48 protein-coding genes, 1 pseudogene and 1 riboswitch (1 of these 50 only partly in view) are annotated in these 57120 nt (G+C 69.6%); of the genes and pseudogenes, 28 read left to right on the top strand and 21 right to left on the bottom strand.

Features of this window, described 5'->3' with window-relative positions; translation table 11 throughout:
- The 4 genes from VEC03_RS18710 to radA all read right to left on the bottom strand — a co-directional run.
- Positions 1-797 (bottom strand): branched-chain amino acid transaminase (locus VEC03_RS18710; protein ID WP_324918774.1); only part of this gene is annotated, 797 nt, incomplete at its 3' end.
- A 37-nt stretch (positions 798-834) separates the two neighbouring features.
- Positions 835-1257, bottom strand: coding sequence for a glycerate kinase (locus tag VEC03_RS18715; RefSeq protein ID WP_324918777.1), 423 nt, complete (start codon positions 1255-1257; stop codon positions 835-837).
- Between the two features lie 49 nt (positions 1258-1306).
- Positions 1307-2824 (bottom strand): BCCT family transporter, encoded by a 1518-nt coding sequence (locus VEC03_RS18720; protein WP_324918780.1) that lies wholly within the window; start codon positions 2822-2824, stop codon positions 1307-1309.
- Between the two features lie 54 nt (positions 2825-2878).
- Positions 2879-4255, bottom strand: a complete 1377-nt coding sequence (radA, locus tag VEC03_RS18725; protein ID WP_324918783.1) for a DNA repair protein RadA — start codon at positions 4253-4255, stop codon at positions 2879-2881.
- 118 nt (positions 4256-4373) lie between these two features.
- On the opposite strand from radA, the gene hpaR reads away from it, so the two are divergent.
- From hpaR to VEC03_RS18795, 14 genes are read left to right on the top strand one after another with little or no spacing between them, the layout of a single operon-like run.
- On the top strand, positions 4374-4871 hold the full coding sequence (hpaR, locus tag VEC03_RS18730) for a homoprotocatechuate degradation operon regulator HpaR (RefSeq protein ID WP_324918786.1): 498 nt from the start codon (positions 4374-4376) through the stop codon (positions 4869-4871).
- Positions 4868-5479: a fumarylacetoacetate hydrolase family protein gene (locus VEC03_RS18735; protein WP_324918789.1), complete on the top strand. Its 612-nt coding sequence runs from the start codon at positions 4868-4870 to the stop codon at positions 5477-5479. Before hpaR ends, VEC03_RS18735 begins: the two co-directional genes overlap by 4 nt.
- Positions 5476-6225: a fumarylacetoacetate hydrolase family protein gene (locus VEC03_RS18740; protein WP_324918792.1), complete on the top strand. Its 750-nt coding sequence runs from the start codon at positions 5476-5478 to the stop codon at positions 6223-6225. The genes VEC03_RS18735 and VEC03_RS18740 overlap by 4 nt, the downstream gene beginning before the upstream one ends.
- A 1-nt stretch (position 6226) precedes the next feature.
- Positions 6227-7684, top strand: coding sequence for a 5-carboxymethyl-2-hydroxymuconate semialdehyde dehydrogenase (hpaE, locus tag VEC03_RS18745; protein WP_324918795.1), 1458 nt, complete (start codon positions 6227-6229; stop codon positions 7682-7684).
- Between the two features lie 2 nt (positions 7685-7686).
- Positions 7687-8634: a carbon-nitrogen hydrolase family protein gene (locus VEC03_RS18750; protein ID WP_324918799.1), complete on the top strand. Its 948-nt coding sequence runs from the start codon at positions 7687-7689 to the stop codon at positions 8632-8634.
- The gene (gene hpaD, locus VEC03_RS18755) at positions 8627-9553 is read left to right on the top strand and encodes a 3,4-dihydroxyphenylacetate 2,3-dioxygenase (protein WP_324918802.1); all 927 of its coding nucleotides are present in this window, start codon (positions 8627-8629) and stop codon (positions 9551-9553) included. Before VEC03_RS18750 ends, hpaD begins: the two co-directional genes overlap by 8 nt.
- A gap of 15 nt (positions 9554-9568) precedes the next feature.
- Positions 9569-9979: a 5-carboxymethyl-2-hydroxymuconate Delta-isomerase gene (locus tag VEC03_RS18760; protein WP_324918804.1), complete on the top strand. Its 411-nt coding sequence runs from the start codon at positions 9569-9571 to the stop codon at positions 9977-9979.
- A 3-nt stretch (positions 9980-9982) separates the two neighbouring features.
- Positions 9983-10783, top strand: a complete 801-nt coding sequence (hpaH, locus tag VEC03_RS18765) for a 2-oxo-hept-4-ene-1,7-dioate hydratase (protein ID WP_324918807.1) — start codon at positions 9983-9985, stop codon at positions 10781-10783.
- A gap of 11 nt (positions 10784-10794) precedes the next feature.
- On the top strand, positions 10795-11613 hold the full coding sequence (gene hpaI, locus VEC03_RS18770) for a 4-hydroxy-2-oxoheptanedioate aldolase (RefSeq protein ID WP_324918810.1): 819 nt from the start codon (positions 10795-10797) through the stop codon (positions 11611-11613).
- Positions 11614-11630: 17 nt separating this feature from the next.
- Positions 11631-12404: a class II aldolase/adducin family protein gene (locus tag VEC03_RS18775; RefSeq protein ID WP_324918812.1), complete on the top strand. Its 774-nt coding sequence runs from the start codon at positions 11631-11633 to the stop codon at positions 12402-12404.
- A 13-nt stretch (positions 12405-12417) separates the two neighbouring features.
- Positions 12418-13392 (top strand): 2-dehydropantoate 2-reductase, encoded by a 975-nt coding sequence (locus VEC03_RS18780; RefSeq protein ID WP_324918814.1) that lies wholly within the window; start codon positions 12418-12420, stop codon positions 13390-13392.
- Positions 13393-13448: 56 nt separating this feature from the next.
- Positions 13449-13751 carry a FitA-like ribbon-helix-helix domain-containing protein gene (locus VEC03_RS18785; RefSeq protein ID WP_324918816.1) on the top strand — a complete coding sequence of 101 codons (303 nt, stop codon included), beginning with the start codon at positions 13449-13451 and terminating at the stop codon, positions 13749-13751.
- On the top strand, positions 13748-14188 hold the full coding sequence (locus VEC03_RS18790; protein WP_324918819.1) for a type II toxin-antitoxin system VapC family toxin: 441 nt from the start codon (positions 13748-13750) through the stop codon (positions 14186-14188). The genes VEC03_RS18785 and VEC03_RS18790 overlap by 4 nt, the downstream gene beginning before the upstream one ends.
- Positions 14189-14205: 17 nt before the next feature.
- Positions 14206-15117: a DMT family transporter gene (locus VEC03_RS18795; protein WP_324918822.1), complete on the top strand. Its 912-nt coding sequence runs from the start codon at positions 14206-14208 to the stop codon at positions 15115-15117.
- A gap of 10 nt (positions 15118-15127) precedes the next feature.
- On the opposite strand, the gene alr is transcribed toward VEC03_RS18795, so the two are convergent.
- On the bottom strand, positions 15128-16222 hold the full coding sequence (gene alr / locus VEC03_RS18800; protein WP_324918825.1) for an alanine racemase: 1095 nt from the start codon (positions 16220-16222) through the stop codon (positions 15128-15130).
- A 125-nt stretch (positions 16223-16347) separates the two neighbouring features.
- Between alr and lplT the strand changes: the two genes are divergently transcribed.
- From lplT to VEC03_RS18815, 3 genes are read left to right on the top strand one after another with little or no spacing between them, the layout of a single operon-like run.
- Positions 16348-17637 carry a lysophospholipid transporter LplT gene (gene lplT / locus VEC03_RS18805; RefSeq protein WP_324918828.1) on the top strand — a complete coding sequence of 430 codons (1290 nt, stop codon included), beginning with the start codon at positions 16348-16350 and terminating at the stop codon, positions 17635-17637.
- Positions 17624-18544 (top strand): DMT family transporter, encoded by a 921-nt coding sequence (locus tag VEC03_RS18810; protein ID WP_324918831.1) that lies wholly within the window; start codon positions 17624-17626, stop codon positions 18542-18544. Before lplT ends, VEC03_RS18810 begins: the two co-directional genes overlap by 14 nt.
- The gene (locus VEC03_RS18815; protein WP_324918834.1) at positions 18541-19026 is read left to right on the top strand and encodes a glutathione peroxidase; all 486 of its coding nucleotides are present in this window, start codon (positions 18541-18543) and stop codon (positions 19024-19026) included. The genes VEC03_RS18810 and VEC03_RS18815 overlap by 4 nt, the downstream gene beginning before the upstream one ends.
- On the opposite strand, the gene VEC03_RS18820 is transcribed toward VEC03_RS18815, so the two are convergent.
- Positions 18956-20137, bottom strand: coding sequence for an acyltransferase (locus tag VEC03_RS18820; protein ID WP_324918837.1), 1182 nt, complete (start codon positions 20135-20137; stop codon positions 18956-18958). The two genes, VEC03_RS18815 and VEC03_RS18820, sit on opposite strands and share 71 nt — an antisense overlap.
- A 140-nt stretch (positions 20138-20277) precedes the next feature.
- On the opposite strand from VEC03_RS18820, the gene VEC03_RS18825 reads away from it, so the two are divergent.
- Together VEC03_RS18825 and VEC03_RS18830 are read left to right on the top strand one after the other, a co-directional pair.
- Positions 20278-21189 carry a LytTR family DNA-binding domain-containing protein gene (locus tag VEC03_RS18825; protein ID WP_324918840.1) on the top strand — a complete coding sequence of 304 codons (912 nt, stop codon included), beginning with the start codon at positions 20278-20280 and terminating at the stop codon, positions 21187-21189.
- 4 nt (positions 21190-21193) lie between these two features.
- Entirely contained in the window at positions 21194-21970 is a 777-nt protein-coding gene (locus VEC03_RS18830) for a type II CAAX prenyl endopeptidase Rce1 family protein (protein ID WP_324918843.1), read from the top strand.
- On the opposite strand, the gene glcF is transcribed toward VEC03_RS18830, so the two are convergent.
- From glcF to VEC03_RS18845, 3 genes are all read right to left on the bottom strand, one after another.
- A complete protein-coding gene (glcF, locus tag VEC03_RS18835) occupies positions 21956-23185 on the bottom strand; it encodes a glycolate oxidase subunit GlcF (protein ID WP_324918846.1) in 1230 nt (409 codons plus the stop codon). The genes VEC03_RS18830 and glcF overlap by 15 nt on opposite strands.
- Positions 23186-23189: 4 nt before the next feature.
- A complete protein-coding gene (gene glcE / locus VEC03_RS18840) occupies positions 23190-24281 on the bottom strand; it encodes a glycolate oxidase subunit GlcE (RefSeq protein ID WP_324918849.1) in 1092 nt (363 codons plus the stop codon).
- Between the two features lie 65 nt (positions 24282-24346).
- Complete coding sequence (locus tag VEC03_RS18845) at positions 24347-25273, bottom strand: SMP-30/gluconolactonase/LRE family protein (protein WP_324918852.1); 927 nt, start codon at positions 25271-25273, stop codon at positions 24347-24349.
- Positions 25274-25363: 90 nt separating this feature from the next.
- Between VEC03_RS18845 and VEC03_RS18850 the strand changes: the two genes are divergently transcribed.
- Complete coding sequence (locus VEC03_RS18850) at positions 25364-26032, top strand: hypothetical protein (protein ID WP_324918855.1); 669 nt, start codon at positions 25364-25366, stop codon at positions 26030-26032.
- Between the two features lie 63 nt (positions 26033-26095).
- Here the strand turns inward: VEC03_RS18850 and VEC03_RS18855 are convergent, their stop codons facing one another.
- The 10 genes from VEC03_RS18855 to VEC03_RS18900 form a co-directional block, all read right to left on the bottom strand.
- Positions 26096-27475 (bottom strand): HlyD family type I secretion periplasmic adaptor subunit, encoded by a 1380-nt coding sequence (locus VEC03_RS18855; protein ID WP_324918858.1) that lies wholly within the window; start codon positions 27473-27475, stop codon positions 26096-26098.
- Positions 27472-33843, bottom strand: coding sequence for a VCBS domain-containing protein (locus tag VEC03_RS18860; RefSeq protein WP_324918861.1), 6372 nt, complete (start codon positions 33841-33843; stop codon positions 27472-27474). The genes VEC03_RS18855 and VEC03_RS18860 overlap by 4 nt, the downstream gene beginning before the upstream one ends.
- An 11-nt stretch (positions 33844-33854) precedes the next feature.
- Positions 33855-34502, bottom strand: a complete 648-nt coding sequence (locus VEC03_RS18865) for a hypothetical protein (RefSeq protein WP_324918864.1) — start codon at positions 34500-34502, stop codon at positions 33855-33857.
- A gap of 780 nt (positions 34503-35282) precedes the next feature.
- The gene (locus VEC03_RS18870; RefSeq protein ID WP_324918867.1) at positions 35283-35999 is read right to left on the bottom strand and encodes a hypothetical protein; all 717 of its coding nucleotides are present in this window, start codon (positions 35997-35999) and stop codon (positions 35283-35285) included.
- Positions 36000-36092: 93 nt separating this feature from the next.
- Positions 36093-38258, bottom strand: a complete 2166-nt coding sequence (locus VEC03_RS18875) for a peptidase domain-containing ABC transporter (RefSeq protein ID WP_324918870.1) — start codon at positions 38256-38258, stop codon at positions 36093-36095.
- Positions 38259-38378: 120 nt separating this feature from the next.
- Complete coding sequence (locus VEC03_RS18880; protein WP_324918873.1) at positions 38379-39785, bottom strand: ammonium transporter; 1407 nt, start codon at positions 39783-39785, stop codon at positions 38379-38381.
- A 23-nt stretch (positions 39786-39808) separates the two neighbouring features.
- Entirely contained in the window at positions 39809-40147 is a 339-nt protein-coding gene (gene glnK / locus VEC03_RS18885; RefSeq protein ID WP_324918874.1) for a P-II family nitrogen regulator, read from the bottom strand.
- Positions 40148-40165: 18 nt separating this feature from the next.
- Positions 40166-40894, bottom strand: coding sequence for a TorF family putative porin (locus VEC03_RS18890; RefSeq protein ID WP_324918877.1), 729 nt, complete (start codon positions 40892-40894; stop codon positions 40166-40168).
- Between the two features lie 197 nt (positions 40895-41091).
- Positions 41092-42156: an FAD:protein FMN transferase gene (locus VEC03_RS18895; protein ID WP_324918880.1), complete on the bottom strand. Its 1065-nt coding sequence runs from the start codon at positions 42154-42156 to the stop codon at positions 41092-41094.
- A gap of 7 nt (positions 42157-42163) precedes the next feature.
- Positions 42164-42583, bottom strand: coding sequence for a c-type cytochrome (locus VEC03_RS18900; RefSeq protein ID WP_324918883.1), 420 nt, complete (start codon positions 42581-42583; stop codon positions 42164-42166).
- 289 nt (positions 42584-42872) lie between these two features.
- Here VEC03_RS18900 and nosZ point away from each other — a divergent pair, with 289 nt between their 5' ends.
- The 7 genes and pseudogenes from nosZ to VEC03_RS18935 all read left to right on the top strand — a co-directional run bounded on the left by nosZ (position 42873) and on the right by VEC03_RS18935 (position 52619).
- Positions 42873-44816: a TAT-dependent nitrous-oxide reductase gene (gene nosZ, locus VEC03_RS18905; protein ID WP_324918886.1), complete on the top strand. Its 1944-nt coding sequence runs from the start codon at positions 42873-42875 to the stop codon at positions 44814-44816.
- A 49-nt stretch (positions 44817-44865) separates the two neighbouring features.
- Positions 44866-47474: pseudogene (locus VEC03_RS18910) on the top strand (4Fe-4S binding protein).
- A gap of 14 nt (positions 47475-47488) precedes the next feature.
- Positions 47489-48742, top strand: a complete 1254-nt coding sequence (locus VEC03_RS18915) for a nitrous oxide reductase family maturation protein NosD (protein ID WP_324918996.1) — start codon at positions 47489-47491, stop codon at positions 48740-48742.
- Positions 48720-49649 (top strand): ABC transporter ATP-binding protein, encoded by a 930-nt coding sequence (locus tag VEC03_RS18920; RefSeq protein WP_324918889.1) that lies wholly within the window; start codon positions 48720-48722, stop codon positions 49647-49649. Before VEC03_RS18915 ends, VEC03_RS18920 begins: the two co-directional genes overlap by 23 nt.
- A gap of 11 nt (positions 49650-49660) precedes the next feature.
- Positions 49661-50476 carry an ABC transporter permease gene (locus VEC03_RS18925; protein WP_324918892.1) on the top strand — a complete coding sequence of 272 codons (816 nt, stop codon included), beginning with the start codon at positions 49661-49663 and terminating at the stop codon, positions 50474-50476.
- Positions 50473-51000 (top strand): nitrous oxide reductase accessory protein NosL, encoded by a 528-nt coding sequence (locus VEC03_RS18930; protein WP_324918896.1) that lies wholly within the window; start codon positions 50473-50475, stop codon positions 50998-51000. The genes VEC03_RS18925 and VEC03_RS18930 overlap by 4 nt, the downstream gene beginning before the upstream one ends.
- Before the next feature lie 95 nt (positions 51001-51095).
- The gene (locus tag VEC03_RS18935) at positions 51096-52619 is read left to right on the top strand and encodes a YifB family Mg chelatase-like AAA ATPase (protein WP_324918900.1); all 1524 of its coding nucleotides are present in this window, start codon (positions 51096-51098) and stop codon (positions 52617-52619) included.
- Between the two features lie 18 nt (positions 52620-52637).
- On the opposite strand, the gene VEC03_RS18940 is transcribed toward VEC03_RS18935, so the two are convergent.
- The gene (locus tag VEC03_RS18940) at positions 52638-53615 is read right to left on the bottom strand and encodes a YihY/virulence factor BrkB family protein (RefSeq protein ID WP_324918903.1); all 978 of its coding nucleotides are present in this window, start codon (positions 53613-53615) and stop codon (positions 52638-52640) included.
- 73 nt (positions 53616-53688) lie between these two features.
- Positions 53689-56451 carry a methionine synthase gene (gene metH, locus VEC03_RS18945; RefSeq protein WP_324918906.1) on the bottom strand — a complete coding sequence of 921 codons (2763 nt, stop codon included), beginning with the start codon at positions 56449-56451 and terminating at the stop codon, positions 53689-53691.
- A 37-nt stretch (positions 56452-56488) separates the two neighbouring features.
- A riboswitch (S-adenosyl-L-homocysteine riboswitch) is annotated at positions 56489-56565 on the bottom strand.
- A 79-nt stretch (positions 56566-56644) separates the two neighbouring features.
- On the opposite strand from metH, the gene VEC03_RS18950 reads away from it, so the two are divergent.
- Positions 56645-57120, top strand: the 5' end (the start) of a protein-coding gene (locus tag VEC03_RS18950) for a Bug family tripartite tricarboxylate transporter substrate binding protein (RefSeq protein ID WP_324918909.1). 514 nt of this gene lie beyond the right edge of the window; only the first 476 of its 990 coding nucleotides appear in the window; it begins with the start codon at positions 56645-56647; the stop codon falls past the right edge of the window.

The raw sequence follows: 57120 nt of genomic DNA on the forward strand, positions 1-57120 counted from the left end.
ACTTCGGCGGCGGTGCCGGTGAAGAACGCCTCGTCGGCGATGTAGACCTCGTCGCGCGTGATGCGCTTCTGCACGATCTCGACGCCAAGGTCCTTGCAGATGTGGAACACGGTGTTGCGCGTGATGCCGTTGAGCGCGCCGGCCGACAGGTCGGGCGTGTAGATCACGCCGTTCTTCACCACGAAGATGTTCTCTCCCGCCCCTTCGCTCACGAAGCCGGTGCTGTCCAGCAGCAGGGCTTCGTCGTAGCCGTCGTCCAGCGCCTCCATGTTCGCCAGGATGGAGTTGGTGTAGTTGCTCACCGCCTTGGCCTGCGTCATGGTGATGTTGACGTGGTGGCGGGTGTAGCTGGAGGTCTTGACGCGGATGCCGCGCTGCATGCCCTCCTCGCCCAGGTAGGCGCCCCAGGCCCAGGCCGCCACCATCAGGTGGATGCGGTTGCCGCGCGGCGACACGCCCAGCTTCTGCGAGCCGATCCAGGTGAGCGGGCGGATGTAGCAGCTCTTGAGGCTGTTGGCGCGCACCACCGCCTTCTGCGCCTCGTTGACCTGCTCCTTGGAGAACGGCAGTTCCATGCGCAGGATCTTGGCGCTGTTGAACAGGCGGTCGGTGTGCTCCTGCAGCCGGAAGATGGCGGTGCCGTTGACCGTGTCGTAGGCGCGCAGGCCCTCGAAGGCGCCGCAGCCGTAGTGCAGCGTGTGGGTCAGCACATGGATCTTGGCGTCGCGCCAGTCCACCATCTCGCCGTCCATCCAGATCTTGCCGTCGCGATCGGCCATGGAAGCTACTGCGCTCATGTCTCTAGTCCTTGGGCTGGGAAGCAAATCCGGGATTTTACTGAGCCGCCCCGGCCGGCTCGTCTGGCGCCGCCGGCGGGCGCTCCAGCCGCCAGCGCGCCAGCTTGCCCTGCTCGAACTCGCAGGTCACGCGCGAGCCGGAGCCGTCGGTCCAGCGGAACACCTCCGGCTGCTGCTCCTTGGGCGAGAGCTGCTCGCCCAGAGCGCGGGCCAGCCCGATCACGTGCAGCAGCGTCAGGTTGGGCCGCAACTTCGCGTTCAGCATCACCGCGCTGCCGACGTAGCCGATCGGCTGGTCGGCGGCCCGCTTGAGCACCTGCGTGAGCCGGGTGAAGTGCAGCAGCAGCCACATCACGATGGCGCCGACCACCAGCGCCACGCCGGGCCAGCCCCAGCTGCGCCAGGCCATGGCCACCAGGGCGGCGCCGGCGATCGGGACGAGGATGCGTTGCCAGTTCATGCCGCGATTGTCGCGGCGATCCCCGGGCGGGCGCGGTCCCGGGGCCGGTTCACCGCTTGAGCAGCTCGCGCACCTTGCGCTGCAGCTCGCGCTCGCGCCGGCGCTCCTCCAGCCAGTCCTCGTGGATCGCCAGCGTGACCGACACCGCCATCAGCACCACCACCGCGGCGAACGGCAGGGCGAAAACGATGGTGGCGTTCTGCACCGCCTGCAGGCCGCCGGCCAGCATCAGGCTCAGGGCGATGGCCGAGATCAGCACGCCCCACACCAGTTTGACCGGCCAGCGCGGGTCGGGATTGCCGCCGCTGCTCATCATGCCCAGCACCAGCGTGGCGGAGTCGCCGGAGGTGATGAAGAAGATCACCACCAGCACCGTGGCCAGCACCGACATCGCCACGCCGAAGGGCAACGCGTCGAACATGGCGAAGATGGCGGTGGACACGTCGGCCTCCACCGCGCCCGCCAGCGGCACCCCGTCGAAGATCTCCAGGCGCAGGGCGGTGCCGCCGAACACCGAGAACCAAGCGAATCCGACCAGGGTCGGCGCCAGCACCGTGCCCAGCAGGAACTCGCGGATCGTGCGGCCGCGCGAGACCCGGGCGATGAACAGGCCGACGAAGGGCGACCAGGACAGCCACCAGGCCCAGTAGAAGATGGTCCAGTCGCCCACCCAGGAGTTGTCGCGGAAGGGCGTCATTCGCAGGCTCATGCGCACGAAGTCGCTGAGGTAGGCGCCCAGCGTGGTGGTGAAGGCGTCGATCACCGCAATGGCCGAGCCGGACACCAGCACCACCAGCGCCAGCACGCCCGCCAGCGCCAGGTTGACGCTGGACAGCCACTTGATGCCGCGCTCGACCCCGCTCAGGGCCGAGCCGACGAACAGCACCGTGGTCACCACGATGATCGCGATCTGCGACGCCGGGCCGACGGGCAGGCCGAACACGGCATTCAGGCCGCTGTTGATCTGGCTGGCGCCCATGCCCAGCGAGGCCGCCACCCCGAAGGCGGTCGCCACGACCGCCAGCACGTTGAACAGCGGCGAGGCGCGCCGGGCGAAGCGCCAGGGCAAGGCCTCGGTGGCCGTGCTCACCAGCGCGCTGCCGCCGCGCCGGAACTGGAAGAAGGCCATCGACAGCCCGACGATGCCGTAGATGGCCCAGGGGTGCAGGCCCCAGTGGAAGAACGAGTAGCGCATGGCCGCGTTGGCCGCCTCGGCCGTGCCGGGCGCAAGGCCCGGCGGCGGCTTGGCGAAGTGCGACAGCGGCTCGGCCACGCCCCAGAACACCAGCCCGATGCCCATGCCGGCGGCGAACAGCATGGAGATCCAGGCACCGACGGAGAACTGCGGTTCGTCGTCCTCGCCGCCGAGCTTGAGGTCGCCGTAGCGGCTGAAGGCCAGCACCGCGGCCAGCAGCACCAGGCCCAGCACCACCCACAGGTAGAACCAGCCGAAGTTGCGCGTGATCACCTGCAGCGCCAGGTCGCTGGCGGCGCCCAGCGAGGACGGTGCCAGCAGGCCCCACAGCACCACCAGCGCGATCAGGCCGGCCGAAACGATCAGCTGCATCGTGTTCTCCTGGGTTGACGGCGCAGTATCGGGGCAAGCCGCCGCCGGCGGGGCTCAGGCCAGGGCGCGCGCCACTTCCATCGCCTCCTCGATCCGGTCGACGGCGTGGATGGTGAGCCCTTCGATCTCGCGACTGCCCTTCTTCGGCGCGTTGGCCCGCGGCACCACCGCGACCGAGAAGCCCAGCTTGGCGGCCTCGCGCAGCCGCTCCTGGCCGCGCGGGGCCGGCCGCACCTCGCCGGCCAGGCCGACCTCGCCGAAGGCGATGAAGCCCTTGGGCAGCGGCTTGCCGCGCAGCGAGGAGGTGATCGCCAGCATCGCGGCCAGGTCGGCCGCCGGCTCGGTGATGCGCACGCCGCCGACCGCGTTGACGAACACGTCCTGGTCCATGCAGGCGACGCCGGCATGGCGGTGCAGCACCGCCAGCAGCATGGCGAGGCGGTCGCGCTCCAGCCCCACGGACAGGCGGCGCGGGCTGGGCCCGCCGGTGTCCACCAGCGCCTGCACCTCGACCAGCATCGGGCGGGTGCCCTCCAGCGTCACCAGCACGCAGCTGCCGGGCACCGGCTCGGCGTGCTGCGACAGGAAGATGGCGCTCGGGTTGGACACGCCCTTGAGGCCCTTCTCCGTCATGGCGAACACGCCGATCTCGTTGACGGCGCCGAAGCGGTTCTTGATGGCGCGCACCAGCCGGAAGCTGGAGTGCGTGTCGCCCTCGAAATAGAGCACCGTGTCCACCATGTGCTCCAGCACGCGCGGGCCCGCCAGCGCGCCTTCCTTGGTGACGTGGCCGACCAGCACGATGGCGGTACCGCTGGCCTTGGCCGCCCGCGTCAGGTGGGCCGCACATTCGCGCACCTGCGCCACCGAGCCGGGGGCGGAGGTGAGCTGGTCCGAGTAGACGGTCTGGATCGAGTCGATCACCGCAATGGCGGGCCGGCTGGCCGCGAGGGCCGCCAGGATCTTCTCGAGCTGGATCTCGGCCAGCACCTGCACCTGCGAGCGGTCCAGGCCCAGCCGGCGCGAGCGCAGGGCCACCTGCGCGCCCGACTCCTCGCCGGTGACGTACAGCGTCGGCACGCCGGCGCGCTGCAGCCCGTCGAGCGCCTGCAGCAGCAGGGTGGACTTGCCGATGCCGGGGTCGCCGCCGATCAGCACCACGCCGCCCTCGACGACGCCGCCGCCCAGCACCCGGTCCAGCTCACCGATGCCGGTCGGCGTGCGCGCGACCTCCGCCGCCTCGATGTCGGCCAGCACGGCGACCGCCGAGGTCGGCGCCAGCGCGGCGAAGCGGTGCCGCTGCGCGGACGGCGTCTCGGCCACGGTCTCGATCAGGGTGTTCCAGGCGCCGCAGGCCGGGCACTTGCCCTGCCACTTGGGCGTGCTGCCGCCGCACTCGGTGCAGCTGTACGTCGTCTTGTCCTTGGCCACGCGGGCAGTGTAGGGGAGCCCAGCCGTGGGAGCGCCCGCCGTCCGGAGGGCAACTGCAGCCGAAAGACCCGCGGTTGCCCGGGGTCCGCCATTCATTTAATATCTTAAATAAATGGCCATGAGCACGACCACGTTCTCGCACCGCAACCTGCCCCGCCTGCTGCTGCAGGCACGCGAAGCCGTGATGGCGCACAACCGCCCGCGGCTGCGCGAACACGGCCTGTCCGACCAGCAGTGGCGGGTGCTGCGCGTGCTGGGCGAGCACGGCACGGTGGAAACCGGCCGGGTCGCGCGCGAGGCCTTCATCCTCGGCCCCAGCCTGACCGGCGTGCTGGCCCGCATGGAGCGCGACGGCCTGGTCCGGCGCCAGCGGGACCCGGACGACCAGCGCCGCACCGTGGTGGAAGCCACGGCGCGCGGCCGCAAGCTGGTCGACAAGCTGTCCGACGCGGTCGAGGCGCACTACCACTGGCTGGAGAAGCAGCTGGGCAAGCAGCAGCTGGCCCAGCTGTACGGCCTGCTGGACCAACTGATCGAACTGGAGCAACCCGAAGTGACCCACAGAGACGCGCTGCGCCTGAACGGCTCGGCCCGCAAGCCGGAGGCCCGCGCATGAGCTGGCTGCCTAACGGCACCGTGTACGGCGCCCTGCTGAACCAGCGCAGCGAATACGAGGCGCTGGCACCGCACATGCACGACGCCCCCTACAAGGCGCCGCCGAAGGCGCCGGTGCTGTACGTCAAGACCGCCAACACCTTCAACCCCGACGGCGGCACCATCGCGCTGCCGGCGCGGGTGGCCGAGGTCGAGGTCGGCGCCACGGTCGGCCTGGTGATGGGCGAGCAGGGGCGGGTGCGCGGCTGCGTGCTGCTGAACGATGTCTCGATCCCGCATGCCAGCGTGTATCGCCCGCCGGTCAAGTTCAAGTGCCTGGACGGCTTCCTGGGCCTGGGCACCGAGGTGCGCGAGGTCGACCCGGCCGCGGTGCAGATCGAGGTGCGCGTCAACGGCGAGTTGCGCGAGACGGTGCGCTTCGACGATCTCGTGCGCGACCCGGCTCGACTGCTGGCCGAGGTCGGCGAATTCATGACGCTGGGCGAAGGCGACGTGCTGATGCTGGGCTGCGACGCCTCGCGTCCGCGCGCCAAGGTCGGCGATCGCATCGAGCTGCGCTCGGCCGCGCTCGGGACCGTGTCGCACACGCTGGTCGAGGAGGCCGCATGAAGCACGCCCGCGTCATCCATGACGGTGCCGTGCAGCGTGCCACCGAGCGCGATGGCCAGCTGCTGCTGGCCGACGGCCGGCAGGTGTCCTTCGACGCCGTCACCTGGCTGCCGCCGCTGGAGCCGGTGCCGCGCCCGCGCACCATCCTCGCGCTGGGCCTCAACTATGCCGACCACGCCAAGGAACTGGCCTTCAAGGCCCCCGAGGAACCGCTGGTGTTCCTCAAGGGCGAGCGCACGCTCAACGGGCACCGGCAGGCCACCCGCCGCCCCGCCGGCGTCGAGTTCATGCACTACGAGTGCGAACTCACGGTGGTGATCGGCCGGACGGCGAAGAAGGTCCGGCGCGACGACGCCTGGGACTTCATCGCCGGCTACACGGTGGCCAACGACTACGCCATCCGCGACTACCTGGAGAACTGGTACCGGCCCAACCTGCGGGTAAAGAACCGCGACGGCGCGACGCCGCTGGGCCCCTTCCTGGTCGACCGCGATGACGTGCCCGACCCGATGGCGGTGGCGCTCAAGACCACCGTCAACGGCCAGGTCACGCAGCAGGGCAACACCAAGGACATGATCTTCGGCATCCCCTGGCTGATCGAGTACTTCTCCGGCTTCATGACCCTGCAGCCCGGCGACCTGATCCTGACCGGCACGCCCGACGGCGTGGTGGACTGCCGGCCGGGCGACGTGGTCGTCACCGAGATCGAGGGCCTGGGCGCCCTCATGAACACCATTTCAGACTGACATGCGAATCGACCACCTGATCGCCGGCAAGACCGTTGCCGGCCGCGACTACTTCGAGACCGTCAACCCGGCCACCCAGGAGGTGCTGGCCGAGGTCGCCGCCGGCGGGGAGGATGAGGTCAACGCCGCCGTCGCCGCGGCCAAGGCCGCCTTCCCTGCCTGGGCCGGCCTGCCGGCGGCGCAACGCGCCAAGCTCATTCGCAAACTGGGCGAGCTGATCGCGCAGCACGTGCCCGAGCTGGCCCGCACCGAGACCGACGACACCGGCCAGGTGATCGCCCAGACCGGCAAGCAGCTGGTACCTCGCGCGGCCGACAACTTCAGCTACTTCGCCGAGATGTGCGTGCGGGTCGACGGCCACACCTACCCCACCGACACCCACCTGAACTACACGCTGTTCCACCCGGTCGGCGTGTGCGCGCTGATCTCGCCCTGGAACGTGCCGTTCATGACCGCCACCTGGAAGGTCGCGCCCTGCCTGGCCTTCGGCAACACCGCGGTGCTGAAGATGAGCGAGCTGTCGCCGCTGACCGCCGCGCGCCTGGGCGAACTGGCGCTGGAGGCCGGCATCCCGGCCGGCGTGCTGAACATCGTGCACGGCTACGGCAAGGCGGCCGGCGAGCCGCTGGTGCGCCACCCCGACGTGCGCGCCATCTCCTTCACCGGCTCCACCGCCACCGGCAACCGCATCGTCAAGGAAGCGGGCCTGAAGAAGTTCAGCATGGAGCTGGGTGGCAAGTCGCCGTTCGTGGTCTTCGAGGACGCCGACCTTGCGCGCGCGCTGGACGCCGCGGTGTTCATGATCTTCTCCAACAACGGCGAGCGCTGCACCGCCGGCAGCCGCATCCTGGTGCAGAAGTCGATCTACGCCGACTTCGTGCAGAAGTTCGTCGCCCGCGCGAAGAAGATCAGCGTCGGCGACCCGCTGGACGACAAGACCATCATCGGCCCCATGATCTCGCAGGCCCACCTGGCCAAGGTGCGCAGCTACATCGAGCTGGGACCGAAGGAAGGCGCCACCCTGCTGTGCGGCGGGCTGGACACGCCGCTGCTGCCGGACCGGGTGAAGAAGGGCAACTATGTCGCGCCCACCGTGTTCGCCGACGTCGACAACCGCATGAAGATCGCGCAGGACGAGATCTTCGGCCCGGTCGCCTGCCTGATCCCGTTCGAAGACGAGGCCGATGCGATCCGCATCGCCAACGACATCGCCTACGGCCTGTCCAGCTACGTCTGGACCGAGAACATCGGCCGCGCCCACCGGGTGGCCGCCGCCGTCGAGGCCGGCATGTGTTTCGTCAACAGCCAGAACGTGCGCGACCTGCGCCAGCCCTTCGGCGGCACCAAGGCCTCGGGCACCGGGCGCGAGGGCGGCACCTGGAGCTACGAGGTGTTCCTGGAGCCGAAGAACGTCGCGGTCTCGCTGGGATCGCACCATATTCCACACTGGGGGACTTGACCATGGACCACACCCGGCTCACCGCCGCGGTCGCGCAGACCGCTTCCGTGCTGCTCGACACGCCGGCGACGCTGGACCGCGCGCTGTCGCTGATCGAGGAGGCCGCCGCGCGCGGCGTGCAGCTGCTGGTGTTCCCCGAGGCCTACCTCGGCGGCTATCCCAAGGGGGCCGACTTCCACATCTACATCGGCGCGCGCACGCCCGAGGGCCGGGCCGAATTCAAGCGCTACCACGACGCGGCGATCACGGTCGACGGGCCGGAGATCGCGCAGCTCGCCAAGGCCTGCGCCCGCCACGCCATGCACTGCGTGGTCGGCATCATCGAGCGCGAGGGCGGCACCCTGTACTGCACGGTCGTCTACCTGGGCCCGCAGGGCGTGCTCGGCAAGCACCGCAAGCTGATGCCCACGGCGCTGGAGCGCCTGGTCTGGGGCTTCGGCGACGGCTCCACGCTGAAGGCGGTGGACACGCCCTGGGGCAAGCTGGGCGCCGTGATCTGCTGGGAGAACTACATGCCCATGCTGCGCATGGCGATGTACCAGCAGCGCGTCGCGATCTACTGCGCGCCGACCGCCGACGACCGCGAGAGCTGGGTGTCGACCATGCGCCACGTCGCCATGGAGGGCCGCTGCTTCGTGCTGTCGGCCTGCCAGCACCTGCGGCGCTCGCAGTTCCCGGCCGACCGGATGAACAACCGCCTTCCGGAGGCGCCGGACACCGTGCTGATGCGCGGCGGCAGCCTGATCGCCGACCCGCTCGGCCGGCTGCTGGCCGGGCCGGTGTACGAGCAGGACGACCTGCTGGTCGCCGAGCTGGACCTGTCGCTGGTCCCGCAGGCGCAGATGGATTTCGACCCCGTGGGCCACTACGCGCGGCCCGATGTCTTCTCGTTGCGCGTCAACACGGCGCCGCAGGATGCGGTGCGCCTCGGAGACAGGAACGATGGGTAAGCTCGCGCTCGCCGCCAAGATCACGCACGTCCCCTCGATGTACCTGAGCGAGCTGCCCGGCCCGCGCCAGGGCACGCGCCAGGACGCCATCGACGGCCACATCGAGATCGGCCGCCGCTGCCGCGAGCTGGGGGTGGACACCATCGTGGTGTTCGACACCCACTGGCTGGTCAACGCCAACTACCACATCAACTGCGGAGCCCACTTCAAGGGCCTGTACACCAGCAACGAGCTGCCGCACTTCATCAGCAACATGGCCTTCGAGTTCCCCGGCAACCCGGCGCTCGGCCAGCTGCTGGCGAAGGTGTGCAACGAGTGGGGCGTGGAGACGCTGGCCCACCACGACACCACGCTGGACCCCGAGTACGGGACGCTGGTGCCCATGCGCTACATGAACACCGACCAGCACTTCAAGGTGATCTCGGTGTCGGCCATGTGCATGGCGCACTACCTGAACGACAGTGCCCGGCTGGGCTGGGGGATCCGTCGCGCGATCGAGGACGAATACGACGGCACGGTGGCCATCTTCGCCAGCGGCTCGCTGTCGCACCGCTTCGCCCAGAACGGGCTGGCGCCGGAATACGGCTTCCGGATCTGGAGCCCCTTCCTGGAGCAGCTGGACCGCGAGGTGATCCGCATGTGGCAGGCCGGCGAGTGGAAGGCCTTCTGCGGCATGCTGCCCGAGTACGCGGCCAAGGGCCATGGCGAAGGCTTCATGCACGACACCGCCATGCTGCTGGGTGCGCTCGGCTGGTCCGACTACGACGGCCAGGTGGAGGTGGTGACACCCTACTTCGGCGCCTCGGGCACCGGGCAGATCAACGCCATCTTCCCGGTCACGCCGCAGACCGGCGCGGCCATCCCGAAGGCGCAGGCCTCGGCGGCCGACGGCTACAGCGCGATCAGCAGCCGGTTGTGAGCCGCGAGACCGCCAATGCCGCACCTCGTCATCCTCTACACGCCGAACCTCGAATCCGAGACCGACATGGGCGGGCTGTGCCGCGCCCTGGCCGAGGCGATGCTGCAGGTGAAGGACGAAGCCGGCAAGGCGGTCTTCCCGATCGGCGGCACCCGGGTGCTGGCTTACCCGGCGGCGCACCACGCGGTGGCCGACGGCCGCGGCGACTATGCCTTCATCTACCTGAACCTGCGCATGGGCGCGGGGCGCAGCGCCGCCGTGCAGAAGCAGGCCGGCGACACCCTGCTCGCGACGGCCAGGGCCCATCTCGCGCCGGTGTTCGAGCAACGCCTGATCGGCCTGACCGTGCAGGTCGACGAGAGCCCGGGGCAGGTGTACGACGGCAAGCACAGCACGCTGCACCCGTACTTCAACAAGACTTCATGAACGATGCTTGAACCCGACCTGATCCAGCAACTCGCCGCCGAACTGCACCAGAGCGAAAAGGCCCGCTCGCAGGTCGAGCACTTCTCCAAGCGCTTCCCGGCCATGACCATCGAGGACGGCTACGCCGTCTCGCGCGCCTGGATGGCCGTGAAGGCCGCCGAGGGCCGCAAGGTGATCGGCCACAAGATCGGGCTGACCTCGCGCGCCATGCAGCAGTCCAGCCAGATCGACGAGCCGGACTACGGCACCCTGCTGGACGACATGCTGTTCCAGCCCGGCGACATCCCCACCGACCGCTTCATCGCCCCGCGCGTGGAAGTGGAGTTGGCGTTCATCCTCAAGCGCACGCTGGAAGGCGACCAGGTCACGGTCGACGACGTGCTCGAAGCCACCGAGTACGTGACCCCGGCCATCGAGATCATCGACGCCCGCATCGAGCAGTTCGACCGCCACACCAAGGCGCCGCGCAAGGTGCAGGACACCATCAGCGACAACGCCGCCAATGCCGCCATCGTGCTGGGCGGCCGGCGCGTGCATCCGCGCGAAGTCGACCTGCCCTGGTGCGGCGCCATCCTGCGCCAGAACGGCACGGTGGAGGAAACCGGCCTGGCCGCCGGCGTGCAGGGCGACCCGGCCATCGGCGTGGCCTGGCTGGCCCGCAAGCTGGCGCCCTGGGGCGAGCGGCTGGAGGCCGGCGAGATCGTGCTGGCCGGCTCCTTCACGCGGCCGGTTTTGGCCCGCCGGGGCGACACCTTCGATGCCGACTACGGCAAGCTCGGCCGTTTCCAGTTCCGCTTCACCTGAATCCGAACGCCATGCAAACGCCCCTCAATCCCTTCAAGAAGGCCCTGGCCGAGAAGCGCCCGCAGATCGGCCTGTGGCTGGGCCTGGCCGATCCCTACTCGACTGAGATCTGCGCCGGCGCCGGCTTCGACTGGCTGCTGATCGACGGCGAGCACTCGCCCAACGACCTGCGCAGCATCCTGCAGCAGGCGCAGGTGATCGCCGCCTATCCCGACTCGCACGCCATCGCGCGGGTGCCGGTCGGCCATGGCGATGTCGGCACCGCGCTGATCAAGCAGTACCTGGACCTGGGCCTGCAGACCCTGCTGGTGCCCATGGTGGACACCGCCGAGCAGGCCGCCGCCATCGTGCGCGCGGTGCGCTACCCGCCCTATGGCATCCGCGGCATGGCCGGTGCCCGCGCCTCGCGCTGGGGCCGCTGCACCCAGTACGCGCAGGAGGCCAACGAACAGGTCTGCCTGCTGCTGCAGGCCGAGACTCGCGCGGCGCTGGACAACCTGGACGCGATCGCCGCCACCGAAGGCGTTGATGGCGTCTTCATCGGCCCGGCCGACCTGTCGGCCGCCCTGGGCCACGTCGGCAACCCCGGCCACCCGGAGGTGCAGGCCGCGATCGACGACGCCATCGTGCGCATCGTGCGTGCCGGCAAGGCCGCCGGCATCCTGACCGCCGACGAGGCGCTGGCCCGCCACTACCTGGAGCTGGGCGCCACCTTCGTCGCGGTGGGCCTGGACACCAGCCTGCTGGCGCGCAGCACCTCGGCGCTGGCCGCCAAGTTCAAGGCAGGCACGCCGGCGCCGGCCGAGCCCCGGCGCGGAACCACCTATTGAGCCAAGGAGACACGATCATGAACGCCGTCCTCAAGCCTTCCGCCACCATGCACCCCGACGAATGGGCCGCCCGCCTGCAGCTGGCCGCGTGCTACCGGGTGTTCGACCTGCTCGGCTGGACCGAGATGATCTACAACCACATCACGGTCCGCCTGCCCGACAGCGTGACCGGCGGCAAGAAGCAGTTCCTGATCAACCCCTTCGGCCTGCACTACAGCGAGGTGACGGCCAGCAACCTGCTCAAGATCGACGTGCAGGGCAACAAGCTGGACGACAACCCCTGGCCGGTCAACCCGGCCGGCTTCACGGTGCACTCGGCCATCCACGAGGGCATCGAGCAGGCCCACTGCGTGATGCACACCCACACCACCGCCGGCCTGGCGGTGGCCTGCACCGCGAGCGGCCTGGCGCAGAACAACTTCTATTCCTCTCAGCTGCACAACCTGGTCGCGTACCACGACTTCGAGGGCATCACCATCCGTGCCGAGGAGACGCCGCGCCTGCTGAAGAACATCGGCGACAAGCCGGCGGTGATCCTGCGCAACCACGGCCTGCTGTCCTGGGGCCGCACCCTGCCGCTGGCCTTCGTGCGACTGTGGACGCTGCAGCGCGCCTGCGAGGTGCAGATGGCGCAGGCCGCGCTGGGCCCGGCCCTCACGGTGCCCGAGCACGTCGCGGCGCAGACGGCGGCCGATTCCTTCCAGTGGGACCAGAAGTTCGGCGCCGGCCAGGACGTGTTCGACGCGCTGGTGCGGCGCGTGGACCGCATCGACGATTCCTACAAGCAGTGAGGGCGCACGGGCGATGAAGGTCTGCATCTACGGCGCCGGCGCCATCGGCGGCTGGATCGGCACCCGGCTGGCCCGGGCCGGCTGCGAGGTGAGCGTGGTGGCGCGCGGCGCCACCCTGGCCGCCTTGCAGCGGCACGGGCTGCGGCTGCAGGAAAAAGGCGAGTCGGTGTCGGCCCCGGTGCGCGCCAGCGCCAACCCGGCCGAACTGGGCGCGCAGGACCTGGTCGTGGTCGCCGTCAAGGCGCCGGCCATGGCCGCGGTGGCGGAAGCCATAGGCCCGCTGATCGGCCCGGACACCCTCGTGCTGACGGCGATGAACGGCGTGCCCTGGTGGTTCTTCGAAGGCTTCGGCGGCGACTACGCCGGCCTGCGGCTGAAGGCGATCGACCCGGACGGCCTCATCGCTGCGGCCATCCCGGCGCGCCACGTGATCGGCTGCGTGGTGCACGCCAGCTGCTCGCTGCCGGAGCCCGGCCTGGTGCAGCACCACTCGGGCGAGCGGCTGATCGTCGGCGAGCCGGCCGGCGGCACGACGCCGCGGCTGGAGCGGCTGGCCGCGCTGCTGTCCGGCGCTGGTTTCGAGGTCGAGGTCTCGCAGCAGATCCAGAAGGACGCCTGGTACAAGCTGTGGGGCAACATGACCATCAACCCGGTGTGCGCGTTCACCGGCGCCACCACCGACCTGGTGCTGGACGACGAGCTCACCCGCGGCTTCATCTCGCAGGTGATGCTGGAGACGCGCGAGATCGGCGCCCGCATCGGCATCCCGATCGCCCAGATGCCGGAGGACCGCCACCAGGTCACGCGCAAGCTGGGCCGGTTCAAGCCCTCGATGCTGCAGGACGTGGAAGCCGGCAAGCCGGTGGAACTCGATGCGCTGGTCACGGTGGTGCGGGAACTGGGCCAGCTGACCGGCGTGCCCACGCCCTACACCGACGTGCTGCTGGGGCTGGCGCGGCTGCACGGGCGCGTGCACGGCTTGTATTGACGAACCGGCAAAATTGGTTCCAAAATGGATCTCACCTCCATTTTGGAACCAGCGCCATGCCGACCCTGACGATCAAGGATGTGCCTGAGCCGTTGGCTCAGGCATTGCGCGAACGCGCGGTCCGGCACCATCGCTCGCTACAGGGCGAGCTCATGTTCATCATCGAGGCGGCGGTCAGCGAAACCAGCGCGCCCACTCCCGCAAGACTGATCAACCAGACGGCTCGCCCCGAACCGGTTCGGCGCGGCCACCGCAGCATCGATCAGATCGCCGCCGACATGCGCGCCGCCGGGGTCCGACCGGTACAGGGGCAACCCCTCGCAGTGGATATCCTGCGCGCCGAGCGGGACGCCCGATGACGGAGCCGATCGGCCTGATTCATCTGGCAGAGCCCACCGGAGCGCTGCAGGCCCGGCCCCCGCTGGTGATCGACTGCAGCGTTCTGGCAGGGCTCCTCTTCGAAGAGCCCTGGATGTCACAGGCGGAAGCCACCATGCTCGGGCGCGACCTGCAGGCGCCGTTCCTGATGCAGGTGGAAATGGCGCACGTCGCCTTGAAGAAGCAGCGCGGGGGGTTCACCGAGGTGGCCGCACAGGGGCTGGCGCGTTTCATGCTCGTCGAGATGGCCCTGCACGAGGTGCAACCCGAGCCGGTGTTCGCGCTCGCGCGCCGCTATGAGCTGTCGGCTTACGACGCCTGCTATCTGTGGCTGGCCGGCCACCTGAAGTGCCCCTTGGCGACCTTCGACCGCAAGCTCGGCGAGGCTGCCCGGGCCCATTTGGCCAGCTTGGCCTGAACACATCGCCCCACTCCATGAGCGCCCTCCCCGCCCCGCGCGCCCTCACCGGCGCCGCCTTCGCCAGCCTGCTGCTGATCGCCCTTGTGATGGGCGCCAACCACGTGGCGGCGCGCATCGCCTTCGACGACGGCACCAGCGTGGCCACCGCCGTGCTGTTCCGCAGCGCCAGCACCGCGCTGGTGATCGTGGCGCTGCTGGCCTGGCAGCGGGTGCCGGTGCGCTTCACGGCGCGGCACAAGCGCTTCCTGCCGCTCATCGGGCTGCTGGTCGGGGTGCAGAGCCTGTGCCTGTACGCCTCGGTGGCGCGGCTGCCGGTGGCCCTGGCGCTGCTGGCCTTCAACACCTACCCGATCTGGACCGCGCTGTGGGCCGGCGTCGTGTACCGCCAGAAGCCCGAGCGCGCCATGGTGATCGCCATGCCGGTGATCCTGTTCGGGCTGGCGCTGGCGCTGGACGTGCTGGGTGCCGCCTCCGGGCTGGGTGCGGCCGGCCAGTGGAGCCGCATCGGCGCCGGCGTGGCCTTCGCGCTGGCGGCGGCCGCCGTGTTCGGCATGGCGCTGGTGCTCACCCAGCACGAGGCCGGCGACGTCGACGGCCGGGTGCGCACCGCCACCACCATGGCGATGGCCGCGCTCGTGGCGCTGGCCTCGGTCGGCGTGCAGGGCGGCTTCCACCTGCCCCAATCCTCCACCGGCTGGGGCGGCCTGGTGACGCTCACCCTGCTCTATGGCACCGGCATCACCATCCTGTTCACGGTGTTGCCGCGGCTGGGGGTGGTGGGCAACTCCGCGATCATGAACGTGGAGCCGGTGTTCGCGCTGGTACTCGGCTGGCTGATCCTGGGCCAGGCGATCGCGCCGGTGCAGCTGGTGGGCGCGCTGGTGGTGGTCGGGGCGGTGATGGCGCTGGGGATGCGCAAGCGCTGACCGCGAACGGTCAGTCCACCGCCACCGGCACCCGCGGCGCGACGGCGCACATCAGCTCGTAGCCCAGGGTGCCGGCCGCCTGCGCCACCTCGTCGATCGGCAGCACGGCGTCGTTCGAGGCACGGCCCCACAACGTCACCTCGCTGCCCAGGCTCGCCTGCGGCACCGGCGCCAGGTCCACCGCCAGCATGTCCATGCTGACGCGGCCCACCAGCCGCGTGCGCACGCCGTCCACCAGCACCGGCGTGCCGGTGCCGCAGTGGCGCGGATAGCCGTCGGCATAGCCGCAGGCCACCACGCCCACCCGCATGGGCGCATCGGCCACGAAGCGCGAGCCATAGCCCACGGTGTCGCCGGGCTGCAGCTGCTGCACGCCGATCAGCCGGCTGGCCAGCGTCAGGGTCGGCTGCAGGTCCCAGTGCGCGATGCCGTGCTGCGGGAAGTCCGGCGAACTGCCGTAGACGGCGATGCCGGGGCGGATCCAGTCGGCGCGCACGGCCGGGTCCTGCCCATGGCGCAGGGTGGCGGCGCTGTTGGCCAGCGAGCGCTCGCCCGGCAGGTCGCGCGTCGCCGCCTCGAAGACGCGCGCCTGGTGGGCGATGCCGCGCTCGGCGTCGGCGTCGGAGAAGTGGGTGACGAAGGAGATCTCGTCGACCTGCGGCAGCGCCTGCAGGCGCACGTAGGCGGCGCGGAAGGACGCCGGCACGAAGCCCAGCCGGTTCATGCCCGAATTGAGCTTGAGGAACACGCGGTGCGGCTGCTGGGTCTTGTGCGCGGCCAGCCAGTCGATCTGCTGCTCGCAGTGCACCACGTGCCACAGCGACAGGCGCGAGCACAGCTCCAGGTCGCGCGGCTCGAACACGCCTTCCAGCAACAGGATGGGCCCGCGCCAGCCAAGGGCGCGCACGCGCTCGGCCTCCTGCAGGTCCAGCAGCGCGAAGCCGTCGGCGCCGCGCAGCGCGTCGAACACCCGCTCGATGCCGTGCCCGTAGGCGTTGGCCTTGACCACTGCCCACACCCGTGCATCGGGCGCGGCCTGGCGCATGCGCGCGAGGTTGTGGCGCAGGGCTTCGGCATGGACGGTGGCGTGGATGGGACGGGGCATTCGCGACGGCGCAGCAACGGAAGCGAGGATTTTGTCATTACCCCCCGTGATATAACCTTCCGTCCCCGAAAGACCGCAGTCCCGTCCACGCAAGAGGCCCGCGAAAGGCCCACCAGCCCAGTCGAATGAAGCGCGGCTTCTACACCATCATGGCGGCGCAGTTCTTCTCGTCGCTGGCGGACAACGCGTTGTTCGTGGCCGCGGTGGAACTCCTCATCACCTCCGGTGCCGCCGAATGGCAGCGCGCCGCGCTGGTGCCGATGTTCGCGCTGTTCTACGTGGTGCTGGCGCCGTTCGTGGGCGCCTTCGCCGACGCGCTGCCCAAGGGCTGGGTCATGTTCATCAGCAACGCGATCAAGGTCGTCGGCTGCCTGATGATGCTGTTCGGAACCCACCCGCTGCTGTCGTACGCGATCGTCGGGCTGGGCGCCGCCGCCTACTCGCCGGCCAAGTACGGCATCCTCACCGAGCTGCTGCCGCCCTCGCAGCTGGTCAAGGCCAATGGCTGGATCGAGGGCCTGACCATCGCCTCCATCATCCTGGGCATCCTGCTGGGCGGCCAGCTGGTGGGCCACGCGATCGCGAGCCGCCTGCTGTCGTTCGACCTGCCCCTGATCGACACCGGCATCGACACCGGCCCGGAAGCGGCGATCTTCGTCCTGATCTTCGTCTACGCGATCGCCGCCTGGTTCAACCTGCGCATCCCGCACACCGGGGTGGAGATGCGCGCCATGCCGCGCAACCCGCTGGAACTGGTGCCCGACTTCTGGAACTGCAACTCGCGCCTGTGGCGCGACAAGCTGGGGCAGATCTCGCTGGCCACCACCACGCTGTTCTGGGGCGTGTCGGGCAATCTGCGCTACATCATCCTGGCCTGGAGCGCCGCGGCCCTGGGCTACAGCACGACGCAGGCGTCCACCCTGAGCGGCGTGGTGGCACTGGGCACCGCCGTCGGCGCCGTGGTGGCGTCGATGCGGATGCGGCTGGAGTCGGCCACCAGCGTGATGCCGCTGGGCATCGCCATGGGCGTGCTGGTGATCCTGATGAACTACATCGGCAACGTCTGGGTGGCCGCGCCCTTCCTGATCCTGCTGGGCGGGCTGGGCGGCTTCCTGGTGGTGCCCATGAACGCGCTGCTGCAGCACCGCGGCCACAACCTGATGGGCGCGGGCCGCTCGATCGCGGTGCAGAACTTCAACGAGCAGGCCTGCATCCTGGGGCTGGGCGCGTTCTACAGCCTGTCGGCCGGGCTGGGACTGTCAGCCTTCGGCGCCATCACCGTGTTCGGCGTGGTGGTGGCCGGCATCATGTGGCTGATCCAGCGCTGGCACGCCTGGAACCAGAAGCACCACAAGGAAGAACTCGACCACCTGCTGGCGATCGCGCGGCACGACAACCCCGATGGCCACCCCTGAGCGCGGCCGAGCGGCGGCGCCGGTGCTGGCCCTGGTGGCCAATGCCTTCGTCTGGGGCGTGTCCTGGTGGCCGCTGCGCGAGCTGCAGTCGCACGGCCTGCACCCGCTGTGGGCCACCGCCGGGGTCTACCTCGCCGTGCTGGCCACGCTCGCGCTGCTGCAGCCCAGGGCCTGGCGCGGCTTGGCCGGGCACCCGGAGCTCCTGTGGCTGATGGCTGCCGCCGGGCTGACCAACGTCGGCTTCAACTGGGCGGTGACCGTGGGCGACGTGGTCCGCGTGGTGCTGCTGTTCTATCTGATGCCGGCCTGGAGCGTGCTGCTGGCCTGGCCGCTGCTGGGCGAGCGCCCGACGCCGGCCGCGCTGCTGCGGCTGGCGCTGGCGCTGGCCGGGGTGCTGGTGATCCTCAAGACCCCCGACACGCCCTGGCCGCTGCCGGAATCCCTGGCCGACGGGCTCGCGCTGCTGGGTGGCTTCAGCTTCGCGCTGACCAACATCCTGCTGCGCCGGCTGCACCGCACGCCGTCGTCCACGCGCGTCATCGCCATGTTCATCGGCGGCGCCCTCGCGGCCACCGCCGTGGGCCTGCTGGGCGTGGTGCAGGGCCTGGTGCCGGCACCGGTCGCACTGCCGCCGGGTGCGCTGCTGGTCGCCGGCCTGCTGGGCCTGGCCTTCCTGCTGGGCAACTCGGCCCTGCAGTACGGGGCCGCCCGCCTGGCCGCCCAGACCACCGCGCTGGTGATGCTGTCGGAGGTGCTGTTCGCCAGCCTATCCGCGGTGCTGGCCGGCGCCGCCCAGATGAGCGGGCGCACCTGGGTGGGCGGCGCGCTGGTGGTCGCGGCGGCCGCATGGTCGGCCTGGGCCGCGCCCGGCGAGGATCGCGCCGGCGCCGCACAATCGGCGGCATGACGACTGCCTACGACTTCCAGGCCACGGCCATCGACGGCACCACGGTCCCGCTCTCGCAGTTCCGGGGCCGGCCGCTGCTGATCGTCAACACCGCCAGCGCCTGCGGCTTCACGCCGCAGTTCGGCGGGCTGCAGGAGCTGCACCAGCAATACGGGCCGAAAGGGCTGGCGGTGCTGGGTTTCCCCTGCAACCAGTTCGGCAACCAGGACCCGGGCAGCAACGACGAGATCGCGCAGTTCTGCCAGCGCAACTTCGGCGTCGACTTCCCCATGATGGCCAAGATCGAGGTCAACGGCGCCGGCGCGGACCCGCTGTACCAGTGGCTCACGGAGCAGGCGCCCGGCCTGCTGGGCAGCCGGGCGATCAAGTGGAACTTCACCAAGTTCCTGGTCGGCAAGGACGGGCAGGTGATCAAGCGCTACTCGCCGCAGGATCCGCCGGAGTCGCTGGCGAAGGACGTGGAAGCGGCGCTCGCCGCTTGAGGCCGAACAGTGGCCGCAGCACGTTGCTGCGACGCACCCCGGCGGTGAGGATCCAGCAGCCGCCGACCGTCGCCAGCAACAGGGCCAGCGGCTCCAGCACCGGGCCCAGTGCCAGCGGCGCCAGCGCCACCGCCGCCGCGATGATCAGCGTCTGGTGCAGCAGGTACCAGGGATAGACCGACTCGTTGGCCCAGCCCAGCCAGCGCCAGGGGTGGTTCAGCGCGTGGTGCGCCCAGCCCAGGACGGCGAGGATGGCCGTCCACAGGTACAGGTCGGCCAGCAGGCGCAGGCCCAGGGCGGCGATGCCCTCCGGGGCCGCTCCGCGCAGCGGCAGGTAGAGCGCCAGCAGGCCCAGCGCCAGCACGCTCGCCGGCCAGCGCCGGTGCCGCAGTTCGGCCCACAGGCCGGCGTGCAGGCCGATGAACCAGCCGTACAGGAACAGCGTGCCATACACCGCGTGCAGCCAGGCGTCGCCGACCAGGTCGTGGGTGGGCGGGAAATGCGGCCACAGCAGCAGCGAATACGCCATCAGCGGCAGCGCCGGCAGCAGCAGGCGAGCGCCGCGCAGGCCGGTGAAGGCCGCGCGCAGCCGGCGCCCGGCCGCCGACTCGAGCACCGGCAAGGCCAGCACGAACAGCACGGTGTACAGCCACAGGTAGGGCAGGTACCAGAGGTGGTTCCAGGTCACGCCCACGTGCGCGCCGTCGAAGGCGCCGGCCGGCCAGGGCCCGCCCGTGTAATAGCGCAGCAGGAAGGCCCCGAAGCCGGGCTCGACCAGGCCGTTGGCGACGCCCTGGGCATAGGGCTGCCAGGGCACCACCACTGCCATGCCGAAAGCCAGCGGCAGCAGCAGGCGCCCGCTGCGCTGCCGCAGCAGCGCCCAGCGCGAGCCGCCGCGCCACATCAGCGCCAGTGCGATCCCAGAGACCAGGAACACCAGGTCCATGCGCCAGAGGTTGAGCGCGCGCATGGGCGCCTGCACCCAGGCCGCCGCATGCGGGCTCTTGAGGTGCCAGCCCCAGCCCTCGACGTAGTACATGCCCACGTGGTAGACGATCACCAGGGCGAAGGCCAGTGCCCGCAGCGCGTCGATGTCGTGTCGTCGTTGCATCGTTCGAACTCCTTGTCGGCCGCGATGCTCGGGCCGGCGGCCCTGGGCAAACGCGGGTTTGGGACGATCCGGGGCGGGGTTGGGGCGAGCGGCGGCCGGCTGGGACGAAACAGGCGCGGCCGGCCCTAGACTCGCGGCCCATGCCCGATGCGCTGACCCCTTGGCTGACCCGCTACCGCCGCCACGAGCGCATCGCCGATGTCGGCTTCTGGGTCGCCGTGCTGGCGGCCCAACTGGTCTTCAACACCGCCGTCAGCTGGCTGGACCTGCGGCGTTTCGATCCCGGCCAGCCGTTGTGGCAGCCACTGCTGTGGGAGCTGACGAGCGTGCCGGTGGTCGGCGCCCTGATCCCGGCCATCGTCTGGTGGGAGCGCCGCCACCCGCTGCGCCTGGACACCCTGCCCGGCGCACTGGGTTGGCACCTCGCTGGCGCGGTCGGCTTCACCCTGCTGCACGTGCTGGGCATGGTCGCGCTGCGTTGGGCCGCCTACGGCGCCCTGGGGCTGGGCTACCGCGTCGCGGACTGGGCCGGCCTGTTCGGCTACGAGTTCCTGAAAGACGTGCGCAGCTACGCCGCCATCCTGCTCGCCGTGCTGGGCTGGCGCTTCCTGCTGCTGCGGGCCCAGGGCGAGGCGCGCGTGCTCGACCCGCCGGAGCCGCCGGCTGGAACACCCGCGCCGCTTGCGGACCTGCCCGCCGACTCGCCGTCACCGGCCCCGGTGAGGCCCGAGCGCTTCCTGGTGCGCAAGCTGCGCAAGGAATTCCTGGTCGCCGCCGCCGACATCGACTGGCTGCAGGCCCAGGGCAACTACCTCGGTCTGCGGGTCAAGGGCCACGACTACCTGCTGCGCTCCACGATGGCCGATTTCCTGCAGCAGCTGGACCCGGCCCGCTTCGCGCGCGTGCACCGCAGCTGGGCCGTGAACCTGGACCGCATCGCCGAGATCGAGCCGCTGGAGGCTGGCGACGCCCGGCTGACCATGAAGGACGGCAGCCAGGTGCCGTGCAGCCGGCGCTTCCGCGACGCGCTCACCCATGCCGCGCAGGGTTAGCCACATGCCAGCGTCCGGATCCGGTTCCCTCGCCAGCCTGCCCTCGTTCGGCCGCCGCTTCGGCGCCGTGTTCGGGCTTGGCTTGATCGGCGTCGCGGCGCTGGCGGCCAGCCTGCCCGCGCGGCTGGCGGCAATCGCCCTGCCGGACTCGCTCGCTGCGCTGCCGCCGGCCGCGATCGTCGCCCTGTCGCTGATCAACCCCCTGCTCCTGCTGCTGCTCGCCAGCTTGGCCGGCGCCGCCTGCGCGCACCGCGCGGGCCTGCACAGCGCGGTGGCGGGCACGACGGCCTGGCCGTCGGCGCGCCAGTGGCTGGCAGCCCTGGCTTCCGGCGTGGCGTTGGGACTGCTGATCGCAGCCCTGGATGCGATCTGGGCCCGGGCTGCGCCGGGCCAGTGGGTGCAGGCCGGCGGCCCGGCGGCCGCCACCGCATCGCAGCTGCTGCTGGGCGTGTTCTACGGTGGCCTCACCGAGGAGGTGCTGCTGCGCTGGGGGCTGATGGCGCTGCTCGCCTGGGGACTGCAGCGGCTGCTGGGGCGCAGGGCGGCCGTGGCGACGGCCCTCGTCCTCGCCGCGCTGGCCTTTGCCGCCGGCCACCTGCCTGCGTTGCTGGCGGCGCAGCACGAACTCACGCCGCAGTGGGTCGCCCGCACGCTGGCGCTGAATGCACTGGCCGGGCTGCTGTATGGCGCCTGGTTCTGGCGCCGCGGTCTGGAGATGGCGATGGCGGCCCACGCCGCTACCCACCTCGGCTTCTGGCTGGCGGCCTCAGTGCGCTTCTAGCGCGGCGTCCAGCACTTCCACCCAGTGCCGCACCGGCAGCCCGGTGCCGCTTTGCAGGTGGGTGATGCAGCCGATGTTGGCCGAGATCACCTGGGTCGGCGCCAGCGCGTCGAGGTGGCCGAGCTTGCGGTCGCGCAACTGCTTGGCCATGTCCGGATGCAGCACCGACCAGGTGCCGGCCGAGCCGCAGCACAGGTGGGATTCGTTCAGCGGCAGGCGCACGTCGAAGCCCAGTTCGCGCAGGCCGGTCTCCACATGGCCGCGCAGCTGCTGGCCGTGCTGCAACGTGCAGGGCGGGTGGTAGGCCAGCACGCCTTCGGGCGCGCGCACCCGGTCCTTCAATGCCGGCACCAGCTGCGGCAGCAGTTCGCTCAGGTCGTGCGTGAGTTCGCTGACGCGCCGTGCCTTGTCGGCGTACTGGGGGTCCAGCCGCAGGTGGTGGCCGTACTCACGCACCGTCACGCCACAGCCCGAGGCGTTCATCACGATCGCCTCGACCTCGCCGCGCTCGATGAACGGCCACCAGGCGTCGACGTTGCGGCGCATCTGGTCCAGCCCGCCGGCCTGGTCGTTCAGGTGGAACTTGACCGCGCCGCAGCAGCCGGCTTCCGGCGCGACCAGGGACTGGATGCCGGCCGCATCGAGCACGCGGGCGGTGGCGGCATTGATGTTGGGCGCCATCGAGGGCTGCACGCAGCCGGCCAGCAGCAGCACCTTGCGCGCATGGGTGCGGGTGGGCCAGGCGCCGCCGGGCCGCGGCGACGGCACCTTGTCCTTCAGCACGCCGGGCAGCAGGCCGCGCACCGACTGCCCCAGCTTCATCGCCGGGCCGAACGCCGGCGAGGTCAGGCCTTCCTTCAGGGTCCAGCGCAGCGCCCGGGAGCCCGCGCCGCGCGGCACCTTCTCCTCGACGATGCGGCGGCCGATGTCCACCAGCCGGCCGTACTGCACGCCGCTCGGGCAGGTGCTCTCGCAGTTGCGGCAGGTGAGGCAGCGGTCCAGGTGCAGCTGGGTCTTTTCGGTCGGCTGCTCGCCTTCCAGCACCTGCTTGATCAAGTAGATGCGGCCCCGCGGCCCATCGAGCTCGTCGCCCAGCAGCTGGTAGGTCGGGCAGGTGGCGGTGCAGAAGCCGCAGTGCACGCACTTGCGCAGGATGGCTTCGGCTTCGGCGCCCTCGGGGGTGCCGGCGAATTCGGGGGACAGGTGGGTCTGCACGGGATCAGAAGCCCGGGTACAGGCGGCCCGGGTTGAGGATGCCGGCCGGATCGAAGGCCTGCTTCAGGTCGCGGTGGATGCGGTCCAGCGGCGGCGCCAGCGGATGGAAGCGCGGCGTGGCCTCGCTCGCCGTGCTGGCACGGAACAGGGTGGCCTGGCCGCCGGCGGCCTGGGCCACGCGGCGCAGGCGCTCGCCCTCGCTTGGCTCCGCCGCCACCCAGCGCTGGCCGCCGTGCCATTCCACCAGCGGCGCTTCCGGCAGGTCCAGGACCGGCGCGGTCTGCGGCACCGACAGCCGCCACAGGTCGCGGCCGGCGTGCGCCTCGAACCAGGGCAGCTGGTGGTCGCGGCAACGCAGCCAGTCGACGGCCGCCTGCGCCTCGTCCTGCCGCTCGCCGCCGAGTTCGCGGCAGGCCGCTTCGACCGCCGCATGGGCCCCGCGCAGGCGCAGGTACAGCGTGGGCACGCCGCCCTCGTCGACCCAGCAGCTGGCGTTCAGCGGCAAGGGCCGCCCGCCCCAGGCATTCAGCCGGCGCAGCGCCTCGGCCTGCGGAAGTTCGAACTTCAGGGTGGCTTCGGCCGGCGGACGCGGCAGCACCTTGAGGCTCACTTCGACGATCAGGCCCAGGGTACCGAGCGCACCGGCCATCAGCCGCGACACGTCGTAGCCGGCCACGTTCTTCATCACCTGGCCGCCGAAGCTCAGCAGCTCGCCCTGGCCGTTGACGATGGACAGGCCCAGCACGAAGTCGCGCACCGCGCCCACGCTGGCCCGGGCCGGCCCCGACAAGCCGGCCGCCACCATGCCGCCGACGGTGGCACCACCGCCGAAGTGCGGCGGCTCGAAGGCCAGGCACTGGCCCTGCTCGGCCAGCAGCGACTCGAGCTGCGCCAGCGGCGTGCCGGCGCCCACCGTGACCACCAGCTCGCTGGGCTCGTAGCTGCGCACGCCGGCCAGCCCGCGCGTGTCCAGCAGCTCGCCCCGGGGCGGCTCGCCATGGAAGTCCTTGCTGCCGCCGCCCCGGATGCGCAGCGGCGTGCCCGCCGCCGCGGCGTCGCGGATGCGGGCCATGCAACGGGAAAGGGCCTCCTCCATGAGCCTGCGATGGTAAGCGCCGCGGCCGCGCTCGCCACGGCGGCCGGCGCTTGATGTTTTCGGCGTCAGTCGATGAAGAAATTGACGGGCAGGCCGGGCGTGTCCACCCGCGTGCAGACGACCTGGCCCGACTGCGGGTGGGCCGCCAGTTCCGCTGCGCTGCGGTTGCCGGCGCTGGTGACGAACAGCGTGCGCAGGTCCGGGCCGCCGAAGCAGGGCATGGTGGGGCATAGCATGGGCGTGGCGATCTCGGCCAGCACGTCGCCGGCGGGCGAGAGGCGCACAATGCGCCCGCCCTCGAACATTGCGCACCAGTAGCAGCCCTCGACGTCCACCGCTGCGCCGTCGGGGCGGCCGCCGTAGCCGGGCTGCCCAGGTTGCCAGCCGGCGGGCTTGGGTGCGAAGTCGTGGAACACGCGCTCGTTCGTCATCGCATTGCTGTGCGCGTCCCAGTCCCAGGCGCGGATGCGGTGGCCCTGGGTGTCGGCCCAGTAGACGGTATCGCCGGCCGGCGACCAGGCCAGGCCGTTGGCGGTGACCAGCTCGCCGGCCTTGCGTTCGAGGCGGGGCGCGCCGCCAGCACCGTTATCCGGACGGCAATCCAGGCTGAACAGCTCGCCGGCCGGCCGTGTCTTGGGCTCGAACAGGGTGCCGGCCCAGAAGCGGCCCAGCGGGTCGGCCTTGCCGTCGTTGAAGCGGGTGGTCGCCGGGTCGTGCCCGAAGCGCTGCAGCAGGGACAGCGCGCCGCCCCACTCGCGCGCCCGGTAGATGCCATCGCGCAGCGCGATCACCCAGCCGCCGCTGCGCGCCGGCGCGATGCAACCCGGCTCCTGCGGCATGGCCCAGCTGTCGACGCGGCCGGAGCCCGGTTCGCTGCGGCGCAACTGCCGCCCGGGGATGTCGATCCAGTACAGCCGCTGCTCGCCGGGGTGCCAGAACGGCGACTCGCCGAGTCGGTCGGCCTGCTGTGCCACGCTTTGCCAGGGTGTCATGCGCATGTCCTTGCCCGCGTTGCATTGTGCGGCGTGCGCGAGCCCACGCAGGCGGCCGAAGCCGGTACCATGGTCCCCGCCTTGAACGACATGACCTCTACCGTTGCGAGTTCCGCGCAGGACAAGCTGCTGCGGGTGGAAGCGGCGCGCTATGCCCTGTTGCGCCGGCTGGCGTTCTCGATCCGCCACCAGATGGTGGCGCACCTGCAGCCGATCGGCATGGTGACCGAGCTGCTGGAGCGCCGCCTGCGGTCGCCGACACCCGACCTGCACCAGGCGCACGACAGCGTCGCCCGGATCAACGGCCTGTCCAAGGCCGCGGCCCAGGACTGCCTGGACGTCATCACCTGGATGGCGCCCGAACCCGGCGCCACCCTGCCGATCGGGCAGGCGGTGGAAGACTGCATCATGCTGCTGCGCGGCAACTTCAGCTTCCGCGGCTTGTCGCTGCGGGCCGATGCGGGAGAACTGCCGCAAGCCGTGGGCCGCGCCGCCGTCCGCACGCTGCTGCCGGCCTGCCTGCTGGCGCTGACCGACAACCTGGAAGGCCCGGCCGAAATCACGATCAGCGCGACGGCGAACGACGAGACGGCGACGGTGGACTTCCGCGTGCAGCGCACCGAGGGCGAGGGTTACGAGAAGCAGCTCAACTACCGCGCGCTGCAGTGGGAGGACGTGCAGGCGATGGCGCGCAGCGAGGACGTGGAGCTGGCGCACACGGACAGCACGGCCCGGCTGGGTTTTCCGGTTCTCGAGTAGCACAGCCGTTGGCGCGGTTCGCTTCGAGCCGCGCCGACCACGACCCGAGCGCCACCGCCGGCGCTAGCGCTCACGCCCAGCTTCGTGGAACGCCTGGCGGACCGGCGAGAGCAGGTATTCGAGCACGGTGCGCTCCCCCAGCTTGATTTCGGCAGCCACCTGCATGCCTGAAGCGAGGCGGTGGCTCACGCCATCGGCGACCAGCCACTGCTGCTGCAGGCCGAGAAGCGTGCGGTAGGCGCGTAGTGCAGGCTGCGCACCTTCGCCGGGCGTCTCCTGGGGCGCAGCCGCATCCGCGGCCACCTGCTCGACCGTGGCATCCAGCATGCCGTACTTCTGGAACTGGAAAGCGGCGAGCTTGAGCCGCGCCGGCAGCCCCGACCGCACGAAGCCGACGTCCTCGTTGGACAGCCACACCTCGGCCTGCAGGACATCGCTGGCGGGCACGAGGGTCATGAGGATGGTGCCGGGCTGGACCACGGTCCCGGCGGTCCGGGTGGCCAGGTCCTTGATGCGCCCCTGCTGCGGCGCGCGGAGTTCCAGCAGCGCATGACGGTGGCCCTGCTTGGCCAGTTCGGGGCGCAGTTTCTCCAGTCGCTCGACCAGTGCGGCGCGTTCGGATCGCAGCTGGCGCACATAGTCGCTGCGGATCTGAGCAAGCCGCCGCTCGGACACCGCCACATTGGCGCGCTCGCGCTCGACCGCATGGCGTTGCGCGTCCAGGTCCTGTTCCTTCTCGATCCGTTCGCGTGCCTTGTCCTCGGCCATCAGCCGTCCGGCGAATCCCTCGCGCACGAGATTGCGGTACGCCGCGTCCTGCTCCCGGTAATGCGGCAGCGTCTGTTCGAGCTTGGACAACAAGGCACGCGCCGTGGCCAGCTCCTGGCGCGCACGCTCCGCGGTCGCCCGCTCCTGCGCCAGCGCACTCTCCAGCGCGAGCCGGTTGGCCTGCATCTGCGCGTGGGCCTGCTCGAACAGATCTCGGGGATCCTGCGCACGCGGCTCGAGCGCGCCCTCGGCCAGCTGGGCATCGATGCGCCTCAGCGCCAGTTCCTTCTGCGCGAGCTCCCGGCGCAAGGCGTCGAGTTCGGCCGCGGACAGCGTCGGGTCCATGCGCATCAGCACCTGCCCGGCACGCACCAGCTCGCCTTCAACGACCAGGATCTCCTTCACGATGCCGGCTTCGGCCGGCTGCACGATCTTCAGCGCCGACTGCGGAACCAGCCGGCCCGGCGCCACGGCGACGATGTCCAGCTTGCCGAACACGGCCCAGGCGAGTGCGCACGCGAGCAAGGCCAGGGTCGTCCCCAGCACGGCGCGCGGCAGCGGCCCCGGCGGACTGGCCTGGACCCGCAGGATATCCGGCGCGAAATCGGCGGCTTCGGAGCGCCGGTCGCGCGGCAGTGCACCGGCCGGGCTGCCGCTCTCGCCGCTCCGGGTCACCGCATGCCCAGGTTCGCGATGCCTTCACTCAGCCCCTGGAACACGGGCAGGCTCGACATGCCACCTGCTGCCCCGCTCAAGGGATCCTGGCTCCAGGGGCGACCCACCAGGCGGGTGTCGGGTCCTTGCCCCATGCCTTCCAGTGCATCGCCGTCGTCGAGGTCGGACGCTGCGAAGTGCGCCGCCAACTGCTCGTCGAGATGCTTCCACCGGGCGAAGTACGACGCTTCGCTGGCAGGCGGCGCACCGGCCGTGCTCCACGGCGTGGTCACCCCTTGCAGCCCGTCCGCCTGCGGATGGGCTGCCGGGAGCGGGTGTGCCGCGGTCGCCGGGGCTGCATCCGTGTCGCGATGCACGGCCCCGTCCTGCGGGGTCTTCTTCACTGCAGACGCGGTATCGACTGCGTGCCCATGGCCGCGCGCCCCTTCCTCCACTCCGGATGCATCGGATGCCGAATGATCGTCCGCGTGCTCCGCCGGCCGACGCTTGGATCGGCCAGAGCCGATGACCTGGTCGATGGACCAGCCATCGGAATCGGCGATCAGCACCAAGGGCTCGATCTGCTTCTTGTCCGGACGGTCCACGTGCGGCTGCCGGGCCCTTGCTCCCGGGTTGCCGGGTCCGGTGCCCGGGCCATCGTTGAAGCTGGTGTCGTGGCCGGGCGGCGCCGGGTCTTCGCCGTTACCGACGCCCTCGTTGCCGTGGGAGCCACCGCCACCGCCACCGCCACCGCCGCCACCGCCGCCACCACCACCACCACCACCGCCTCCACCGCCCCCGGCTGCTGCGTCAAAGCTGAGACGGAACACGTCCGAGGCGGAGAGACTGTCGGTCAGGTCGGCGCTGTTGCCCGCTCGGTCGGTGGCCGTGACCTGGATGTCCAGGAAGCCCGTTGCCGTGCGCGGCACCCGTCCGGTGAAGGTCCGGGTGGAGGCGTCGAAGGCCAGCCAGTCCGGCAGCGGCGAACCATCGGCCAGGCTGGCGGCGAACACCAGCGTGTCGCCACTGTCCGGGTCGGAAAAGCTCCCGGAGGGCAGCTGCCACTGGTAAGACTTGTTGGGCGCCGCCGCCTGGTCCGGCAGTTCGGAACCGAGCACCGGCGCGTCATTGCGCCCCTGGATCTGCACCTGAAGCTGCGCGGCGGTTGCGGTGATCCCGTCGAAGGCACCGTAGCCGAAGCTGTCGGTGACCTGCTGGCCGCGCCCGAGCGCCTGGACGGCATTCGAAGCATTCGCCAGCACATACGTGAAGCTGCCGTCCGCGGACAGTGCCAGGCTTCCGTACGCGCCCGCGTACGAACCGGGTGCCGCCACCTGCAGGGCGGCACCCGCATCGACGTCGTGGTCGTTGTCCAGCACGTTGCCGGTGACCATGGCATCGTCTTCCACCGCGAAGCTCTGATCCGACAGGGCCACCGGCGCATCGTTGCTGCCGCTGATGGTCACCACGATCGATGAAGAACTGCTGGCGGCGCCATCCGGATCGTCGTCGCTGGCCTCATAGGTGAAGGTGTCGGTGACCTGGTGGCCTGCGCCCAGCGCCTGCACACCGGTGCTGTCGTTGGCCAGCTCGTAGACGTAGCTTCCGTCCGCGTCCAGGTGCAGGGCCCCGAACGCCCCGACGTGCACACCCGGGTTGGCGACCCTGAGCGGCCGGCCATCGGGATCCGTATCGTTGCCCAGCACGTTGCCCGAGGCCTGCACGACGCCATCCTCGCTCACGGACGCGGCGTCCTGCACGAGCACCGGCGGCTGGTTGCGCAGCACTCGGGCCTCGACGGCAGCTCGGTCCCAGAACGCACCATCGTCCAGGCCGATGCCCCAATCCGCGCCGTGGTCGGCGAACCAGTCCGAGATCGTCAGCCGATCTTCCGTGCCCACGATGGCCATGACCAGGTCGGCGCCGGAGCGGCTGAAACGCAGCTCGGACTCCAGCGCGCCACCGACCTGGACCTGGTTGGCACCGCTGGCATCGATGACCACGTCCTGGCCGTCGCCACGAGAGAAGGCGTAGGTGTCGTCACCCGCACCGCCCACCAGCCGGTCGCTGCCGGTGCCGCCGGCCAGCAGGTCATTGCCCGCATCTCCGTGCAGCACGTCGTCCCCCGCTTCCCCCAGCAGCCAGTCGTCGCCATCGCCGCCGGACACGATGTCGTCACCGCCGCCGGCCATCACCAGGTCCGAAGCCTGCAGGGCATCGATGTGGTCGGACAGGGCGGTGCCCGTGAGCGTGTCGGCTTCGGGCGTTCCCTCGATCGTGAATCCATGCAGGTCGATCAGCTGCTGTCGACTGAACACCCCGTCGGCGAACTGGAACCATTCGATCGCGCCGTCGTACGGCTGGGCCGGATCGAAGTCGTCCAGGTGCACGGCCCCTCCGTCCGGCAGCAGGATCTTGAGCGAGCCGACGCCGATCTGCACCTGGCCCGCGAGCACGTTGGTGAACACCAGCCAGTCGACCCCGCCGCTGTCCGTGATGCGGTCCGTGCCGTCGCCCAGGCTGTACGAGTAGATGTCGTTGCCGCCACCGCCCACGAGGATGTCGTCGCCCAGACCGCCCGTCAGCCGGTCGGCGCCGCTGCCTCCGGTGAGCGTGTCCGTGCCGCCCTCGCCCCAGAGTTGGTTGCTGCCTTCGCCGCCCTCCAGCACGTCGTCACCCGACCCGCCGGCCAGCACGTCGTTGCCGTCGCCCCCGAGCAGGATGTCGTCGCCCGCCTCGCCGAAGAGGCGGTCGTTGCCCTCCTGTCCATCGAGCCGGTCGTGGCCGGACCCACCCTGCAATTCGTCCTGTCCCAGTCCGCCGAGCAGGAGGTCGTCGTCGCCACCGCCCATGAGCAGGTCGTCGCCGTCGCCCCCGTCGAGGTAGTCAGCACCGTGGAACGCTTCCGCCAGGTCGCCGCCGTTTCCGTCGCCGAGCAGGAGATCGTTGCCGGCACCGCCGACCAGGACGTCGGCACCCCCGTAGCCGACCATCTGGTCGTTGCCGTCGCCACCGTCCAGGTAGTCGTCGCCGTGGCTGCTGCCGGCCAGCACCGTGGGGCTGGCATCGCCGACCAGGACGTCGTTGTCGTCGCCGCCGACCAGGATGTCGGCGCCACCGCCGCCATAGAGCGTGTCGTCTCCCGCTTCGCCGGCGAGGTAGTCCTGTCCCTGGAACTCGACGCCCAGCGCGCTCGTGTTCTCGTCGCCGAAGAGCCGGTCGCGACCGGCGCCGCCATAGAGCGAATCGGACCCGCCACCACCGATGAGGGTGTCGTCGCCTTCCTCTCCGTCGAGGTAGTCGTCACCCCAGACCAGGGGCTGGTGCGCCGCGATCACGTTGACGGCACTGGTGTCGCCCACGAGCACGTCGGCGCCCGAGCCGCCGTAGAGGGTGTCGTCCTTGCCGCCGCCTTCGAGGATGTCGTTCCCGTCCTCGCCGTCCAGGTAGTCGGCGCCGTGGTACAGGGGATCGATGTAGCTGCTGGCGCCGGTCGGCCCACTGTCATCGCCGGCGATCGCGTCGTCTCCCAAGCCGCCGAACAACTGGTCGGCGCCGCCGTCGCCGAGCAGCGTGTCGTTGCCGGCGCCCCCGTCGATGAAGTCGGCTCCATGGTGGGCCGCTGCAACGCTCGATAGGAATCCGGCGAGGATGTCCCCATCGCCCTGCAGCTGGTCCGCGCCCTCGCCGCCTTCCAGGGTGTCGTCGCCCGCCAGCCCCCAGACGGTGTCGGCGCCATCGCCGCCCTGGACCCGGTCGCTGCCCCAGCTGGCCAGGACCTGGTCGTCGCCGGCACCGGCGTCCACCACGTCGCTCTGTTCAGGATTGCTGGAGGTGCCACCGATGCCGTCCCACAGGGCGCCGCCACTGCTTCGGGTGTAGATCCCCCAGGTCGCACCTTGCGCCAGGATGGAGGTGGCACCGGAGGGTGCCAGCCACGCGTCATCCGGCCTAAGGCGCTGGCGAGCCACCAGGGCGGCACTGGTGCTGATGAAGTCATTGCCGTCGCCGCCGGTGATGCGGTCGGAGCCGTCGCCACCGGCAAGCAGGTCGTCGCCGGCGCCGCCATCGATCTCGTCGTTGCCGCCGCTGCCACCCAGGGCATCGTTGCCGCCTTTCCCCGAGATCCGGTCGTTGCCGCTCGAGCCGTAGAACACGTCCGCGAAATCAGTCTCGGCAACGCCGTTGATCATCGTGCCGTCGGGCGCCCAATCGACCTCCGTCCAGGCGAAGGTGCCGAAACGGCTGTCGCTCGCAGGAACATTGAGCTGCGTCTCGATCCCGATGAGGCGTGCGCGCTGGTCGCCCAGGAAGGTGCCGGCAGCATGGCCCGCGTCCTTGAGCGTCAGGGCCCAGGAATTGCTGGTCACGGATTGCTCCTGCCCCTGGTAGCTGACGCCCAGCGACACCGTCTGGTCGCCCTCGAGAGCACCCGCCACGAGCGAGAACGAGACCACCGTCTGGCCTTCCGCCAGCGCGATGACCGCACCGTTGGCCGCCACGGTGCTGTCGCCCAGGACGACCTCGCAGGCCCCTGAACCTTCGCCCGTCAGCACGAGCGTGAGCGAATCGCCCGCGTGGGCTGCCGCCCCGAGAAAAACCGTGTAGGCCTTGCCGGCGCCTTCGGCAATCGTCCCCACCAGGGTCCCCAGGCTGCTGGCCTGGAACCCGGGATCGTCCATCACGTTCGCACTGCCGGCCGCCAGCAAGCCCAGCCGCTGCTCATTGCCCAGTCGGATGCCGAGGTAGCCTTCACCACCCAGTGCTTTGGTCGCGTCGAAGTTGCCGATGGTGACGCGGTTGGCTGAATCCCCTTCCCGGATGATCTCGAGCCTTTTCCGGGTAGTGGAGGTCGCGTCCTCGTACAGCCCCATCACGGCGTAGTGCCCGTTGCCCAATTCGACGCCCCAGACGTTGCGTTTCACCGGGATGGCATTCGCCAGCGCGGATCCATCGAGCACGATGGATCCCAGGCCATCCGAGTCCACCACCAGGTCGGAGCCGAACTGGCCGCCGAAGCGATAGGTGTCGGTGCCGCCTCCGCCGTACAGCTTGTCGCGGCCTTCTTGGCCATCCAAAGTATCGGCACCGGCACCGCCGTAGAACACGTCGCCGTTCGAACCGCCGGTGAAGTTGTCGGTCCCGCTGCCGCCGATGAACGCCTGGGTCTTGGTCGCATCGCGGGCAACTGCCGTAGATCCGGCGGAGCCCGCGACGACGTTCCACTGGGCGAAGGGCTCGATCATGGCGGGGAACTGGCGATAGCCCACGCCATGGCTCGTCATGATCGGGTGCAGCCAGGGGAAGACGTACTTGCTTGCCTTGTTCAACGCGCCTACCAGGCCATCACCCTGCGCAGTGGTGTATTGGAGCAGCTGGCCATCGAGGGAGAAGAACTCCTGACCGGCGTAGTTGGTGGTCTGCCAGTAGTACCACTCGATCGCTTGGGCGGTCAGGGCACCCTGCGCTTGCTCGTTCAGGCCAGCGATGTTGGTGCCGAGCTTGTGGAGGTCGGTGGAGAATTGCGTCAGCTTGCTGTTTCCCGGGCTGGCTTGCTCGCTTCGAATGAGATCGATCAGGAAGTTGCGTTCTGGACTGCCCCGAGGATCCGTCGAGTAGAACCCATCGGACAAGATGACTGGAAGGCTGGATTGGACTTTGATGGTGGCCTGCCGGAACTGCTCACTCATGATCCCCATGGTGAGCAAGGCTTGGCTGTGCATCGCCATCGGACCCACATGCTCGCTCCCGAACACGACTTCCTTGAGCCCCGGCAAGTTGACTGTCACGAGGTCGCCGCGGATGGACTCGAGGAACTCTCCTTTCGCATACCAGCCGGTGACGTTGCCTGACCGCAATCGATAGTCAACCCAGGGGTCGTAGCTCCTGAATGCCTCCGGCAACTGCGCCCCCAGAGCCGCCCTTGCTTCTGCTACCCGGAACGGCTGGCGCGCCGTCAAGGCGAAGGGCGCCGGGTCGAAGACGATGGCAGGCCGGTCGAACCACACTGCCGCAATTGAAGCCAGGCCTCCCCCCAAGCTGTGACCCGTGAACGTGATGTTGCTGCCCGCCGGATCAGTCCCATATAAACGCAGAACTTCGCTATACACCCGCGCGGCCTGGATTCCTTGCGACTCTTGATTGCCCAATGCAAGGTTGAAATCCGCGATCATGTCATCGAACGCGGTCACTCCGTCCGTACCGCGGAAGCAGATGACAATTTCCTTGGTGCTGTCGTTCCGAAATACCCCATAGGCAAATCCACCGGTACCCTGGAGTGGAACCTCGACGCGTGACCACCCGACTGGGATTTGAGGGAGATTGAACTCCCTGACGTCATCTTCATACACGTACAGAGAGAGAACTGCGGCTGTCTGACGATCGATCATCGTGCACTCCCCTATTTAGACGCTGGATCCGCGATGCAAGAGCGGGATTTGTAATCCGGTGTGATCACCGTGCGCTCCGGTTGCTCGCGTCTGTATGTCGCGTCCCGTTCGACGCGGTCTGCCACGGCGTACCTCTGCTTGGCGTGCTCATTGAGCCGAGGAAAGTTCGCCAGCACGTTGTATGGCAGTCCATACAGCCACGGCTCTATTGGTCGGACCCATGTCCAACTTCGGCCGGTGGCATCAGGGAGAAACTGCACATAAAACGGGACGATGCAGTAGTAGTGATTTCGAACGGCCCACGCCCAGTCCGCGGGAGTTGCCACCAGAACTGGCAGCCCTTCTTTTGAAACGGCTATCCACCCAACAGCCGCCCCACCCGAGTAGACGTAGTCCTTGTCTCGATACCTGAACTCAAGCACCTGTTTGTCTACATCCGGGCGCATCCCAAAGTTGAAGGGGTTTCCTGCACCTCCCTGCAGGCGCCACTCCATAGCACGCTTGAGAACAAGTGTTTCGCCTGTATTGAGAGGAACTTCTTCCTCCCATGTCAGTGTTCTCGAGCAGGCGGCAAGCGAAAGAACCATGCACAACCCAGCCAGCGACTTGGCTCCGCTCTTAGATAACGCCGTCAGCCGATCCTGAATGAAAGGTCTCACGCCCCACTCTCTCGTGTCTTTGTCCCGCACCATTTCCGAGATCACTGTCTCAATCGCCCCGCAGCCGCCAGGGCACCTAGTGCGAAATGAACAGCACCGTCACCTTGCCGCGCAGCTGGTTGATCGTCCGGGCGAGTTGCGCCGCAGTCGCGCTCTTGCGGCGTGGCCATACCTCACCTCACTCCGCAACGATCCCCGCTGTACATGGGATCGATCCGTTGAAGAAATCCAAGTTGAGGATCTGCGCTGAATCCTTGCTTCCTCTTGTCCTGAAGGGAGTACCTGGATACGAGATGGCTCGGTCTTGACGGAGCCGCCATCAAGTTGGAAGGCATGTTGTAGAGCCAGGAGTCAATCGATGGTGGCCAAGACCAGCCCCGACCGGTGCTATCGGGCACGAACTGGACATAGAACGGAATCGTGCATTGGTAGTTTGCAGTGGCGTACCACGCGCCTGAATCCGCGTTCTTCACGAGAACCGGAACACCCGACGGAGACACGGCTAGCACTAGGAATCCGCCGGCCCCTTCATATCGATAGGTCTTTCCCTTGTAGGTGAACTCATACGTGCTGTTTCGTGTGGGGTGATAACTGATATCGAAAGGATTGCCTGCTGCGCCTCTTAGCGCAAAGCCAAGTGTTCTGTGCAGACGGATCACCTCACCCGTATTGAGCAGAACCTCCTCTTCCCACGTCGCAGTCTTCCCGTGCGCAGCGGTGGAAACGAAAACCACAAGGAGAACGGCGGCACAGACCCCAATCCAGGGCCGCAGAACAGTCCTACGCATCCAAGTCATATTCCCGCCTGAAACTCATTTCTTGGCTGTCAAACCAGTGCGCAACTCGAGACAGTCTCTTCAACATGCAAGGCGCTTCAATTCCTGAAGTTGCCAGACTCCCCATTCGGCCTCCTCCGCGTTTGCATAGATCGCCGATGTAATGAGGATCGACCATCTGAACAGCGCGAAGCCGCGGATCGACAAGGTACGGCTGACGCCTCTTGTCTTCAATCGAATACCGAGATCTGACGTTGCCCGGGTCCTCGAAACTGATGAACAAATTGGCTGGCAGTCCGTACAACCAAGCTTCGATTTGAGAAGGCCAAGTCCACGCCTCACCCGTTGAACTCGGAACAAGTTGAACGTAGAAAGGCAGCGTGCAGCCATAGTGGTGGCGCCAATTCCAGGAGTTGCCTGCCGCGTCAGCAACCAGGACTGGCACTCCACCGGGGCTTATGGCAAGCACCATCACGTTCGCGTCGCCGAGGTATCTGTAGCGGACGCCGCGCCAATCGAACTCGATCTCTGAGTCGCTATCCGGCCGGTACGCCAGATCAGCCGGGTTTCCGGCGCCTCCTGTCAACGAATAGGATTGGCTCCGCCTCACCCAAACCTTTTCACCCGTGTTAAGCAGAACCTCTTCTTCCCAGGTTCGGGTCTTGCTGCATCCCGCTGCAAGAAGAGAGAACGCCAACACAAAAATGAGACCGAGTTTCATCGCTGCTCTTCGCTGTTGTCTTGCTTGAGGTCGCCTTGCTTGCAAGGCAGATCTGTTGCATGACCATCCGAAGACTTCGATTCAATGGTCGCCTCAAGATGCATTCGCCCGCTCCTTGCTCTCGCTCCGCCCCATCCCCACGATCACCGTCTCATCCACCTGCAGTCCCCTGGGCACCTGGTGTGAGATGAACAACACCGTCACCTTGCCGCGCAGCTGGTTGATGGTCCGGGCGAGTTGCGCCGCAGTTTGCACGTCCAGGCTCGCCGTGGCTTCATCAAAGATCAGGATTCGTGGACGTTTCAGCAAGGCACGGGCGACGGCGATGCGCTGCTTCTGGCCGCCCGACAGCCCCACGCCCTTTTCGCCGATCTCGGTCTGGTAGCCCCGCGGAAGCGCCTCGATGGCCTCGTGGATCTCCGCCATCCGGCAGGCCTGCACCACCTGCTCGAAGCTGGCCAACGGGTTCGCCATCTGCAGGTTCTCGTAGACCGTCCCGGCGAACAACTGCGTTTCCTGCGGCACCACACCGAACCTGGAACGCAGCTCGTTGGCCGACAGGTGCCGGGTGTCCTGGCCATCGACCAGGATGCAGCCTTCCGTCGGCCGGTGGAATCCGAGCAGCAACCGGGCCAGGGTGCTCTTGCCGCTGCCGGAGGGGCCGACCAGCAGCGTGGTCGTGCCCGGCTTGAAGGACAGTGAGAGGTCCCGGTACAACCAGGGGTGCTCCGGGCTGTAGCGAAAGGCGATGCCCTTGATGTCGATGCGGCCGCTGCCTGCGCCCGCCCGCGCCGGCAGCAGCCCGTAGGGTTCGGCCGGTGCATTCATCAGGTCGCCCAGCCGCTTCACCGACACGTTCGCTTGCTGGAATTCCTGGTACAACCCGACCAGCCGCAGCAGCGGCTGGGACAGGCGCGTCGCGAACATCTGGAAGGCGACCAGCATGCCGATGGTGAAGCCGTCGTTCCGCATCACCAGCAGGGCGCCGGCCATCAGGACCGCGAGCCCTTGCAGCTGTTCGAGCGACTGGGCCGCGGTGCCGTAGGTGTTGGCGAGCTGCCGCGTGCGAAACCCGGCCGCGACGTAGTCCGCCAAGCAGGCGCCGTACCGCTTCTCCAGTTGCGGCTCCAGTTGCAGCGCCTTGACCGTCTCCATGCCGCCGACGTATTCGGTGACGAAGGCCTGGTTGCGGGCGCCCAGCAGGAATTGCCGCTCCAGCCGTCCCCGCAGCAGCGGCGTGACGGCCACGCTCAGGGCGGCCAGCAGGACCAGGAGGCCGACGGCAATGAGCGACAGTTGCCAGCTGTACCAGAACATCACGCCGAGCAGGACCAGCATGAAGGGCAGGTCCAGCAGCAGCGTGACCGCCGCGCCGGCCATGAACTCGCGGATCGACTCGACCCCCTGCAGGCGAGCGACCAGGGTTCCCGTCGGCCGCCGGGCGAAGTACCCCATGGGCAGCTTGAGCAGGTGCGAGAAGACCCGGCTGCCTAGCACCGCGTCCACACGGTTGCCAGTGTGCAGCACGAGGTACTGCCGCACCCACGAGAAGATGCCCGTGAAGACGATGGCCAAGGCGAGGCCCACGCCGGCCGCCACCAAGGTGCTACGGCTCTGGTGGACCACGACCTTGTCGATCACCACCTGCGTGAACAGCGGTGTCGCAAGTCCCACCAGCTGCAGCGCCAGCGAGGCCAGCAGGATGTCGCGCCACACGGTCCGGTAGCGCAGGAGCTCGGGCACGAACCAGGCGAAACCGAACGGCGCGTCTTCGGAGGCACGCGCCCCGTCTTCGTCCCGCAGCGGCTGCGCTTTCGGCGTGAAGCAGACCGCCGACGGACCGAGCGTCGCCAGCAACTCGGCGATCGCAACGGACTCGCCGGCATCGCCGCTGGCACCCGAGAAGCTGGCGCGATCGGCCGCGAGGTCGGTGACCACGATAGGCTCCGGCCCGCGCGACGCCGCCGGCGCGTCGGCGACGCCAGGGTGGGTGGCGCCGGACTCAGACTGCCTGAAGAAAAGCGCCGGCAGCCGGGTCGCGATGAACGCCAGGTCCGAAGCAGCGGCGTGCTCCGCCTGCAAGCCCAGTGCTTCCGCGGCCAGGAGCATTTCGGCCAGCGAATACATCCCGTCCCTCCCGGGGGGATGACGTTGCAGGAAGAGACCGGCGTCGAACGGGATCCGGTGCTGGCGGCAGATGGTGGCCAGCACCCAGACGACCTCCTGGTCGGCCAGCCGCTCGTTCGGCATGGAGGGCATCGCCGGATGCTAGGCGTGCCCGCTGTCGCCGCAACGGTCCTCCTTCGTCTGCTTGCAGGAGCACGCGCCAGAACGACGGAAGCCCGCCGAAGCGGGCTCCACGTCACCGGGTGCGACCGGTCAGCGGCTGTACGCGCTCTCGCCGTGGGCCGTGATGTCCAGCCCTTCGCGCTCTTCTTCCTCCGACACGCGCAGCCCGATCAGCACGTCAACCAGCTTGTAGGCGATGAACGCCACCACGCCGGACCAGGCGATCGTGAACAGCACGCTCTTGAACTGCACCCAGAGCTGGGCGGCGATGGTGAAGGTCTCGGGCGTCGCGCCGCCGGTCCCGCCCAGGTAGGGCGAGGCGAACACGCCGGTGAGCAGCGCACCGACGATGCCGCCGACACCGTGCACGCCGAACACGTCGAACGCGTCGTCCGCGCCCAAGGCACGCTTGAGGCCGCCCACGCCCCACAGGCAGACCAGCCCGGCCGCCAGGCCCAGCACGATCGCACCCATCGGGCCGACGAAGCCGGCGGCGGGCGTGACGGCGACCAGGCCGGCCACCGCGCCCGAGGCGGCGCCCAGCATCGAGGCCTTGCCCTTGTGCAGCGCCTCACCGGTGATCCAGGACAGCGTGGCGGCGGCGGTGGCCAGCACGGTGTTGACGAAGGCCAGGCCGGCGCTGCCGTTGGCGGCACCCGCGGAGCCGGCGTTGAAGCCGAACCAGCCCACCCACAGCAGCGAGGCGCCCACCATGGTCAGCGTCAGCGAGTGCGGCATGAAGGCCTCCTTGCCGAAGCCGATGCGCTTGCCCAGCACCCAGGCGCCGACCAGGCCGGCCACGCCGGCGTTGATGTGGACCACGGTGCCGCCGGCGAAGTCCAGCGCGCCGTCCTGCGCCAGCAGGCCGCCGCCCCACACGATGTGGGCCATGGGGACGTAGGCGAAGGTGAACCACAGCACCGAGAACAGCAGCACGGCGGCGAAGCGGATGCGCTCGGCGAAGGAGCCGACGATCAGCGCCACCGTGATGGCCGCGAACGTGCCCTGGAAGGCGACGAACACGTACTCGGGGATGGTCGCCAGCGCGCCGATGGTGTCGGGCGTGACGCCGCGCAGGAACAGCTTGTCCGCGCCGCCGAAGAAGCTGCCTTCGCCGGAGAACGCGAAGCTGTAGCCGTACAGCGCCCACAGCAGGCTGATGAGGGAGAACACGACGAACACCTGCATCAGCACCGACAGCATGTTCTTGGTGCGGGTCAGGCCGCCGTAGAACAGCGCCAGGCCGGGGATCGTCATCAGGATCACCAGCAGCGTGGAGGTGAGCATCCAGGCGGTGTCGCCGGAATCCACCTTGGGCGCCGGTGCGGCGGCTTCCGCGGGCGCCGGCGTTGTGGCGGGTGCGGCAGCCGGTGCGGCGGCAGCGGCAGGTGCAGCGGCCTCGGCCGCGGCAGGGGTGGCGGGCGCCTGGGCCAGCACGGCGGCGGAACCGCCCAGCAGGCCCAGGGCGAGCGCGAAGCAGGCAAACAGCTTTCTCATGGCAGCCTCTGTCGAATGGGGTCTCAAAGCGCCGCGGGGCCGGTCTCGCCGGTGCGGATGCGGATGACCTGCTCGAGGTCGTAGACGAACAGCTTGCCGTCGCCGATCTTGCCGGTGCGGGCGGCGCCCTCGATGGCCTCGAGGGCGCGCTCCACCAGTTCGTCGGCGATGGCCGCCTCGATCTTCACCTTGGGCAGGAAGTCGACCACGTACTCGGCGCCGCGGTACAGCTCGGTGTGGCCCTTCTGGCGGCCGAACCCCTTGACCTCGGTGACGGTGATGCCCTGCACCCCGACGGCCGAGAGCGCTTCGCGCACCTCGTCGAGCTTGAAGGGCTTGATGATGGCGGTGACCAGTTTCATGCGGGCTCTCCTTGCGGGTCAGAACGAATACTTGACGCCCAGCACCAGTCCGTCGCGGGCCAGGTTCTTGCCGCTGGGCGCGAGGTACAGGCCCTTGCTGTCGGTGCCGACCCAGGCGGCGCTCGCCGACAGACCGTTGCCGAAGTCCTTGTTCACCGCCAGCGAGTAGTCGGTATAGGAGAACGGGTCGTTGTTCTTGATCTTCTGGTAGCCGACGTGCGGCACCAGCGACCAGCCCTGGCCCAGGTCGAAGCTGGCCGACAGGTCGACGTAGTAGCTGTTCTTGCTGTCGGCGAAGCCGAACAGGTTGCTGAAGGCGTGCGAGTACTTCAGCGTCGCCGGTCCCCAGCTGGCGCCGACGTAGGCTTCCTGCGTGTTCGGGCTGATGGCCAGGCCGTGGTCCGGGTAGTTGTAGGTCAGCACGCCCACGTCCAGGCCCAGGGGCCCGACGCCGAAGCGATAGCCGCCGTACAGGTCCAGCTCCAGGTCGGCGCTGCCGCCGCCGTCCTTGATCCAGCGGATGGAGGTCGCCCAGGCGCCCAGGTACGCGCCGCTGGCATGGGTGTAGTCGACCCCGCCCTGCAGCGCCGGACGCAGGCGGCTCTGCGAGATTCCGCGATAGCGGTAGTCGCTCACGGCGCCGACGTTGAAGGCGAAGCTGTGCTCCGGCTGCGGCGCAGGGGTTTGCGCTTGGGCGGCGCCCGCGGACACGAGGATGGACAGGAAGACGGCGGCTGTGCTTTTCATGGTTCTCCGTTGAGTCGGGGTGAGGGTCCCCGACAGCAAAAGCAGAACCCGTGCCAGCCCAACGGAGCACCCCGTGCGCGATGCATGCAGGCGCGCGCATGCACCGGTGGCGTGCGCGCCTGGTTCGGGCGGGTGCGCGCGGCGCACCCGGATGGTGAGGACAGGCCGCAGCGGGCCTGATTTCGGTGCGGGGAGGCTCAGCCGGCCTGGGTACCGGCCGGGCGCAGTTGCTCGCGCAGGCCCCGCGACACCCAGAGCTCGCCCGTGGCAAAGGCGACCAGGCCCTGCACGCCCTCGCTGCCGCGGATCAGCTCACGGCCCTGGGCGGTGCCCAGCACCATGGCCGCGGCGCCCAGGCCGTTGACGGCCTGCAGCTCGCGGCCGACCAGGGTGACGCCGCGCGGTCCGTCGGTGGGATAGCCGGTGCGTGGATCCAGCACGTGGTGGTAGCGGCGCCCGTCGCGCAGGAAGAAGCGCTCGTAGTCGCCGGAGGAGGCGACGAAGCCCTCGCGCAGGTCCAGGCTGGCGAGCAGCCGTGCCGGCGACCGCGGGTCGCGGATGCCGACGCGCCAGGCGCTGGCCTGCGGCGCCGTCGTCGCGACCACGTCACCGCCGCCGTTGACCAGCGCCGTCCGCACGCCGTGAGCGCGCAGCGTGTCCAGCCCTTGCTGCAGGATGTAGAGCTTGGCGATGCCGCCCAGGTCCAGGCGCATGCCGCGCCGGCGCAGGTAGGCGCTGCCGGCCCGGTCATCGAGCACCAGCTGGCGCCAGTCCACGCTGCCCAGGTGCTCGCGGATGTAGGCATCGCTGGGGCGGCGCGGCGCCTGCGGATCGAAGTCCCAGCGGCCGACCGAGCCGATGGTGGCGTCGAACGCGCCGCTGCTGCGCCGGGAGACCCCGGCCGCCATGTGCAAAACGTCCAGCAGTTCGCGCGGCACCGGCACCGGCTGGATGCCGGCAGCGAGGTTGATCGCCGCTACCCGGCTGGTGGGCGCGTAGTGGCTCATGACGGCTTCCAGCGCCGCCATGCGTGCGAACGCGGCGTCGACCGCGACGCGCAGCAGGACGGAGTCGGCGCCCTGCACGGCGATGTCCACCTGCGTGCCCATCAGGGCGCGGCGCTCCCGCAGCCGCGCATCGGGGGCGCTGGCGCGGGCCGTGACGGCCCAGCCGGCCAGGGCGGCGCCGGCGCAGAGCACGGCGCGCCGGCCGCGGTCCGGCGCCGGGGCCACGCGCGCGGCGGCCGGCCTCATCTCCCGCATGGCGTGCTCAGCGCGACTGGCCGACCATGTAGTCGACGCCGGCCTTGACTTCGTCGTCGGACAGGCCGGAGTTGCCGCCCTTGGCGGGCATCTGGCCCTTGCTGCCGGTGTAGCCCTCGATCGCGTGCTTGTAGAGGACCTCGTTGCCCTGGGCGATGCGGGGTCCCCAGTCGGCCTTGTCGCCCGGCTTGGGCGCGCCGGCGACGTTGGCGGCATGGCACAGCGCGCAGGTCTTGTTGTAGACCGACTTGCCGAGTTCGGCGTTGGCGGCCGGCGCCGCGGCCGGGGCGGCGGCCGGTGTCGCGGCGGGTGCCGAGCTGGTTGCGGGAGCGGGCGCGGGCTGCGAAGCCGGTGCGCTTTCCTGCTTGCCGCAGGCGGCGAGCGCGGCGGCGGCCGAGAGAACGAGGGCGAGGGCCAGGTGTTTCATGAGCTGCAGATCCTTGTCGATGCGCGGCGGATTCTAGGAAGCACCCCGGCCTACCGCGAGCGTTGAAGACGGGTTCGTTGATGAACCGCAATGTTGCGAAGCCGGCCTCCCGCTTTCATTGATGCACCGCAACGGGCCCGGGAGAACCCTTGAACGCTCCTTGATGAACCTCAACGGACTTCCCGCGGGCCTTCGGGATCATCCCCTTGCAGCCTTGCCGGCACCCTGCTTCACGGAGCGCGGTTCGTGCATCCGGCTGCATTCGATCCACGCAGTTCGGAACATCCCGATGCCCAACAAGACGACAACCCTTTCGACCTCCGCATCCGCTACCGAAGCCGTCCCCTCGCGGCGACGCTTCCTCAACACCGCTGCCGCGGCCGGCCTGGCCGGCGTGGGCCTGGCGGCCTGCAGCGACAAGCCCGACAGCGCACCGGCGCCCAAGGCGGCAGCCGGCGCGGCCTCGCACGCCGACGAAGGCGGCGCGGGCACCGTGCACCTCAAGCCGGGCGAGCTCGACACCTACTACGGCCTCTGGAGCGGCGGGCACACCGGCGACATGCGGGTGCTGGGCCTGCCCTCCGGCCGCGAGCTGACGCGCATCCCCTGCTTCGTGCCCGACGCCCTGGTCGGCTGGGGCATCACCAACGAGTCCAAGGCCGTGATGGGCACCAAGCCCGACGGCAGCCTGAAGTACACGGTGGCCGACACCCACCACACGCACGCCTCCTACAAGGACGGCGACTACGACGGCCGCTACGCCTGGATCAACGACAAGATCAACTCGCGCATCGCGCGCGTCCGGCTCGACTACTTCGTCTGCGACAAGATCACCGAGCTGCCCAACGTGCAGGGCTTCCACGGCATCTTCCCGGACAAGCGCGACCCGGTCGACCCGGCCATCAACTACACCACGCGCGTGTTCTGCGGCGCCGAGTTCGGCATCCCGCTGCCCGGCGCCGGCCTGGAGGACGACAAGGCCTACCGCTCGATGTTCAGCTGCGTCGACGCCGAGACCATGGAAGTGCGCTGGCAGGTGCTGATCGACGGCAACTGCGACCTGGTCGCCACCTCTTACGACGGCAAGCTGGCCGCCACCAACCAGTACAACGTGGAGAACGGCGCCCGCTACGAGGACATGATGTCCGCCGAGCGCGACGCCTGCCTGTTCTTCAACGTCGCGCGCATCGAGGAAGCCGTCAAGGCCGGCAAGTTCAAGACCATCGGCACGTCCAAGGTGCCGGTCGTGGACGGCACCCGCGAGGCCAACAAGGATCCCAAGACGGCCCTGACCGCCTACGTCAGCGTGCCCAAGAACCCGCACGGCGTGAACGCCAGCCCGGACGGCAAGTACTTCATCTGCGCCGGCAAGCTGTCGCCCACCTGCACGGTGATCGAGCTGGCCAAGGTGCTCGACTGGTTCGACGGCAAGTCGGAGAAGCTGGACAGCGCGATCGTCGCCGAGGTGGAAGTGGGCCTGGGCCCGCTGCACACCGCCTTCGACGGCCGCGGCAACGCCTACACCACGCTGTTCCTGGACAGCCAGCTGGTCAAGTGGAACGTGGACGCCGCGATCAAGTTCCACGCCGGTGACAAGAACGCCAAGTACGTGGTCGACCGCCTCGACCTGCAATACCAGCCCGGCCACGTCAACGCTTCCCAGTCGGAGACCGTCAAGGCCGACGGCAAGTGGCTGGCGGTGGGCTGCAAGTTCTCCAAGGATCGCTTCCTGCCGGTCGGCCCGCTGCACGCCGAGAACGAGCAGCTGATCGACATCTCGGGCGAGAAGATGGTGCTCAAGGCCGACCACCCGGTGCGCGGCGAGCCGCACGACTTCATCATCTTCAAGCGCGAGCTGGTGCGCCCGAAGCAGGTGTATGCGCTGGACGACTTCCCCAACGCGGTCAAGGACGCCAAGGAGTCGGGTATCACGCGCAACGGCCGCAAGGTCACCGTCAAGATCACCTCGCAGGCGCCGGCCTTCAGCCTGCGCGAATTCAAGGTGAAGAAGGGTGACGAGGTGACGCTGATCCTGACCAACCTGGACAAGATCGAGGACCTGACGCACGGCTTCGCGATCCCGAAGTACAACATCAACTTCATCGTGAACCCGCTGGAGACCAAGTCGGTCACCTTCGTCGCGGACCAGCCGGGTGTGTTCTGGGCCTACTGCACCCACTTCTGCCATGCGCTGCACCTCGAGATGCGCAGCCGCATGATCGTCGAAGCCTGACCTTCGTCCTTCCCGCGCGCCGCACGGCGCGCGGGCAGCGACGCCCGACATGAATCCCTTCTCCATCCTGTTCCGGCTCTGGCTGGGAGCTGCCGCATTGCTCTTCACCCCCCTGCTGTGGGCGGGTGCCTATGAAGCGAAGCTGCCGGACGAAGTCCACACCGCGGCCCGCCTGTGCGACTACGCGCCCTGCGCCGAGGTGTTCCCCGGTGCGACCGCGTTCTCCGAGCGCAAGGGCCAGCCGCCCTATGTCGAGGCCTACGACGGGGCCGGCAAGCTGCTCGGCTACGTGATGCTCTCCACCGACATCACCGACACCCCGGCGTACTCGGGCAAGCCGGTGGTCACGCTGATCGGGATGGACACCCAGGGCCGCTTCGTCGGCGTCAAGGTGCTCAAGCATTCGGAGCCCATCCTGCTGCTGGGCATTCCCGAGAGCGCGCTGGAGAAGTTCAACGACCAATATCTCGGCAAGTCGGTGACCGACCAGCTGGAGATCGGTCGCTCGCGTCCGGACGAGGGCGTGATCGGACTGGATGCAATTTCCGGCGCCACCGTCACGGTGATCGCCCAGAACCAGGTGATGACCACCGCCGGCGCCGCGGTGGCGCGGCAGACCGGCATCCTGGCACCCACCGTGCGGCCGCAGGCGAAATTCATGGACCGCGGCAACCAGCATGACTGGAAGGCGCTCGCGGCCGAAGGCAGCGTGCAGCGCCTGCTGGTGCAGCCGCAGGACGTGGGGCTGCCGCGCGGCGAGGGGCCCTTCATCGAGCTGTGGTTCGGCTACCTGAACCAGCCCGACGTCGGCCGCTCGCTGCTGGGCGAGGCCGGCTGGTCCAGCCTGATGTCGCAGTTGAAGCCGGGCGAACACGCCCTGTTCGTGATCCGCACCCAGGGCCAGGAATCGTTCAAGGGCTCGGGCTTCGTGCGCGGCGGCATCTACGACCGCATCCAGGTGCGCCAGGGCCGCGACACCTTCACCTTCCGCGACCTCGACTACCTGAACCTGTACGGGCTGCAGGCGGCCGGCACGCCGCGCTACACCGAGTCGGCCATCTTCATCGTGCGCTCGCCCGCGTTCTCCGCGGCGCTGCCGTGGAAGCTCAGCCTGCTGGGCAACCGGGTCGACCGAGCCACCGGGGCGCGCACCTTCACCAGTTTCGAGTCGGAGTACTGGCTGCCCGCCGCCACCCTGGAGGGCGGCCGGCCGGCGCGCGAGGAGGCCGAAGCCGCCTGGGTCAAGATCTGGAAGTCGCGTGCCATCGAGATCGCGCTGTTCTCCGCGCTGCTCATTGCGGTCGCCGTCGTCTATGCGCTGCGCGACAAGCTGACGCGCCGCTCCACCCGCAAGAACAAGTGGCCGGTCAACGCCTTCAAGTACAGCGCCTGGGTGATCAGCATCGGCTTCGTCGGCTTCGGCCTGATGGCGCAGCCGTCCATCACGCAGGTGCTGACCTGGTTCCACTCGCTGCTGTTCCAGTGGACCTGGGAACTGTTCCTGAGCGACCCCTTCATCTTCCTGTTCTGGGTGTTCATCGTGATCACGGTGTTCGTCTGGGGCCGCGGCCTGTTCTGCGGCTGGCTGTGCCCGTTCGGCTCGCTGCAGGAACTGCTGTACAAGGTCGCCAGCGCGATCGGCCTCAAGCGCTTCCAGCGCGCGCTGCCGCGGGCGCTGCACGACAAGCTCAAGTGGCTGAAGTACGTGATCTTCGGCGGCCTGCTGGCGGTGTCGATGTTCTCGATGATCTGGGCCGAGATGCTGGCCGAGGTCGAGCCGTTCAAGACCACCTTCCTGGTCGGCCCGTTCAACCGCGCCTGGCCCTACACGACCTTCGTTGCCGTGATCCTCGGCATCTCGATCTTCGTCGAGCGGCCCTACTGCAAGTACATCTGCCCGCTGGGCGCCTCGCTGGCGATGCCGACCACCTTCCGCTGGTTCGGCCTCAAGCGCAAGGACGAATGCAGCACCTGCACCGCCTGCGCCAAGGGCTGCGGCGCGCAGGCGATCGATGCCGACGGCCGCATCGACCACCGCGAGTGCCTGCACTGCCTGGACTGCATGGTGCTCTACACCGACGCCCACGCCTGCCCGCCGTTGTCCAGGGAGCGCAAGCGCCGCGAGCGCGCCGGCCTGCCGCTGACGGCCATCGGCCGCGACGGCTACTACATCCCGATCCACCCGGTGCCGGCCGACCCGCCGGCCACGAAAGGCTGAACGCCATGGTCGATCCCCGCATGCCCACCGATCCGGCGCAGCCGTCCTACGCCACACGCCAGCCCGGCCTGTGCGGCTGGGTCTGCGCCGAGATCTGGGACCACCTGTGGCCCTGGAGCCTGTCGGCACGGGAACTGCCGCACGCGGGCCTGCGCGCCGGCAGCATCGCGCTCGCCGTCGCCGTGTCCATCGCCTGGGTGCTGGCCGGGATGGGCGAGCTGCGCGCCGGCGCCATCATCGGCTGGTGGTTCGGCTGGAGCGTGTTCGAGGTGCTGATCCGGCTGGCCAACAAGCGCTACGTGAAGGATGGCCCCTGGTGGGGCCGGCGCTACCGGGTGGCCAGCGTGATGGACATGATCTGCTACGTCGGCTTCAAGAACCTGCTGATCGGCGCCGCGCTGTTCCTCATGCTGAAGTCCGCCGGCTGGCTGGAACTGTAGGACCCGCCGTGCTGATCCGCCTGCTGCTGCTCGTCCTGTGCCTGGCGCCGCTGTCGCTGCGCGCGGCCACCTGGACCGTGCGGCCGGGCGAGGCCATCCAGCCGGTGCTCGACCGCGCCGCTGCCGGCGACGTCATCGAAGTGGCGCGCGGCCACTACGTCGGCAACCTGCGGATCGACAAGCCGCTGACCCTGCGCGGGCTGCAGCGCCCGACCCTGGACGGCGGCATGCAAGGCGACACCATCCGCGTGACCGCGCCGGACGTGACGATCGAGGGCCTGATCGTGCGCGACTCCGGCGACAGCCTGCTGGAGCAGAACGCCGGCATCTACCTGGCGCCGGGCGCGCACCGCGCCGTGGTGCGCCGCTGCGACCTGGTCTACAACCTGTTCGGCCTGTGGGTCGAGAAGGCCGACGGCGTGCGCATCGAGGACAACCTGATCGTCGGCAAGCGCGACTACGCGTCGTCCCAGCGCGGCAACGGCATCCAGCTGTACAACACGCGCGGCGCCCAGGTCACCGGCAACAACATCAGCTTCGTTCGCGACGCGCTCTACATCGACGTCACGCACGACGCGGTGTTCCGCGGCAACCGCCTGCACCACAGCCGCTACGGCGCGCACTACATGAACTCCTATCGCAACCTGTGGGAGGACAACGACAGCTATCTCAACCGCGGCGGGCTGGCGCTGATGGAAGTGCGCGACCAGGTGGTCCGCAACAACCGGGCCTGGGGCAACAGCGACCACGGGATCATGCTGCGCACGCTGCAGGATTCGGTGATCGAGGGCAACGTGGTGGCCGGCAACGGCCGCGGCTTCTTCATCTACGACGTCGAGTACGCCCGCCTGCGCGGCAACCTGGTGGTGAACAACCGGGTGGGCGTGCACCTGTCGGCCGGCTCCACCCGCAACGAGGTGGAGGGCAACGACTTCATCGGCAACCGCGAGCAGGTGCGCTACATCGGTGCGCGCGACGAGACCTGGGGTGCGCGCAGCGGCAACCACTGGAGCAACTACCTGGGCTGGGACCGCGACGGCGACGGCCACGGCGACGTGCGCTACGAGGCCAACGACCTGGTCGACCGGCTGGTGTGGCGGCACCCGGCGGTGCGCCTGCTGCTGGCCAGCCCGGCGATCCAGGCGCTGCGGGTGGTCTCGCAGCAGTTCCCGCTGGTGCGGGTGCCCAGCGTCGTCGACCCCAAGCCGCGCATGGCGCCGGCCCACCCGAACTGGAGGCAATGGAATGAGCTCCCTGACGACCACTGAGCCCCCGGCGATCACCGTGCGCGGAGCCGTCAAGCACTTCGGCGCGGTGCGCGCCGTCGACGGCGTCGACCTCGAGGTGCAGCCCGGCGAGGTGTTCGGCCTGATCGGCCACAACGGGGCCGGCAAGAGCACCCTGTTCAAGATGATGCTGGGGCTGCTGCGGCCCGACGCCGGCGAGATCCGGATCCAGGGCGCGGCCACCGGCGGGCGCGGCTTCCGGGCCGCGCGCCGCGGCATCGGCTACCTGCCGGAGAACGTGGTGCTGTACGACAACCTGACCGGGCTGGAGACGCTGCACTTCTTCGCCCGCCTGAAGTCGGCGCCGGCCGCGGACTGCGCCGCGGTGCTGGAGCGGGTCGGGCTGGCGCACGCGGCGGCGCGCCCGGTGCGCGAGTACAGCAAGGGCATGCGCCAGCGCCTGGGCTTCGCGCAGGCGCTGCTCGGCCAGCCGCGGGTGCTGTTCCTGGACGAGCCGACGACGGGCCTGGACCCGGAAGCGATCCGCGAATTCCACGCCACCCTGGCGCAGCTGAGCGCCGGGGGCGTGACCATCATCCTCACCTCGCACATCCTGGCCGAGTTGCAGCAGCGGGTGGACCGGCTCGCCATCCTGGGCGCCGGTCGCGTGCGCGCCACCGGCAGCGTGCAGGAATTGCGCGAGCGCCTGCAGCTGCCGCTGCGGCTGGAAGTGGAGTTCGGCGCCGGGTCGGCTGCCGCCGTCGAGCGCGCGCTGGCCGGCCTGCCGCTGGCGCAGGCCCGCTGGGAGCCGGGCGCGCTGCAGGCGCAACTGCCGCGCGAGGCCAAGATGCCGGTGCTGGCGGCGCTGGCCGCCCTGGGCAGCACGGTGGCCGACCTGCGGATCCACGAGCCCTCGCTCGAGGACGTGTTCTTCGGTTGTTCCGCCTGAAGGAGGAGGCCATGGAACTGCGACAGATCGCCACCATCGCCGCCAAGGAGCTGCGCGACCGCCTGCGCAACCGCTGGGTGCTGGCGGTGGCCCTGGTGTTCACCGCCTTCGCGCTGGTCATCGCCTACTTCGGCGGCGCGCAGCAGGGCGCGGTCGGCCTGCGCTCGATCGAGTTCACCATCACCAGCCTGGTCAGCCTGGTGATCTACCTGATCCCGCTGATCGCGCTGCTGCTCGGCTTCGATGCGATCGTCGGCGAGCGCGAGCGCGGCTCGCTCGACCTGCTGCTGGCGCTGCCGATCACGCGGCTGGAACTGCTGCTGGGCAAGTACCTCGGGCTGGCCGCGGCACTGACCTTGTCCACCGTGGCCGGCTTCGGCCTGGTCGCCATCGTGCTCGCCACCCAGGCCGGCACGGCGGGCCTGGGCGCCTACGCCGGCTTCATGGGCAGCTCGGTGCTGCTCGGCCTGGCCTTCCTCAGCCTGGCGGTGCTGCTGTCGGTGCTGGCCAGGGACCGCACCCGCGCCTCCGGCCTGGCCATCGCGACCTGGTTCTTCTTCGTGCTGGTGTTCGACCTGCTGCTGCTCGGACTGCTGGTGACCACCGGCGGCGAGCGCGGGGCGGAGACCTTCCCCTACCTGCTGCTGCTCAACCCCGCGGACGTGTTCCGCATCCTCAACGTCTTCTCGCTCGACGACGTGCGCAGCCTGTACGGCCTCACCTCCATCGTGCCGGCGGCGCTCGCCAAGCCTTGGCTGATGGCGCTGGTCATGCTGGGCTGGATTGCTGCGCCGCTGGGCATCGCCACCTGGAGGTTCCGACCATGAAACGCCGCCACCTGCTGCTCGCCGCCTGCGCCGCGCCCGCTGCCACGCTGCTGGCCTGCAGCCCGGACACGGGTGGCAGCGCTGCAGCCGCCGCCCCCGTGGAGATCGATCCCGCCACCACCTGCGACCTGGACGGCATGCTGCTGGCCGACTACCCCGGCCCCAAGGCCCAGATCCACTACGCTGGCGTGGCTGCGCCGGTGTTCTTCTGCGACACCACCGAGCTGTTCGCCCAGTTGCTGCGGCCCGAGCAGGTGCGCCCGGTGCGCGCCGCCTACGTGCAGGACATGGCCAAGGCTGACTGGAACAAGCCCATGGGTCATTGGATCGAGGCGCGCAGCGGCTTCTACGTGGCCGGCAGCAAGCGCCATGGGTCCATGGGCCCGACCTTCGCCAGCTTCGCCACGCGCGAGGCGGCGGACGGCTTCGCCAAGGCATTCGGCGGCCGCGTCTACGCCTTTGCCGAGGTCACGCCCGAGATGGCCGACCTGCGCGGCGGCGCCCAGCACGACCAGCGCATGTGAGCGACGCCATTCCTGTGCGCTAGCGCACAGGAAGCTATGCGGCGGTCGGCTCCGGGACCGCGCGGCGCGTTGACGCGCCACGGAGGGAGTCCCGCATGAGCCTGTCGCTGGTGCGCAGCCGCGCGCTGCTCGGCCTGGAGGCCGCCCGGGTCGAGGTCGAGGTCCACCTGGCCAACGGCCTGCCCAATTTCTTCCTCGTCGGCCTGGCCGACACCGAGGTCAAGGAAGCGCGCGAGCGCGTGCGGGCCGCCCTGCTCACCAGCGGGTTCGACTTTCCACACAACAAACGGATCACCGTGAACCTGGCGCCGGCCGACCTGCCCAAGGACTCGGGCCGCTTCGACCTGCCGATCGCGCTGGGCATCCTGGCGGCCAGCGGCCAGCTCGATGGCGAGCGGCTGGCGCGCTACGAATTCGCCGGCGAGCTGTCGCTGTCCGGCGAGTTGCGGCCGGTGCGCGGCGCACTGGCCATGAGCCTGGCGCTGCAATCGGCCGCTGCCGGCACCCAGTTGGTATTGCCGCCGGGCAGCGCGGAGGAAGCGGCCTTGGTGCCCGGGGCGCGCGTCTGGCGCGCCCGCCACCTGACCGACGTGGTGGCCCGATTCCAGCGCAGCGAAGCAGCCGATCCGGGCGAGGGCTGGCAGCGCGTGCTGGCGCAGCCACCGGTCGCGCGCGCCAGCTACCCGGACCTGGCCGACGTGAAGGGGCAGGGTGCCGCGCGGCGCGCGTTGGAGATCGCGGCGGCCGGTTCGCATAGCCTGTTGCTGGTCGGCCCGCCCGGCTCGGGCAAGTCGATGCTGGCGCAGCGCTTCGCCGGCCTGCTGCCGCCCATGGACGTGCAGGAGGCGCTGGAGAGTGCCGCCATCGCCAGCCTGGCCGGGCGCTTCAGCCTGGAGCGCTGGGCCGAGCGACCCACCTGTTCGCCGCACCATTCGGCCAGCGCGGTGGCGCTGGTGGGCGGCGGGTCACCGCCGCGCCCCGGCGAGATCTCGCTGGCGCATCGCGGCGTGCTGTTCCTCGACGAATTGCCGGAGTTCCCGCGGGCCGCGTTGGAAGCCCTGCGCGAGCCGCTGGAGACTGGCCACATCACCATCGCGCGGGCGGCCCGCCGCGCCGAGTTCCCGGCCCGCTTCCAGTTCATCGCCGCCATGAATCCCTGCCCCTGCGGCTGGTTGGGCGCGCCGCACCGGGCCTGCCGCTGCAGCCCGGAGCAGGTGAGTCGCTACCAGTCGCGCCTGTCCGGCCCGCTGCTGGACCGCATCGACCTGCAGGTGGAAGTGCCGGCGATCGCGCCGCAGGAGTTGCTGGCCGCCGCGGGGGGCGAGGCCACGGCCACGGTGCGCGAACGCTGCCTCGCCGCGCGCGGGCGGGCACTGGCCCGCCAGGGCAAGCCGAACCAGGCGCTGGAAGGCGCGGAAGTCGACCAGCACACGCAGCTGCAAGCGGCAGCGACCGAATTCCTGAACCATGCGGCCGCGCGGCTGGCCTGGAGCGCGCGCGCCACGCACCGGGTGCTGAAGGTGGCGCGCACCATTGCCGACCTGAGCGGCACGCACGACGTGACGGTGGCTCACGTGGCCGAAGCCGTGCAGTACCGGCGCGGGTTGCTGGAACGCTAGCCGGCGGCCGAATCCGAATCAGCGGGCGCTTCGCCGCCCATGCTCCGTGCCGCCCACCGTCCGCAGCGAGGGGCCGCCCGGTCGTTGCGGCAACGGCTGTTCCTCCACCGGTTCGCCCGCCACGCGCCGGCGCGTGTCCTCAGCGGCCCGGGCCATGGCGGCGGCGAACAGCAGCACGCCCGAGGAGAAGTAGATCCACATCAGCACCGCCACCAGCGAGCCCGCCGCGCCATAGGCCGACACCACCGCCGCGGTCGACAGGTACCAGGCCAGCAGCTGCCGGCCCAGGCTGAACAGGATGGCGCCGACCACCGCGCCCAGCAGCAGGAAGCGCGTCCCCGGTTTGGGCCCGGCGCTCAGGCGCATCAGGGCGACGAACAGCAGCGTCCACAGCCCCAGCACCACGAGTTCGTTCGCCAGCCGCAGCAGCGTTTCCAGCAGGAAGAAGTCGCCCAGCCAGCCGGAGAACACCGACAGCAGCGTGGAGGCCACCGTCGATGCCAGCAGCAGGAAGCCGAAGGCCAGGATGTAGGCGACCCCGCGCAGGCGCTGGCTGGCCGTGTGCCACCAGCCCGAAGGCGGCGGATGCGACCGGCCCTCGGCCCAGACGTCGGCAAAGGCGTTCTGCAGCTCGCCGAACACGCCGGTGGCGCCGAACAGCAGCACCGAGAAGCCGACCAGCGTGGCCACCAGCCCTTCGGCCGGTTTCTGCGCGCTGGCCAGCGCCTGCTGCACCACTGCCGCGGCCTGCGGCCCGACCATCGCACCGGCCTGTTCGACCATGGTCTGGCTGAGCGCCTGCCGGTCCATCCACCAGCCGAACACGCCGACCAGCACCAGCACCAGCGGGGCCAGGCTGAGGATGCCGTAGAAGGACATGGCGGCGCTCATGCGCAAGCCGCCCGCCTCGCTCCAGAGCCGGGCCGCGCGCCAGACCGGATAGGCCGGGCGCACCATCCGGCGCAGGCGCTCGGGAAATCGGTCTTGCCAGGCCATGTCGCAGGATCGCGGCGCCGGTTCGCGCGCGCTATCGGCTGCCGCTACGGCGCAGGGTCGGACCGCGCCGACGCTACAGGTTGGAACCGAGCAGCCGCTGCACCTCGCCCTGCTCGGCGCCACGGCGTCGCGCCAGGTCCTCGACCTGGTCGGCGCCGATGCGGCCGACGTTGAAGTAGGTGCTCTGCGGGTGGCTCAGGTAGAAGCCGCTGACGCTGGCCGCCGGCGTCATGGCGCCGCTGTCGGTCACGTCCATGCCGATCTCCTGCGCACCCAGCAGGCGGAACAGCGGCGACTTCACGCTGTGGTCCGGGCAGGCCGGGTAGCCGGGTGCCGGGCGGATGCCCTGGTACTTCTCGGCGATCAGTTCCTCGTTGGCCAGCTGCTCGTCCGGCACGTAGCCCCACAGGTCGGTGCGCACGCGGTGGTGCAGGCACTCGGCGAAGGCTTCGGCCAGCCGGTCGGCCAGCGCCTTGAGCATGATGGCCGAGTAGTCGTCCAGGTCCTTGAGGAAGTAGTCCACCTTCTCGTCCACGCCCAGCCCGGCCGTGACGGCGAAGGCGCCGACGTAGTCGTCGGCCACGCCACGCGGCGCGACGAAGTCCGCCAGGCAGCGGCTGGGCCGGATCACGCCGTCGATCACGTGCTTCTCGGTCTGCTGGCGCACGCCCCACCAGGTCAGCGCCACCTGCCCGCGCGACTCGTCGGTGTACAGCTCGATGTCGTCGTCGTTCACCGTGTTCGCCGGCCAGAAGCCCAGCACCGCGTTGGCGGTGAGCCAGCGGCCTTCGACCAGCCGCTTGAGCAGGCGCTGGCCATCGGAGAACACGCGCACCGCCTCGCTGCCGACCACCTCGTCCTTCAGGATCTCGGGGAAGCGCCCCGCCAGGTCCCAGGTCTGGAAGAACGGGCCCCAGTCGATGTACTTCGCCAGCTCGGCCAGGTCGAAGTTGCGGAACACGCGACGGCCGATGAACTTGGGCCGCGGCGGCGTGTAGCCGGCCCATTGCACCGGCGTCTTGTTGGCGCGCGCCTTCGCGAGCGGCCATATCGGCGTCTGCTTCTTGCTGGCGTGCAGCTTGCGCACCTTCTCGTAGTCGGCCTCGACGTCGGCGATGAACTTCGCCGCCTGGTCGGACAGCAGGTTCTGGGCCACGCCAACGCTGCGCGAGGCGTCTGGCACGTACAGCACCGGGCCCTCGTAGTGCGGGGCGATCTTCACCGCGGTGTGCACCCGGCTGGTGGTCGCGCCGCCGATCAGCAGCGGGATCTTCTTCACCCGGAAGTGATCGTCCTTCTGCATCTCGCCGGCGACGTACTGCATCTCCTCCAGCGAGGGCGTGATCAGGCCGGACAGGCCGACGATGTCGGCGCCCTCGACCTTGGCGCGCGCGAGGATCTCGTGGCACGGGACCATCACGCCCATGTTCACGACCTCGAAGTTGTTGCATTGCAGGACCACCGTGACGATGTTCTTGCCGATGTCGTGCACGTCGCCCTTGACGGTGGCGATGACGATTTTGCCCTTGCTGCGCACGTCCTGGCCGGCGGCCTCCTGCTGCTTCTTCTCCTCCTCGATGTAGGGGATCAGGTAGGCCACGGCCTGCTTCATCACGCGGGCCGACTTGACCACCTGCGGCAGGAACATCTTGCCGGCGCCGAACAGGTCGCCCACGATGTTCATGCCGTCCATCAGCGGGCCCTCGATCACGCCCAGCGGCCGGCCGCCTTCGGCCAGCACCTTGTCCAGCATCTCGGCGGTGTCCGGGACGATGTGGTCGGTGATGCCGTGCACCAGCGCATGCGCCAGCCGCGACTCGACCGGTTGCTGGCGCCATTCGTTGCGCTTGCCCTCGTCGCGCGCCGCGCCCTTGGCCTGCTCGGCGATCTCGACCAGGCGCTCGCCGGCGTCGGGCCGGCGATTGAGCACCACGTCCTCGACCCGCTCGCGCAGCACCGGGTCCAGGTCGTCGTAGACGCCGACCATGCCGGCGTTGACGATGCCCATGTCCATGCCGGCACGGATCGCGTGGTACAGAAACACGGTGTGGATGGCCTCGCGCACCGGATCGTTGCCGCGGAACGAGAAGCTGACGTTGGACACGCCGCCGCTGACCTTGGCGCCGGGCAGGTTCTGCTTGATCCACTTGGTTGCTTCGATGAAGTCGACCGCGTAGTTGTTGTGCTCCTCGATCCCGGTGGCGATGGCGAAGATGTTGGGGTCGAAGATGATGTCCTCGGGCGGGAAGCCGACCTCGTCGACCAGGATGCGGTAGGCGCGCCCGCAGATCTCCTGGCGGCGCTGCAGGCTGTCGGCCTGGCCCTGCTCGTCGAAGGCCATCACCACGGCGGCGGCACCGTAACGCTTGACCAGGCGGGCCTGCCGCTTGAACTCGGCCTCGCCCTCCTTCATGGAGATCGAGTTGACGATGCCCTTGCCCTGCAGGCAGCGCAGGCCGGCCTCGATCACCTCCCACTTGGAGCTGTCCACCATCACCGGCACCCGGGCGATATCGGGCTCGCTGGCGATCAGCCGCAGGAAGCGCACCATGGCCGCCTTGCTGTCCAGCATGGCCTCGTCCATGTTGACGTCGATGACCTGGGCGCCGTTCTCCACCTGCTGGCGCGCCACGGCCAGCGCTTCCTCGAACTGCCCGGCCAGGATCATGCGGGCGAAGGCCTTGGAGCCGGTGACGTTGGTGCGCTCGCCCACGTTGACGAACCAATTGCTCGGGGACAGACCTTCAGCTCTGTCCCCGACTGGCTGAGCGGACGCGATGGAGACGGGCTCCAGGCCGGACAGCTTCAACGGGGGAACGGCGGGGGTATCGGGCATTCGGCTCACCTTCGTCGGGATGCGGCTTGCGCCGCGGTCGAGGTGAGCGCCGTTACGGAAGAAGTCTCAAGCCTGACGCCGGGCACCGCCGGCGCTGCAACGCTCCTTGAGAGGGCGTCATTCTAGCTTCAGGGTGGTCGCAGGGCGGCGGGCGAGAATGCCCGGTTTCCGTTTCGTTGTCCCAGGAGTTCCCATGTCCCGTCCCCTGCACCGTCGCGCGGTCCTTGCTCTCGGCTCAGCTGCCCTGGTGGCCGGCGCCTGGCCGCTGCAGGCGCTGGCCCAGTCCGGTGGCAACGCCCTGCGCATCCTGGTGGGCTTTCCGCCGGGCGGTGGCACCGACGCGATCGCGCGCGTGCTGGCCGAGAAGCTGGAAGGCCTGTTGGGCCAGCCGGTGGTCGTGGACAACCGCGCCGGCGCCGGCGGGCAGATCGCGGCGCAGGCGCTCAAGGCCGCCGCGCCCGATGGCCGCACGGTGTTCCTGACGCACGACCACAGCATCTCCATCCTGCCGCTGGTGACCAAGAAGCCCGGCTTCGACCCGGCCACCGACTTCGTGGCCGTCGCCGGCTTCGCCACCTTCGTCAACGCACTGGCGCTGTCGGGCGGCACGCCGGCGCAGTCGCTGCCCGAGTACGTGCAGTGGGTGCGCACGCAAGGCGGCGGCAAGGG

Origin of the sequence: Ramlibacter sp. (genome assembly GCF_035627355.1) — a bacterium.
Taxonomy (GTDB): domain Bacteria; phylum Pseudomonadota; class Gammaproteobacteria; order Burkholderiales; family Burkholderiaceae_C; genus Ramlibacter.

Bases quoted from the DNA above. Each gene is read 5' to 3' on its own strand.
- VEC03_RS18775 (WP_324918812.1), top strand. From the start codon at position 11,631: ATGAACGCCGTCCTCAAGCCTTCCGCCACCATGCACCCCGACGAATGG.
- VEC03_RS18715 (WP_324918777.1), bottom strand. From the start codon at position 1,257: ATGAACTGGCAACGCATCCTCGTCCCGATCGCCGGCGCCGCCCTGGTG.
- VEC03_RS18935 (WP_324918900.1), top strand. From the start codon at position 51,096: ATGAGCCTGTCGCTGGTGCGCAGCCGCGCGCTGCTCGGCCTGGAGGCC.
- VEC03_RS18850 (WP_324918855.1), top strand. From the start codon at position 25,364: ATGACCTCTACCGTTGCGAGTTCCGCGCAGGACAAGCTGCTGCGGGTG.
- VEC03_RS18795 (WP_324918822.1), top strand. From the start codon at position 14,206: ATGAGCGCCCTCCCCGCCCCGCGCGCCCTCACCGGCGCCGCCTTCGCC.
- glnK (WP_324918874.1), bottom strand. From the start codon at position 40,147: ATGAAACTGGTCACCGCCATCATCAAGCCCTTCAAGCTCGACGAGGTG.
- hpaR (WP_324918786.1), top strand. From the start codon at position 4,374: ATGAGCACGACCACGTTCTCGCACCGCAACCTGCCCCGCCTGCTGCTG.
- VEC03_RS18925 (WP_324918892.1), top strand. From the start codon at position 49,661: ATGGAACTGCGACAGATCGCCACCATCGCCGCCAAGGAGCTGCGCGAC.
- lplT (WP_324918828.1), top strand. From the start codon at position 16,348: ATGAAGCGCGGCTTCTACACCATCATGGCGGCGCAGTTCTTCTCGTCG.
- VEC03_RS18895 (WP_324918880.1), bottom strand. From the start codon at position 42,156: ATGCGGGAGATGAGGCCGGCCGCCGCGCGCGTGGCCCCGGCGCCGGAC.
- VEC03_RS18930 (WP_324918896.1), top strand. From the start codon at position 50,473: ATGAAACGCCGCCACCTGCTGCTCGCCGCCTGCGCCGCGCCCGCTGCC.
- VEC03_RS18845 (WP_324918852.1), bottom strand. From the start codon at position 25,273: ATGACACCCTGGCAAAGCGTGGCACAGCAGGCCGACCGACTCGGCGAG.
- VEC03_RS18720 (WP_324918780.1), bottom strand. From the start codon at position 2,824: ATGCAGCTGATCGTTTCGGCCGGCCTGATCGCGCTGGTGGTGCTGTGG.
- VEC03_RS18790 (WP_324918819.1), top strand. From the start codon at position 13,748: ATGACGGAGCCGATCGGCCTGATTCATCTGGCAGAGCCCACCGGAGCG.
- alr (WP_324918825.1), bottom strand. From the start codon at position 16,222: ATGCCCCGTCCCATCCACGCCACCGTCCATGCCGAAGCCCTGCGCCAC.
- VEC03_RS18900 (WP_324918883.1), bottom strand. From the start codon at position 42,583: ATGAAACACCTGGCCCTCGCCCTCGTTCTCTCGGCCGCCGCCGCGCTC.
- VEC03_RS18880 (WP_324918873.1), bottom strand. From the start codon at position 39,785: ATGAGAAAGCTGTTTGCCTGCTTCGCGCTCGCCCTGGGCCTGCTGGGC.
- VEC03_RS18890 (WP_324918877.1), bottom strand. From the start codon at position 40,894: ATGAAAAGCACAGCCGCCGTCTTCCTGTCCATCCTCGTGTCCGCGGGC.
- VEC03_RS18810 (WP_324918831.1), top strand. From the start codon at position 17,624: ATGGCCACCCCTGAGCGCGGCCGAGCGGCGGCGCCGGTGCTGGCCCTG.
- VEC03_RS18825 (WP_324918840.1), top strand. From the start codon at position 20,278: ATGCCCGATGCGCTGACCCCTTGGCTGACCCGCTACCGCCGCCACGAG.
- VEC03_RS18785 (WP_324918816.1), top strand. From the start codon at position 13,449: ATGCCGACCCTGACGATCAAGGATGTGCCTGAGCCGTTGGCTCAGGCA.
- VEC03_RS18920 (WP_324918889.1), top strand. From the start codon at position 48,720: ATGAGCTCCCTGACGACCACTGAGCCCCCGGCGATCACCGTGCGCGGA.
- hpaH (WP_324918807.1), top strand. From the start codon at position 9,983: ATGCTTGAACCCGACCTGATCCAGCAACTCGCCGCCGAACTGCACCAG.
- VEC03_RS18735 (WP_324918789.1), top strand. From the start codon at position 4,868: ATGAGCTGGCTGCCTAACGGCACCGTGTACGGCGCCCTGCTGAACCAG.
- nosZ (WP_324918886.1), top strand. From the start codon at position 42,873: ATGCCCAACAAGACGACAACCCTTTCGACCTCCGCATCCGCTACCGAA.
- VEC03_RS18760 (WP_324918804.1), top strand. From the start codon at position 9,569: ATGCCGCACCTCGTCATCCTCTACACGCCGAACCTCGAATCCGAGACC.
- hpaD (WP_324918802.1), top strand. From the start codon at position 8,627: ATGGGTAAGCTCGCGCTCGCCGCCAAGATCACGCACGTCCCCTCGATG.
- VEC03_RS18740 (WP_324918792.1), top strand. From the start codon at position 5,476: ATGAAGCACGCCCGCGTCATCCATGACGGTGCCGTGCAGCGTGCCACC.
- VEC03_RS18940 (WP_324918903.1), bottom strand. From the start codon at position 53,615: ATGGCCTGGCAAGACCGATTTCCCGAGCGCCTGCGCCGGATGGTGCGC.
- VEC03_RS18875 (WP_324918870.1), bottom strand. From the start codon at position 38,258: ATGCCCTCCATGCCGAACGAGCGGCTGGCCGACCAGGAGGTCGTCTGG.
- VEC03_RS18830 (WP_324918843.1), top strand. From the start codon at position 21,194: ATGCCAGCGTCCGGATCCGGTTCCCTCGCCAGCCTGCCCTCGTTCGGC.
- VEC03_RS18750 (WP_324918799.1), top strand. From the start codon at position 7,687: ATGGACCACACCCGGCTCACCGCCGCGGTCGCGCAGACCGCTTCCGTG.
- VEC03_RS18815 (WP_324918834.1), top strand. From the start codon at position 18,541: ATGACGACTGCCTACGACTTCCAGGCCACGGCCATCGACGGCACCACG.
- glcE (WP_324918849.1), bottom strand. From the start codon at position 24,281: ATGGAGGAGGCCCTTTCCCGTTGCATGGCCCGCATCCGCGACGCCGCG.
- VEC03_RS18780 (WP_324918814.1), top strand. From the start codon at position 12,418: ATGAAGGTCTGCATCTACGGCGCCGGCGCCATCGGCGGCTGGATCGGC.
- hpaI (WP_324918810.1), top strand. From the start codon at position 10,795: ATGCAAACGCCCCTCAATCCCTTCAAGAAGGCCCTGGCCGAGAAGCGC.
- VEC03_RS18820 (WP_324918837.1), bottom strand. From the start codon at position 20,137: ATGCAACGACGACACGACATCGACGCGCTGCGGGCACTGGCCTTCGCC.
- hpaE (WP_324918795.1), top strand. From the start codon at position 6,227: ATGCGAATCGACCACCTGATCGCCGGCAAGACCGTTGCCGGCCGCGAC.
- VEC03_RS18870 (WP_324918867.1), bottom strand. From the start codon at position 35,999: ATGAAACTCGGTCTCATTTTTGTGTTGGCGTTCTCTCTTCTTGCAGCG.
- VEC03_RS18860 (WP_324918861.1), bottom strand. From the start codon at position 33,843: ATGATCGATCGTCAGACAGCCGCAGTTCTCTCTCTGTACGTGTATGAA.
- metH (WP_324918906.1), bottom strand. From the start codon at position 56,451: ATGCCCGATACCCCCGCCGTTCCCCCGTTGAAGCTGTCCGGCCTGGAG.